The following is a 56,252-nucleotide window of genomic DNA, read 5'->3' as shown; positions in this document are numbered from 1 at the left end:
GTCGGACAGCCCGCTGTCGCCCGGCACGTCGAGCCGCACGAACATGCCCTCGTTCAGCGCGAGCCAGTGGCTGATCAGCGCTTGCGCGCGCAGTGCATCGGGTGCGACCACCGGGCCGATCACGTGGCCGCGGCCGAACCGGCGGAACAGCGCGAAGCCGAGCAACTCGCCGTCGCGGTCGAGCGCGATCCCGTTCGCGACGTCGAGCAGCGCATCGATCACCGCGCCGCGTTCGTAGCCGGCGGCGCGCGACGCGAGCGCGGCGAGGCGCGGCCCGTCGTTGGTGCCGAGCGGGCGCAGGCGCTCGCCGGGCGGCAGCGAGATCAGCGGAGGCTGGAACGCGGCGCCCTGGTGCTGATCGATCGTATCGATCACGTCGAATCCGAATTTCGCGTACAGCGGCTCGCCCGCCGGCGTCGCATGCAGAAAGATGGTTCGCGTGTCGAGGCTGTCGACCACGCGGGTCATCAACTCGCGCCCGATGCCGCGGCCCTGGCGCTCGGGGGACACGATGACCATGCCGAGCGACGCGTGCGATTCGCCGAAGCGCCAGCCGAGCGCGGTGCCGACGACGCCGGTTTCGTCTTCGGCGACGAAGCCGCCGCCGAGCTGGAACACGAAGCGCCAGTCGTCGAGCCGGTGCGGCCACTTGACGGCCTCCGACAGACGATGCGCGGCGGGCAGGTCCGTTTCGGCGAACGGGCGATAGGTAAGCGTGCGGGAAGGATTGAGGTCGGACACGCCGGACTCCGGATGGGTGGAAATGACTCGTTCACTCTGCCAGCGCGGTGGCGGCGCGGATAGGACGATTCGCCTGTTTTCCGGCGCCGGCGGGCGCTGGCGCACGATCGACGCAAATCCGCGCGATCGGCGCGCACGAACGCGCGGATCGTGCCGGCGCGGCCGGTCGATCCGACCATTCGTGCTGTGGGAATGCCGCTACGATGAATACACGGCGGCAGTGCCGCCTGCCGAAGGGTCTCACCGGCAGGCGAGCCGGCCGCGGTGGCGCGGCGCCCATCGACCGGCTCCGCGGCGCCCGCCGGATCGCACCGCAGATCGTGCTGCATGTGCCGCGCAACACGCGGCGATTCTGCGTTTTGAGCGGCGCCGAACGACGCGCGAACGACTTTTTGCCCTGATTCAATTTCGTACAACCCAGCCCGCCCCCGGCCCTGCCGGGGCTTCACACCGACAGGACGTCACCATGATCCAGTTTGAACCGAAGTACATCACCTTCGACTGCTACGGCACGCTGACCCATTTCCGGATGGCCGAGACGGCGCGCGAAATCTATGCGGACCGGCTGACGCCGGCCGCGATGGAGGCATTCGTGCGCGCGTTCGCCGCCTATCGGCTCGACGAGGTGCTCGGCGCGTGGAAGCCGTACCGCGACGTCGTCGTCAACGCGGTCCGCCGCACCTGCGCGCGGATCGGCGTGAAGTTCGACGAAGCCGAGGCCGAGCGCTTCTATCTGGCGGTGCCGACGTGGGGCCCGCACCCGGACGTGCCGGCCGGGCTGTCGCGGCTGGCGTCGAAGTACAAGCTCGTGATCCTGTCGAACGCGATGGACGAGCAGATCATGAGCAACGTCGACAAGCTCGGCGCACCGTTCCATGCCGTGTTCACCGCGCAGCAGGCGCAATCGTACAAGCCGCGGATGCAGGGCTTCGAATACATGTTCGACAAGCTCGGCTGCAAGCCGGAGGACGTGCTGCACGTGTCGTCGAGCCTGCGCTACGACCTGATGACGGCCGAGGATCTCGGGATCAAGCACAAGGCGTTCGTGAACCGCGGCCACGAGCCGGGCACGCCGTTCTACAACTATTACGAAGTGTCGGACATCGGCCATCTCGCGACGCAGCTCGGCCTGTAAGCCGCCGGCGCCGGCAGATCCATCGAACGCGCGACGGGACGCGGCCGCGATGCCGCCGAGGCCCGTCGCGTCTCGTCGCGCGTTCGTTCAGCGCACGAAGCGAGGGTAATTACCGATATTGAATCGTTCAAGGCCGGCCCGCCCGGGCCGATATATGTACCGAACGGTTAATATTGCGAGGCCCCCGCATGAAGTTGTCCACGAAACTGCTGATGCTCGTCGTCGCGGCGCTGCTCGGCGTCGTTCTGCTCGCCGCGTTGTCGCTGCATACGCTGCGCGACGCGCTGATCGACAGCCGCCGCGAAGAGGTCGTCATTCTGCTGACCAAGGCCGAGCATCTGGTCGATTCGTATCGCGCGATGCAGACCAACGGCACGCTCACGCAGGAGCAGGCGCAGCAGCAGGCCAAGGCCGCATTGTCGGCGCTCAACGCAAATTCGAAGAGCTACTTCTGGGTCACGACGTCCGACGGCGTCAATCTCGTGCACCCGAACGCGAAATTCATCGGCACGCGCGCGAAAGGCAACCGCACGACCAGCGGCCTGACCGACAGCGAGGCGTACCGCGCAGGGATGGCGCAGTCGCATTTCGCGCTCGTCGACGTGCTGGTCAAGCGCAGCCCCGATGCGGACCTGGAGCCGAAACTCCAGGGCGTGGTCGCGATTCCCGACTGGAACTGGTGGATCGGCACGGGATTTTTCTACGACGACATCAATGCGGCGTTTACCCGGCTCGCGACGGTGCTGGGCGCCGTCGCGCTCGTCATCGCCGCAGCGCTCGCGGCCATCGCATGGGGCGTGCTGCGCAGCGTCAGGCGGACGCTCGGCGGCGAGCCCGCGCATGCGACGCAGATCGCCGCCCGTATCGCCGCCGGCGAGCTGGACGTGCAGTTCGATACGGCGCACGCCGCGCCAGGCAGCCTGCTCGTCGCGCTGGGCGACATGAAGGCGCGGCTGACCGACACCATCGCCGAGATCCAGACCACGACCCACTCGATCGCCACCGGCACCGGCGAGATCGCGCAAGGCAACCTGGATCTGTCGCAGCGCACGGAGCAGCAGGCCGCGTCGCTGCAGGAAACGGCCGCGAGCATGGAGCAGATCACGTCCACGGTCAAACAGAATGCCGACAACGCACGCCAGGCGAATGCGCTCGTGGCCCAGGCGAAGGATGCGACCGAACTCGGCGGCGCCGCCGTGCAGGCGGTCGTCGAAACGATGCGGCAGATTTCGGACGGATCGGTGCGGATCGCCGACATTACCGTCGTCATCGAAAGCATCGCATTCCAGACCAACATTCTCGCGCTCAACGCCGCGGTGGAAGCCGCGCGGGCCGGCGAGGAGGGGCGCGGGTTCGCCGTCGTCGCATCGGAAGTCCGCTCGCTCGCGCAACGCAGCGCCGCGGCCGCGAAGGACATCAAGGGATTGATCGACGCGTCGGTCGAGCGGGCCGGCAGCGGCAGCCGGCTCGTCGAGACGGCCGGTGAGCGCATGACGGAGATCGTCCGGTCGATCGACCGGGTGGCCGACATCATGGGCGAGATTTCGGCGGCATCGGCCGAGCAAAGCACCGGCATCGAACAGATCGGGCTGGCCGTCGCGCAAATGGACGAAGTCACCCAGCAGAACGCCGCGCTCGTCGAGCAGGCGGCGGCCGCCGCCTCGTCGCTGGACGAGCAGGCCGCGCGCCTGCGGGCCGCCGTATCGGTATTCCGGCTGGCGGCCTGACGATCGTGTGCCGGCCGCCTGAGGACGGTACATTGTTCGCCACGTCGGCGTGAGCCCGCGCGGCGCGTTAGCGTGCCGGTGACGGCCGCGACGCCGCAAAATGCGATCACTTCGCTGCAGCAGCCTCGATCGCGTCCGTGTCCCACTTCCCGCGTCGCGTTGCCTCGACCAGCATGCCCAGGGTCAACGGGTGACGCTTCGGCGGCCGGAGCCGCTTTACGAACAGCCCGATGAGGGACGACAGCAGTTCCTGACCTTCGGGGCCGAAATAGCGCCGGTACGGGAATCCATCGGCGTCGACGTTGAATGTTTTGGCCCAGTTGTCGATAAACTCGACGCCGTCAAGGCCAGTCACGCCGAGATCCTCCTCGAGCCGCGTTTCCGGCTGGAGATTCAGCTTGCCGAACAGCGGCCGGCCAAGCTCCTTGCGAGCAAAGGCTTCAAAACGTTCCCAGGTATCGTCGTTCATGGCTCAGAGTACCCTGTCTTCGGGCTTCACAAGTCGGTTGTAGGTCGTCACGGTGTTGCGCATGATCAGGTAGGCATCGCGTGCCAGGAACACCTCGCCTACGATGGGAATCGTTCTGCCGACCCAAGCACCGAGGCGGTGGGTGAACGAGATCCGTATACCCGACAACCCGACACCCGTGATCATCGGCAAGCGAAACGGCAGCGTCTGGGGAAACAGCTTGCGGGCGGCAAGCGAGGTGACGGAAGTGCCCGGCGTAGCTCCGGCCACCTTGCCAGGGACAGGGACATCACCCTGACCGAGCAGCATTGCCGACGCGGCGGCCAGATCGTCGAGGCCGAGCTGCTTGCGCGTCTCGTCGAACGCTACCAGGGCGAAGACGTCGACAGGACGCAGATTGTGCTAAGTACCGTACGTGTATCGATTTTCGCTCATTCTTTTTTCTCCTGAACCAGCAAGGGCGCTGCTCTCTCAGCGCGTACTCCTAGGGAGGCGCTACTGTACCGCAATGCCTGGAACAGCCTGGCCGGCGCTACCTCTCGGCCCGGCTGTACACGATCAGTTTCAGTTCGCTCCGCACGGCCTCGCGACCATTCCGGCCGACCGTGTAGCTCAGAACCCAGCCAACGGCTCACGGAATCCCGTATTTCTTGCACCGATCCCCTTGGATTTATCTTGCGCTCCATCAGCCCGGTTTCCGGGCGCTCCGGCCGTCTCCCGGTCACTTTCCGGTCTTTATGCCGCGCCGTTCCGATCGCGCGGCATTCTTCTGAACTTTCCTGCGCGACGCACCGTCGCGACCGCCACCGCCGACGCCCGTGCATGCGGCGATCTGCCGCAACGTGCCGCGCATTTCGACCGCGCTCGGCACGCCCACGCCCATTCGATACAAACGTGCGGTTTGGGTGAGCCAAACGCGCGCCGGATGCCGAATGGGCAATTTTGTCGGCGCAATCTGCGGCGGCTGCGGCCTTACGATTTCCTGCATCGACACGGGTTCGGCAACCGCCGCGACACGCCGCCGGGCCAACGGCGACACGTGCGCGCACGCAGCAATTCATGCTGCGCGGGTGGCCCAAAACGGTCGATTCGTATCGTGCGGGCGGCCCGAATCGCGACAAACCGCATTTTGGCGATGCTTAAATGAATTGCATGTGTACGACGTCGCGCCCGCCACCAGCAAGCGGACGTAGCGGGATTGAACAACCACGCTGGACCCTTGGACCCACTTCCCACAGTCAGGAGCAGTTCGGATGAGCGACGATATCGACAATGACGGCAAGGGCGGCTTCACGCGCCGCGACATGATGAAGGTCATGGCGGCGAGCGGCATGATGGCCGTCGGCGGCGGGCTGCTGGTGGATGCGCAGCCGGCGTTCGCCGCGCCCGCGCCGAAGCGCGGCGGCAAGATCCGGGTCGCGAACGAATCCGGCTCGACGGCCGATACGCTCGACCCGGCCAAGGGCTCGACGGGCGCGGACTACACCCGCTTCTTCATGTTCTACAGCGGCCTCACGCAGCTCGACCAGAGCCTGACGCCGCAAATGAATCTCGCCGAATCGCTGCAGACGACCGACGCGAAGACCTGGATCATCAAGCTGCGCAAGGGCGTCACGTTCCACGACGGCAAGCCGGTCGGCCCGGCCGACGTGGTGTTTTCGCTGATGCGCCACAAGAATCCGGCCACCGCGTCGAAGGTCAAGACGCTTGCCGAACAGTTCGCGGATGCGAAGGCGACCGGCCCCGACGAAGTCACGTTGACGCTCGCGAGCGCGAACGCCGATCTGCCGGTGATCCTCGCGACGCCGCAGCTCGTGATCGTCAAGGACGGCACGACCGATTTCTCGACCGGTATCGGCTGCGGCCCGTACAAGCTGAAGTCGTTCAAGCCGGGCGTGTCGACCGTCGGCGTGCGCAACGACAGCTACTTCAAGCCGGGCAAGCCGTATCTCGACGAGATCGAGATGATCGGCATCAGCGACAGCGCCGCGCGCCTGAACGCGCTGCTGTCGGGCGACGTGCATCTGATCAACGCGATCGATCCGCGCTCGACGCAGCGGGTCGCGTCGACGCCGGGCTACGCGCTGAAGGAAACCAAGTCGGGCCTCTACACCGACCTGATCATGCGCAGCGACAACCCGATCGTCGCGAACCCCGATTTCGTCGAAGGGATGAAGTACCTGTTCGATCGCGAGCAGATCCGCTCGGCGGTGTTTCGCGGCTACTCGGTGATCGGCAACGATCAGCCGATTCCGCCGGGGCACCGCTACTTCAACGCGTCGCTGCCGCAGCGGCCGCACGATCCGGACAAGGCGAAATTCCTGCTCCGGAAGGCGGGCGCGCTCGGCGCGACGCTGCCGCCGATCTATGCGACGTCCGACGCGAACGGGTCGATCGAAATGGCCGTGCTGCTGCAGCAGGTCGGCCAGAAGATCGGGCTGAACCTGCAGGTCAACCGTGCGTCGCCCGACGGCTACTGGTCGAACCACTGGATGAAGCACCCGCTCACGTTCGGCAACATCAATCCGCGCTCGAGCGCCGACGTGCTGTTCACGCAATTCTTCAAGTCGGACGCACCGTGGAACGAGTCGGGCTGGAAGAACGCGAAGTTCGACCAGCTGCTGCTCGCCGCGCGTTCGGAAACCGACGACGCGAAGCGCAAGCAGATGTACGGCGACATGCAGGTGATCGTGTCGCAGCAGGGCCGGCTCGGCATCCCGGCGTTCATCAGCTTCCTCGACGGATACGACAAGCGGCTCGCGGGCCTCGGTTCGATCCCGACCGGCGGGATGATGGGCTTCATGTTCGCCGAGAACGTGTGGTGGAACGCATGACGTTGTGGCTGGCCGCCGTCGCGCGGCCGGGGCGGGCCACCGCGCCGGCCACGCGCGGTTTTTTCGGGAGTGCTGCACCATGAACCGAATCCTCATCGGGCTGATCGGCCGGCGCATCGCGGTCACCGCGCTGACGCTGCTGATCGTGTCCGCGATCATCTTCACGATCACGAACCTGCTGCCGGGCGACGCCGCGCAGGCCGCGCTCGGCCAGTCGGCGACGCCGGAGACGGTCGCCGCGCTGCGCCAGCAGTTCGGTCTCGACATGCCGGCGCACGTACGTTACGCGCACTGGCTCGCGGGGCTCGCGCACGGCGATTTCGGCCGGTCGCTGTCCGGCGACATGCCGGTGTCGGAGCTGATCGGCGGGCGCCTGCCGAAGTCGCTCACGCTTGCGGCGATCACGACCGCCGTGTCGGTGCCGATCGCTCTGCTGCTCGGCATCCTCGCGGCCGTCAAGCGCGAGTCGGTGGTCGACCGCGTGATCAGCCTCGGCACGCTGTCGCTCGTCGCGACGCCGGAATTCCTGATCGCGACGGTCGCCGTGCTCGTGTTCGCGGTCAAGCTGCACTGGCTGTCCGCGCTGTCGTACAGCGGCCCGATCGAAAGCCTGCACGATTTCCTGCGTGCGTATGCGATGCCGGTGCTCACGCTGTGCGCGGTCGTGATCGCGCAGATGGCCCGGATGACGCGCGCTGCGGTGATCGAGCAACTGAGCGCGTCGTATGTCGAGATGGCCGTGTTGAAAGGCGCGAGCCCCGCGCGCGTCGTGCTGCGCCATGCGCTGCCGAACGCGATCGGCCCGATCGCCAATGCGATCGCGCTGAGCCTGTCGTATCTGCTCGGCGGCGTGATCGTCGTCGAGACGATCTTCAACTATCCGGGCCTCGCGAGCCTGATGGTCGACGCCGTCAGCAACCGCGATTTCCCGTTGGTCCAGGCGTGCACGCTGATCTTCTGCGTCGCTTACCTGACGCTCGTGCTGTTCGCCGACCTGTGCTCGATCGTGTCGAACCCGCGACTGCGCACCTGAGTGTTTCGTCTTCCTTCCGAGATGCCGCCCATGCAACCGATCGAACCCGTTCAACGCAGCAGCGCGCTGCCGCCATCCGGCGATCCGCCCCTGGGGCGGGGCGGCCTGCCGCCTGCCGCGCCTGCCCCCGACCAGCCGCGCAAGCGCCGCGCCGCGCGCATCGCCCTGACGACCGGCGGCCGCGTCGGCCTGTCGATGGCCGGCCTGATGCTGTTCGTCGCGCTGTTCGCGCCGCTGATTGCGCCGCATGACGTCGGCGCGATCGTCACGCCCGACGTGTTCGCGCCGTTCAGCGCGAAGCTGCCGTTCGGCTCCGACTTCCTCGGCCGCGACATGCTGAGCCGGATCCTGTACGGCACGCGGCTGACCGTGCTGCTCGCGCTGGCCGCGGTGCTGCTCGCCGCGGTGACCGGCACGACGCTCGGGCTGCTCGCGACCGTGTCGGGCCGCGCGGTCGACGAGACGATGAGCCGGCTGCTCGACGCGCTCACGTCGATTCCGTCGAAGATGTTCGCGCTGATGTTCGTCGCCGCGTTCGGCTCGTCGCTGCCGCTGCTGATCCTTACCGCCGCGGTCAGCTACATGCCGGGCTCGTACCGGATCGCGCGCGCGCTGGCCGTCAACATCAGCACGCTCGAATTCGTGCAGGTGGCCAGGGCACGCGGCGAAAGCGCGCTGTACATCGCGTGCGTCGAGATGCTGCCGAACATGATCCACCCGATGCTCGCGGACACCGGCCTGCGCTTCACGTTCGTCGTGCTGCTGCTGAGCGGCCTGAGCTTTCTCGGGCTCGGCGTGCAGCCGCCGTATGCGGACCTGGGCTCGCTCGTGCGCGAGAACATCGCGAGCCTCGGCGACGGCTCGGCCGTCGCGATCATGCCCGCGGTCGCGATCGCGATCCTGACGGTGGGCGTCAACCTGATGATCGACGGCCTGCCGCATCGCGGCCGCCGCAAGGGCGCGGCCGGCGCCGCCGGAGGACACTGATGCGACACGAATCGAACCCGCTCGTCGAGGTGCGCGGGCTGCGCGTGGTCGGCGGCCGGCCGGGCGGCGAGGAAACGACGATCGTCCACGGCGTCGATTTCGACATCGGGCGCGGCGAGGTGCTCGCGCTGATCGGCGAATCGGGCTCCGGCAAGACGACGATCGCGCTGTCGCTGATGGGCCACGCGCGCGCCGGATGCCGGATCGCCGGCGGCTCGGTCAAGCTCGACGGCACCGACGTGTGCACGCTTTCCGGACCGGCGCTGACCGCGCTGCGCGGCCGCAAGGTCGCGTATATCGCGCAGAGCGCGGCCGCCGCGTTCAACCCGTCGCGCACGATTCTCGATCAGGTGATCGAGAGCGCGCTGATCCACGGGACGATGACGAAGCGCGATGCGCAGGCGAAGGCGATCGAGTTGTTTCGCGCGCTCGCGCTGCCGGAGCCGGAGACGATCGGCAAGCGCTATCCGCACCAGGTATCGGGCGGACAGTTGCAGCGGCTGATGGCCGCGATGGCGCTGATCACGGATCCGGAGCTGGTGATCCTCGACGAGCCGACCACCGCGCTCGACGTGACCACGCAGATCGACGTGCTGCAGGCGTTCAAGAACGTGATCCGGCGCTACGGGATGAGTGCGGTGTACGTGTCGCACGACCTGGCCGTGGTCGCGCAGATGGCCGACCGGATCGTCGTGCTGAGCGATGGCGTGATCCGCGAGGCGGGCGCGACCGAACAGATCCTGCATGCGCCGGCGCACCCGTACACGCAGAGCCTGATCGCGGCGGTCACGCCGAACGATGCCGGACGCGATGCGCAGGCGCAGGCGCAAGCGCCGGCCGAGCCGGCGCCGCTGCTCGACGTGCGCGGCGCGATCGCCGGCTACGGCGGCCGCGCCGCGAACGGCTGGCCCGCGAAGGTGATCCTGCATGAAGTCGACCTGCGCATCGGGCGCGGGCAGACGGTCGGCGTGATCGGCGAATCGGGCTCCGGCAAGACGACGCTCGCGAAGGTGATCGCGGGCCTCGTGCCGGCGACCGGCGGCGAGATCCTGCTCGACGGCGAGCCGCTCGCCCGCGATATCGTCAAACGGACGAAGGAGCAGCATCGCCGCGTGCAGATCGTGTTCCAGAACGCCGATACCGCGCTCAATCCGGTGCATACCGTCGAGCGCACGCTCGCGCGGCCGCTCGCGTTCTATCACGGGATCAAGGGCGCGCGTGCACGCCAGCGCGTCGCGGAGCTGCTCGAGCTCGTGCGGTTGCCGCCGGCGGTCGCGTCGCGGCGTACCGGCGAGCTGTCGGGCGGGCAGAAGCAGCGCGTGAACCTCGCGCGCGCGCTCGCGGCCGAGCCCGACCTGATCCTGTGCGACGAGGTCACGTCGGCGCTCGACACCGTCGTCGGCGCCGCGATCATCGATTTGTTGCGCGACCTGCAGGCGAAGCTCGGCGTGTCGTACGTGTTCATCACGCACGACATCGCGAAGGTGCGCGCGATCAGCGACGACATCGTCGTGCTGTATGCGGGCCACCGCGTGGAGACGGGCAGCCGCGACGCGCTGTGCGCGCCGCCTTATCACCCGTATTCGCACTTGCTGGTGTCGTCCGCGCCGGAGCTGCGCGCGGGCTGGCTAGACGATGCGGCCGAGCGTTGCCACCGGCCGCTGGTGTCGATCGGCGAGCGCGAGAACGAGGCCGAGCTGTGTCCGTTCCTGTCGCGCTGCGCGATGCGCGTGGACGGCGTGTGCAACCGGACGGCCCCGTCGCTGCGCACGCTCGGCAACGGCGCGCAGGTGCTGTGCCATCGCAGCGAGGAGGATCTCGCGCGCTTCCAGGCGGAGCCGATTCCCGCGGGTGTCACGCCGGTGCAGCTGTAGTGCGTGGCGCGCGAACCATTCATCGCGCGGTGCGGTGAACGGCCCGCCGCATAGTCTGCCGCGGCGGTCGTGCAAAACGGCAATTTATGCGCGTGCCGTGCGCGAATACGCGGCAACTGCGGTTTTTGACGGTGATTAAATGATTCTCATTGAACGGTCGCCGATCGTTGTTGCCGGAATGCTCGTGAAGGATCCGATGAAACTGGAATCGTACTGGCTGGATACCCGCCCCGCGTTTCGCGACGCAAGCGTTGGCCCTGTCGAGGGGCGGGCCGACGTCGTCGTGATCGGCGGCGGTTTCACCGGCTTGTCGGCAGCGCTCGCGCTCGCGCAGCGCGGCGTCTCGGTGGTCGTGCTCGAAGCCGCGCAGGTCGCCGGCGAAGCATCCGGCCGCAACGGCGGCCAGTGCAATACGGGCGTCGCGCAGGATTACGCGTCGCTGGCCGCGCGCATCGGCGCCGCGCAGGCGAAGCAGTTCTATCGAGCGTACGAAAGCGCGGTGAAGAGCGTCGAGACGATCGTGACCGACCATGCGATCGACTGCGATTTCCGGCGCGCCGGCAAGCTGAAGCTCGCCGCGAAACCGCAGCACTTTGCTGGGCTCGCGAAGACGTTCGATGCGTTGCGGCGCGATGTCGATCCGGACATCGAACTGATCGAGCCGTCGCGGATCCGCGATGAAATCGCGTCCGAAGGTTTCTACGGCGGGCTCCTGCAGCGCAACGGCGCGCAAATGCATATGGGCAAGTTCGGCGTCGGCCTCGCGCAGGCGGCCGTGCGGGCGGGCGCACGCGTGTACGAGCACGCGGCCGTCACGCAGATCGAGCGGCTCGACGGCGAGCGCCACACGATCACGTGCACGCGCGGCACGATCGTCGCCGACCGCGTGCTGGTCGCGACCGGCGCGTCGCAACATGGGCCGTTCGCGTGGTTCCGGCGGCGCATCGCGCCGGTCGGCAGCTTCATCGTCGTGACCGAGCCGCTACCCGACGCGCAGTTGAACCGGCTGTTTCCGCACCGCCGCGCGTACGTGACGTCGCGCCAGATCGGCAACTACTTCCGCGTGACGCCCGACAACCGGCTGCTGTTCGGCGGCCGCGCGCGTTTCGCGATGTCGAGCCCGCGCTCCGATGCGAAGAGCGGCGACGTCCTGCGCGCCGGCATGGCGGGCTATTTCCCCGAACTGGCCGGCGTGCGGCTCGACTACTGCTGGGGCGGCCTCGTCGACATCACCGCCGACCGGCTGCCGCGCGCGGGCCAGCACGACGGGCTCTATTACTCGATGGGCTACAGCGGCCACGGCGTGCAGATGTCGGTGCACATGGGCCGTGTGATGGCCGACGTGCTGTATGGCGCGGCCGCCTCGAACCCGTGGCGCGAGCTCGAATGGCCGGCGATACCCGGCCATTTCGGGCACGCGTGGTTTCTGCCGCTCGTCGGCGCGTATTACCGGATGCAGGATTTCCTGCATTGAAGCGAGCGCCCCGGAGAATCCGATATGACAGTGCAATTCATTGGCTCGCCTCGTGTCGCCCGGCCGGTCTCGCCGGCGATCGACGACGTGCTGCGCACGATCGACGCGTCGTTCGCGCAGCCGCTGAACCTGGACACGCTCGCGGCCGTGGCCGGGTTGAGCGTATCGCGTTTCACCGCGCGCTTTCGCAGCGAAACCGGGCTGTCGCCGCACCGGTATCTGTGTCTCGTGCGGGTACGCCGGGCGCAGGACCTGTTGCGCGCCGGTCTCGCGCCGTCGGTCGTCGCGACCGACGTCGGCTTCTTCGACCAGAGCCATCTGTGCCGGCATTTCCGGCGCGTGCTCGGGATCACGCCGCGCGATTACGTGGTCGCCCGAATGGGCGGCGCGCCGATGCGAACGCCATCGGCGCGCCTGCGCAGCGAACACCGCGATGCGTCGTGTCACGCGGCGTAAGCCCCAGGCATGGACGACATGCCTGGCTGAGGATTTTCCGGCAGAAGAGCCGGCGAACGACGATTTCCGATATCGCGTGACGGCGTTGAACCAGACCGCCACGCATTGCACAGGAGCAGAAATGACCGCAGCTTTCGTGTTGCACCGTGCCGACGGCGCACCTTCTTCCACCGCGTTTCGCCGGCAGGCGTTCGGCGCGAACGATCCGTTCGCGTCGCATCGCGAGATCGCGTGGGAAGGCCCCGACGCGATGGCCGCGGGACGCATCGGCTTCGTTGGCGAGCTGGACGTGTCGAGCTTTCCGCACATCGAAACCCTCGTCGTCGTCCAGGGCGAGCTGACGCTCGAAGCGGCCGGGGCGGCTCCGCTGGTGCTCGGCCCGGGGCAAGGCGCCGTCATCGGCGGCGGCACGGCGCTGCGCATCGCCGCGCAATCGCCGGTGCTGCTGACGTTCTGCGCGGCAGCGTGCGAGACACCGACGAAACGCGGCCTCTTCGAGTTGCGCGCCGACGCGGACTTCAAGCCGTCCGCCACGCTGCCGGCCGAGGTGCTGCTGAGCCCCGCGCCGCAATGCCGCAGCGACAACGTGTTCACCGACGACGGCGCCGAATACTGCGCGGGCACGTGGGATTCGACACCGTATCACCGGATCGTGCGGCCGCATCGCGCCAACGAGTTCATGTTCCTGCTGGACGGCGGCGTACGGTTCGCGGCGCCCGACGGCAGCGTGCTGTCGCTCGGCGCCGGCGATGCGCTGTTCGTGCCGCGCGGCGCGTCGATCGGGTGGGAAAGCAGCGAACGCGTGGCGAAGTTCTACGTGATGCAGAACGTCAAACCCTCCACCGAACGAGACTGAGCATGTCCCCTCCGCTGCGCCATATCGAAACCTTGTCCACGCCGCCGGCCGCGGCCGACGTCGTCGTGATCGGCGGCGGCATCATCGGCGTCTTCACCGCCTACTATCTGGCCCGCCGCGGGCTGTCGGTCGCGCTCGTCGAGAAAGGGCGCATCGGCGCCGAACAATCGAGCCGCAACTGGGGCTGGTGCCGGCAGCAGAACCGCGATGCGCGCGAGTTGCCGATGGCGAGCAAGAGCATCGATCTGTGGGAACGGTTCGCCGCCGAATCCGGAGAAGACACGGGCTTTCATCGCTGCGGGCTGCTGTATCTCAGCAACGACGAGGCCGAGCTGTCCCGCTGGGCCAGTTGGGGCGAATTCGCGAAGACCGCGGGTGTGACCACGTACATGCTCGACAGCAAGCAGGCCGCCGAGCGCGGACGGGCGACCGGGCGGCAGTGGAAGGGCGGCGTGTTCTCGCCGACCGACGGCACGGCCGACCCGGGCAAGGCCGCGCCGGCCGTAGCCGCCGCGCTGATGAAGCTGGGCGGCAGTGTCCATCAGTACTGCGCGGCGCGCGGCATCGAGCTCGAGGGCGGCCGCGTGGCCGGCGTCGTCACCGAGGCCGGCGTCATCAGGACGAGGACGGCCGTGATGGCCGGCGGCGCATGGGCGTCGTCGTTCTGCCGCCAGCTCGGCATCCGGTTTCCGCAGGCGTCGATCCGTCAGTCGATCCTGAGCGTGTCCCCCGTCGAAACGCCGCTGCCGGATGCGATGTACACGTCCGGCGTGTCGGTGACGCGCCGCAGCGACGGACGCTACGCGCTGGCGATCAGCGGCCGCGCGCGCGTGGACCCGACGCCGCAGTTCCTGCGTTTCGCGCCGCAATTCGTGCCGATGTTCGCGAAGCGCTGGCGCAACCTGCTGCCGGGCGGTCTCGAAGGCGTGCGCGGCGGCCATGAAACGTTGAAGCGCTGGCGCCTCGATGCGCCGACGCCGATGGAAGCGGTGCGCATTCTCGACCCGAAGCCCGACATGCCGACGGTCGCCGAAACCTACCGCCGCGCGGCCGAACTGCTGCCGGAACTGCGCGAAGCGACGATCACGCATGCGTGGGCGGGCTTCGTCGACAGCACGCCGGACGGCGTGCCGGGCATCGGCGAAGTGCCGGGCGTGCCGGGGCTGATCCTCGCGGCGGGCTTTTCGGGGCACGGCTTCGGGATCGGGCCGGGCGCCGGGCATCTGATCGCCGATCTCGCATCCGGCGCGCAGCCGTTCGTGGACCCGACGCCGTACCGGCCCGGCCGGTTCAGCGAGTCCGCGTGGGGCAAGGTCGCGGATTTCTAGTACAAGGCCGTCGCGCCGGTCCGGATCGCACGCGCGACCGGGTCGGGGCGGCGAACGTTCGCCGGCTCGTCAGCGCGCGTGTGATGCGATGCGACAGCTTGGGAGTTCCAGATGCGTTTCAGTTCCTACTGGCTCGATACGTCGGAGCCATTCGTGAGCCACACGCCGGCGTTGCCCGGCGGAAGTTGCGACGTGGTGGTGGTGGGCGGCGGCATCACCGGTTCGGCCGCCGCACTGGCGCTGGCCAAAAAAGGCGCGCGCGTGATCGTCTGCGAGGCGGGCACCGTCGGGCAGGCGGCATCGGGACGCAACGGCGGCATGTGCAACAACGGCTTCGCGCAGGATTACGCGTCGCTGTCGCAGCGCATCGGCACGGAGCTCGCCAACCGGCTCTATCTCGCGTTCGACGCGGGCGTCGACACGGTCGAGCGGCTGGTCAGGGAGGAGTCGATCGATTGCGATTTCGTGCGCCGCGGCAAGCTGAAGCTCGCGGCGAAACCCGAGCACTACGACAAGCTCGTGCGCAGCCAGGCGCTGCTCGCGGCGAGCGTGGACCCCGACACGCGCATGGTCACGAAGGCTGAACTCCGCGACGAGATCGGTTCGAACCGTTATCACGGCGGGCTGCTTTTCGGCAAGAGTGCCGGGATGCATGTCGGCCGTTACGTGCGCGGGCTGGCGAGCGCCGCGCAAACCCGCGGCGCGCATATTCTCGAGCACGCGCCGGTGCTCGGCCTGAAGCGGCAAGCAGGCGGCGCCTACGCGGTGCACACGCCGCTCGGCGAGATCCGCGCGCGCCAAGTGCTGCTCGCGAGCGGCATTTCGCAGGTCGGGCCGTTCGGGTGGATTCGCCGCAGGATCGTGCCGGTCGGTGCGTTCATCATCGTCACCGAGCCGTTGCCGAAGGATCTGCTCGACCGGTTGCTGCCGACGCGCCGGATGGTGACCGACACGAAGAACTTCGTCAATTTCTTTCGTGTCACGCCCGACAACCGGATCCTGTTCGGCGGGCGCGCGCGGTTTGCCGCGTCGAACCCGCATTCCGACGCAAAGAGCGGGGCGATCCTGCGGCAGCAGATGGCCGCCGTGTTTCCCGAATTGGCCGACGTGCGCATCGACTACTGCTGGGGCGGGATGGTCGACATGACGGCCAACCGGCTGCCGCGCGCGGGCGAGCGCGACGGCGTTTACTACTCGATGGGCTATAGCGGCCACGGCACGCACATGGCCACGCTGATGGGCACGCTGATGGCGGAGATCATGGACGGACGCGCGGAGCTGAACCCGTGGAAAGGTTTCGACTGGCCCGCGATTCCGGGCCACTTCGGCAAACCGTGGTTCTTGCCGTTCGTCGGCGCGTGGTATCGACTCAAGGACACTCTGCAATGAATTCCCCAGTTGTTCACCTGATGCAAGCCGGCAGGCTCGATCGCTTTTTCATCGACGGCGATTGGGTGCAGCCCGACGGCAGCGATCGGTTCGCGGTCGTCAGCCCGTCGACTGAAGACACGCTGTGCGAGATTCCGCTCGGCAGCGCGCGCGACGCCGACCGCGCGGTGCAGGCCGCGCGCCGCGCGTTCGAACGCTGGTCCGCGACGTCACCGCAGGAACGCGCGGCGCTGCTCGATCGTATCCATGCGTTGATGCTGGCGCGCGCCGAGCTGTTCGCCACGGCGCTCGCGCTGGAGATGGGCGCGCCGATCGGCTACGCACGCGGCGCGCATGTGCCGCTCGCGGCTGAACATATCCGCGTCGCACGCGACAACCTCGCGCGCTACCCGTTCGTCGAGCGGCGTGGGACGACCGCGGTCGCGCGCGAGCCGATCGGCGTGTGCGCGTTGATCACGCCGTGGAACTGGCCGATCTACCAGATCACCGCGAAGGTCGGGCCGGCGCTCGCCGCAGGCTGCACGGTGGTGCTGAAACCGAGCGAGCTGTCGCCGCTCAGCGCGCTGCTGTTCGCGGAAGTGATTGCCGACGCGGGCGTGCCCGCCGGCGTATTCAACCTCGTGAGCGGCAGCGGCGAAACGGTGGGCGCCGCGCTTTCGTCGCATCCGGAAGTCGACATGGTGTCGATCACCGGTTCGACGCGGGCCGGCGTGCTCGTCGCGCAGGCGGCCGCGCCGACCGTCAAGCGCGTCGCGCAGGAGCTGGGCGGCAAGTCGCCGAACCTCGTGTTGCCGGATGCCGATTTGCAGCGTGCGGTGCCGCCGGGCGTCGCCGCCGCGTTCCGGAACATGGGCCAGTCGTGCAGTGCGCCGACCCGCATGATCGTGCCGCGCGACGCGCTCGGCGAGGTCGAGGCGCTGGCCGTCGCGACCGCGCAAACGCTCGTCGTCGGCGATCCGTTCGACGAGGCGACGACGCACGGGCCGCTCGCCAATCGCGCGCAATTCCGACGGGTCGCGCAGATGATCGACGTGGGCATCGACGAACGCGCGAAGCTGATCGCCGGCGGCCCCGGCCGGCCCGCGGGTTTCGACAAGGGCTTCTATGCGCGGCCGACGATTTTCTCCGACGTGCGCACCGACATGGCGATCGCGCAGCAGGAGATCTTCGGCCCGGTCCTCGCGATCCTGCCTTACGACACCATCGACGAAGCGATCGCCATCGCGAACGACACGGTCTACGGGCTCGGCGCGCACGTGCAGGGCACCGACATGGAGCGGGTGCGCGCGGTGGCCGGACGCATCCGCGCGGGGCAGGTACATCTGAACTATCCCGCATGGGATCCTCAAGCACCGTTCGGCGGGTACAAGCAGTCGGGCAACGGCCGTGAGTACGGGATCGAAGGGATGGAGGAGTATATGGAAGTCAAGTCGATCGTCGGCTTTTACGATTGATGCAGCCGCTGCGCGCGATTCGCGCCGGCAGTACAGTGGGAAGCCCGCTACATTCCGAAGGTGCCGAAATTGGACAACCCCGTCATCGCCGACACATCGCTGCAAGCGCATCACGCGCACTGGGCGAAGCTGCGCCGCGACCTGCATGCGCATCCCGAGTTGCGATTCGAAGAACACCGGACGGCCGACGTCGTCGCTCGAGAACTCGAGGCGCTCGGCTATGCCGTATCGCGCGGGCTGGGCGGCACGGGCGTGGTCGCGAGCCTGCCCGGTGCGGACCCGCGCCGCGGCATCGTGCTGCGCGCCGATCTGGACGCATTGCCGATTCACGAAGCCAACGACTTCGCGCATGCGTCGTGCACGCACGGGATCATGCATGCGTGCGGCCATGACGGCCATACCGTGATGTTGCTCGGCGCCGCACGGGTGCTGAAGACGCTGCCGCAGTTGCCGGGCACCGTCCATTTCGTGTTTCAGCCGGGCGAAGAGGGCGGCGCGGGCGCGCGCAGGATGATCGACGACGGCCTGTTCGAGCAATACCCGACGGAAGCGGTATTCGGCATGCACAACTGGCCGGGGTTGCCGGCCGGGCATTTCGGGTTGCGCACGGGCCCGATCATGGCCGCGGGCTCGCGCTTCAGGATCACGGTGACGGGCAAGGGCGCGCACGCGGCGCAGCCGCATCTGGGCATCGATCCGGTGCCGCTCGCATGCTCGATGGTGCTGCAGTGTCAGACCATCGCCGCGCGGCACAAGGATCCCGTCGACCCGGCGGTCATTTCCGTCTGCATGTTCCATGCGGGCACGACGGACAACGTGATTCCCGACACCGCCGAGCTGCGCGGCACGATCCGCACGCTGTCATCGGCATTGCAGCAGAAGCTGCAGCACGACGTCCGGCTCGCGTGCGAGGGGCTCGCGGGCGCCTACGGCGCGCACGTCGACGTGGAGTTTTTTCAGTACTACCCGGCGACGGTCAACACGCCGGCCGAGACGGCGCTGTGCGAAGCGGTGATTCGCGACACGTTCGGCGACGAACGCCTGTCTGCCAACGTGCCGCCGAACATGACGTCCGAAGATTTCGGCTTCATGCTGGAGGAGCGGCCGGGCGCTTACGTGCTGATCGGCAATGCGCAGGACGGCACGAGCGCACCGGCGCTGCATCATCCGAAATACGACTTCAACGACGACATCATTCCGGCCGGCGTCCGGTACTGGGTCGCGTTGGCGCAGCATTACTTCACGCGATCGCCGTGATGCGTCGGCGTGGCGTTGACACCGGCTGAGTTTGGGTCGATCGGGCGTCAGGTCCGGGAACGGCGTGCTTCCTGATCGTCGTGCACTCATGCCAGCCGGGGAGCGCCGTGCAATTTTTAGCCGCTTCGATGTCATCGCCGTGCATTTATATGATGTGCCGTGTCGCACAACGACACTATTTGAAAGGATTGCTGAATGAACCACGAACATGAAGTGAAGGAGCACGGCGCGACGTCGGCGCTTCGCTACCGCAGATTCACAGCGGCGGACGTCCCCGCCGCCCATGCTCTTTCCATGGCGCTTCGCTGGCCGTTCCGGGCGGAAGACTGGCAGTTTTCCGCGGAAACGTCGGTCGCGTTCGCGGCCGAAGAAAACGGCGAGGTCATCGGCACGGCGATGTGCTGGAAGTACGGTGCGGATCGCGCGGCGATCGGGCATGTGATCGTCTCCGACGCGCATCAGGGCCGAGGCATCGGCCGCAAACTGATGGAAACGCTGCTCGACGAACTGGGGCCGCGCATCACGTTTCTGCACGCGACGCCGGCCGGTCGGCCGCTCTACGAGAAACTGGGGTTCACCGTGTGCGGGTCGCTGGGCCAATATCAAGGGAACGTCGATCGGCCTGCCGCCGTTGTCGTGCCCGACGGCGAGCGGCTGCGTGCCGGATCGCCGGCCGACTGGCCGCGCCTGGTCGAACTCGCCACGCGTGCGTCCGGCCTTGAGCGCGAGGCGCTGTTGTCCGCATTGCAGAAGCGGGGAGAAAGCGTCGTGCTCGAACGTGACGGCGAGGTCGTCGGGTTTTCGGTGCTGCGGCGCTTCGGTCGCGGTGACGTGATCGGTCCGGTGGTCGCGCCGCGTTCGAGCGACGATGCGCGTGCGAAGGCGCTGATCGGCTATTGGCTGACGAAACGAGACGGTGAATTCGTTCGTATCGATGTGCCTGACGGGAGCAGTTTGCCGGACTGGTTGAGCGAACAGGGACTGAAACAGGTGGATACCTGTTCGAAGATGGTTCGCAACGCGCCGGCCGCGGCGCACGAGGGCGCGGCCGACCCGATCTACGGACTGTACGGGCTCGTCAGTCAGGCGATGTTGTAGGCCATCGGCCGGATAGGCGATCATGGCGGCAGGCGGGAACAACCGATTGTATCGACGCCGCCGCTTCGCTGCCCGACATCCGAATGCCGGGCCATCCGGTACGTGTTCCGCGCCGCTGCGCGATCGCCGTCGCCGGCGGCGGCACGGCGATCGCGGCGAACCGGTCGCGCGCGATGCCGGTTCAACCGCCTGGCGACCGCCTGCACTCCCGCACGGAGCATGAAGGCGCGGCATCGCGTTCAACGCAGCAGCGCGGCCGCGAAGGCGCGATACGTCCGCAGCGGGCGGCCGAGGATCGCGGTCAGCCGCTCGACGTCGCCGGCCTCCGGCACCATCCCGTCGCTGACGTAGCGTTCGGCCATCAGCCGCATTTCGTACGCCATCCATTTCGGCATGAACTGCGCCAGATTGCGTTCGAACGGTGTCGGATCGTCGCCGCCATAGGCAACGGCGCGGCCCAGCGTGTCCGACCAGATCGATGCCAGTTGTTCGCCCGTCAGCGTGTCGGGCCCGACGAGGTTGATGGTCTCGAGCGGCAGCTTGCCCGGCGCATCGTTGCGGCGGATCAGCTCGATCGCCGCGACTTCCGCGATGTCGCGCACATCGACCATCGCGACGCCCTTGCCGCCGATCGGCATCGGGTAGACGCCGTGTCCGACGATCACGTCCTTGACCATCGATTCGTTGTCCATGAAATACGCAGGCCGCAGGATCGTCGCGCTGAAGCCCATTCGCTCGATCATCCGCTCCGCGCCGGTCTTCACCGCGAAGTGCGGCACGTTCACGAAGCGGTCGGCGTGGAGCACCGACAGATAGACGACGCGCTCGATACCCGCTTCGCGGGCGAGGTTCAGCGCGATCAGCGCCTGCGTGAATTCGTCGCCCGCCACGCCGTTGAGCAGGAACAGCGTGCGGACGCCGGAGAACGCCGTACGAAGCGCGTCGACGTCGAGCATGTCGCCCTGCGCGACGGTCACGGCCGCCGGAAAATCGGCCTTGGCCGGATCGCGCACCAGCACGCGCACGTCGGCGCCGCGATCGACGAGTTGATGGACGACCTGGCGGCCCACGCGGCCGGTGGCGCCGGTAACGAGAATGGTCATGATGTTCGCTCCTGAGATAACGATAGGGTTGACTGCCCACGTAAGTTAAGTGATCCACATGCGATCCGGAAGATGTGATAAATAGACGTATCGTCTCACTGGTGGAACACATGGACCTGCTCGCACTCGCCGATTTCAATCTCGTCGCCCGCCATGGCAGCTTCGGGGAGGCCGCGCGGGTGGCCGATCGCCCGAAAGCGACGCTGTCGCGCCGCGTCGCGGAACTGGAGAACAGTCTGTCGCTGCGTCTGTTCGAGCGCGGCTCGCGCGGCGTGAAACTCACGCAGGAAGGGCGCGCGCTCTACGAGCGGACAGGCGCGCTGCTCGCGGAACTCGCCGACAGCGCGTCGGCCATTGCAGCGGGAAGCGAACGGCCGCGTGGCCGGCTGCGCATCAGCGCGCCGATGGTCTTTTCCCAGTTCGCGATGGGGCGGCTCGTGGCGACGTTCGCGCTGAAATACCCTGACGTCCGGCTGGAGGTGACGACCGAAGACCGGCCCGTCGACATGATCGAGGAGGGCTACGACCTCGTGATCCGCGTGAACCCGGCCGCTGACGAAAGCCTGATCGGGCGCGTGTTCCTGCGCGACCGGCTGGTCGTCGTCGCGCGGCCCGAGCTGGCGCGGCCGAGCGGCGACGCGCCCGCACCGGCCGTGGTTCGCGGCACAAGCGACGGCCCTGCGGCATGGGAGGTCGCGGGCCCGGACGGTACGGCGCGCATACCGGTCGAGCCCGTGGCGCGGCTGTCGTCGCTGAGCATGGTGCGCGATACGGTCCGCCTCGGCCTGGGCGCCGCGTGCCTGCCGGTGTCGCTCGTGAGCCGCGACCTGGCGGCCGGCACACTCGTCAGTTGGGGCGACGTGCCGGGGCCCGATATCGCGCTGTGGGCGTTGTATCCGTCCAGGCGATTGTTGAGCGCGCGCGTTTCCGCGTTTCTCGATCACCTGAAGGAGGCGTTTCCTTCAGGCAAGCCGGAAGAACTGGCTGCGTATATCGAACCCGGGCAGTGAAACGGCCGCGGTCGCGGCAGCGCACGCGCGTCGCGATGTCGTGAGCCGGATGCCGTCGCCCCTTCCGATTCGAACCGGCGCTTTCACGCCGGTTGCGCGACCGGCTCCCCCTGCGCACGGCACACACGATTCCTGCCTTCGCGCTTCGCGCGATAGAGCGCCATGTCCGCTTGATGCGACAGCGCGTGCACGGAAGCGTGCCGCGTGCGCCGCCCGGTCGCACAGCCGATGCTGACGGTAAAGGGCGGCACCGCTTCCGCAAACCCGTCGAGCCGGTTGCGTTCCACCTCGCGGCGAATCGCCTCCGCGACCTGCGCCGCGCCGGTTTCGTCCGTATCGGGCAACACCGCGACGAATTCCTCGCCGCCGTAGCGCGCGGCGAGATCGCCGCGCCGCCGCGTATGCGCGCGGATGCATTTGGCGAGAAAGCGCAGCGCGGTGTCGCCCACTGCGTGGCCGTGCCTGTCGTTGTACTGCTTGAAGTGATCGGCGTCGATGAACAGAATCGACAGGCTGCCGTCGCTGCCCCGTTGCAGGCGTTCCCATTCGTCGGCCAGCGCGGTATCGAGCGCGCGGCGATTGTGCAGGCCCGTGAGCGGATCGGTCCGCGTGAGATCGGTCAGCAGCGTCTGCTTGCGCAGGTTGTCGCGCAGCGCGAACGCCAGCAGCCAGACCACCGCGCAGAACAGCGTGCTGATCACGATGGCCGACACACCGACCGTCCACGATAGACGACGGATGCCGGCCAGCACGTCGTGTTCGGCCGGCGCGACGACCGCGATCAGCGGCGTGCCCGGTATCCGCTGGTACGTATACAAGCGCACGACGCCGTCGATGCTCGAACGCGCGGGATAGAAGCCCGATTCGCTGTTCACCATCCGCTTGAACGATTTCGAGCGACGCAGGAGGTTCATCTGGCCGTCGTTCAACGACGGGTTTCTCGCGAGGATCGTGCCGTCCGCGCGCACGATCGCGCTGACCCCGTTCGGGCCGACGTCGAGCCGGGACAGGAGCTGCTCGAAGTAAGCGAGATCGATGGCGACGACCGCGATCCCGTCGAACGCATGATCCGGCCGCTCGATGCGCCGCGACAGCGCGATGGATTCCTTGCCGTCGCGCGAGCGTGCGCGATAGGGCTGGGACACGTAGAGGCCGACGTTGTCCGCATCGCGATGAACCTTGAAGTAGTCGCGATCGCCGAAGTCCCATTGCCGGGTCGCGCCGCAGCACCCGTCGATCAGCCGGCCGCGCCTGTCGGTCACGCCCATGCCGGTCACGTATTGCGCCGCGGTGCGCTCGAACAGCAGGTCGTGCCGCAACCCCGCGTCCATGCGCTGCACGGCCGGTTGGCCGAGATTGGCAGCCAGCGCGATCAGCGCGTTGTTCGACGTTTCGACCGTCCGCGCGATCTGGCTCGCGAGCACGGCCGCGACGTTGCGCGACGTCTCGTGCGCGTGCACGACGACTTCGCTGCGCGCGGCCCGCAGCGTCACCGCGCTGATCCCGAGCGCCGCGAGCGACATCAGCGTGCCCAGCGCGCCGACGACGAGCGGGTGGCGTCCGGCCCAGTCGGCGATTTTCTCGATCGAAGTGAAGGCGGGCATGCTCGCGTGCGGTTTCCGATGCCGGCTGCAATTGCGCCGGGCAAATCCGGGTTAACGGCACGGGTAACGGAAAATCGAGGCCGACATGGCCGCCGGCGGACGGCCGCGGCATCGCGAGACGCGGCGGCGCCTGCGGCCACTCCCGGAGCGGTGGAGATTCCGGTCGATTGATAACCATATCGCATCAATCATTCCGAAAATCGCACTTATCGTTTCATCAATACCGCGCCAACATGCCGGAAAACGACAATCGACCCGCCCCTCCCGCGTATTCCAGGATTTTCAGGAGACACCCCGATGCATCCCTCGTCCAGCCTTCCGGCCGAACGTTCGAAGGCCGCCGCGATCTTTCGCGTCACGGCCGGCAATTTTCTCGAGCAGTTCGACTTCTTCCTGTTCGGCTTCTACGCCACGCAGATCGCCAACGTCTTCTTTCCCGCGCAAAGCGAATTCGCGTCGTTGATGATGACCTTCGCCGTGTTCGGCGCCGGCTTCCTGATGCGGCCGCTGGGCGCCATCGTGCTGGGCGCGTACATCGACGAGGTCGGCCGCCGCAAGGGCCTGATCGTCACGCTGTCCATCATGGCGAGCGGCACCATCCTGATCGCGTTCGTGCCGGGCTACGCGACGATCGGGCTGCTCGCGCCCGTGCTCGTGCTGATCGGCCGGCTGCTGCAGGGCTTCTCCGCGGGCGCCGAACTCGGCGGCGTATCGGTCTATCTCGCCGAGCTGGCGACGCCGGGCCGCAAGGGCTTCTTCACGAGCTGGCAATCGGCGAGCCAACAGGTGGCGATCGTCGTTGCCGCGGGCCTCGGCTTCGCGCTCAATCAGTGGCTGAGCGTGGCGCAGATCGCCACCTGGGGATGGCGCGTGCCGTTCTTCGTCGGCTGCATGATCGTGCCGTTCATCTTCATGCTGCGCCGCAACCTGGAGGAAACCCGGGAATTCAAGGCGCGCAAGCATCGCCCGGGCATGAAGGAAGTGTTCGGCACGCTGGTCCAGAACTGGGGCGTCGTGATCGCCGGCATGATGCTGGTCGCGATGACCACCACGAGCTTCTACCTGATCACCGTCTATGCACCGACCTTCGGCAAGACGGTGCTGCATCTGAGCACCGCCGACAGCCTGCTCGTGACGCTCTGCGTCGGCGTGTCGAACTTCGTGTGGCTGCCGATCGGCGGGGCGCTGTCCGACCGGATCGGCCGCCGGCCGCTGCTGGTCGGCATGACGATGCTCGCCGTCGTGACCGCCTACCCGGCGCTGTCGTTCCTCGCTCACGCGCCGTCGTTCGCGAACATGCTGCTCGTCCTGCTCTGGCTGTCGTTCATGTACGGCATCTATAACGGTGCGATGGTCGTCGCGCTCACCGAAGTGATGCCGGTGCAGGTGCGCGTCGCGGGCTTCTCGCTCGCGTACAGCCTCGCGACGGCCGTGTTCGGCGGCTTCACGCCGGCCATTTCGACCGGGCTCATTCACATGACGGGCGACAAGGCCGCACCGGGCTACTGGATGAGCTTCGCCGCGGTGTGCGCGCTGCTCGCGACGTTCGCGCTCTATCGTCGCCGCGCGGCGACGTTGACGCCCGCGCATTGATGTCCCGCTCATCCGGAACGTTCACTCATACCCACGAATCCGCACGACCACGACCATGAGAAATCCGCTTCTGAAATTCTGCGCGACCGCGCTCGTCGCCACCGCGGCGGTGGCGGCCAACGTCCACAACGTACAGGCCGCCGAACTGCACGTGATGAGCTCGGGCGGCTTCACCGCCGCCTACAAGGTGCTCGGCCCCCGGTTCGCGTCCACGTCGGGCAACACGCTCGCGACCGCGCTCGGCCCGTCGATGGGCAAGTCGCCCGAAGCGATTCCGAACCGGCTCGCGCGCGGCGAGCCCGCCGACGCCGTGATCATGGTCGGCTACGCGCTGGACGACCTGATCAAGCAAGGCAAGGTCATCCCCGAATCCCGCGTCGAGCTGGCCGATTCGCGCATCGGCATGGTCGTGCGCGACGGCGCGGCGAAACCCGACATCAGCACCGCCGAAGGCCTCAAGCAGGTGCTGCTGCATGCGAAGTCGATCGCCTATTCGGACAGCGCGAGCGGCGTGTACGTCGAGCGCGAGCTGTTCAGGAAGCTCGGCATCGAGGAGCAGGTGAAGTCGAAGGCGAAGATGATTCCGCGGATTCCGGTGGCGTCGGTCGTCGCGAACGGCGACTACGAAATCGGCTTCCAGCAGGTCAGCGAGCTGCTGCCCATCAAGGGCGCGACCTTCGTCGGCAAGATTCCCGAATCGCTGCAGTCCGTCACGCGCTTCGCCGCAGGCATCCCGGTCGGCGCGCAGCACCCGCGGGAAGCGAAGGCGCTGCTCGACTATCTTGCGTCGCCCGACGTGCAGGCCGACGTGAAAGCGACCGGCCTGGATTCCGTTTCCGCACATTGAGCCCGATCGACGGAAGGCTTGGCGTCAGACCGCCTTCCCGTCACCGCCGCCGTTCGCGGCGGCAGCGTCTTCATCGGCCGCGTCCGCCGATGCCGGCGCGGCCACGGCGAGCCGCCGCACCAGCCGCGTACGATCGCACGCGCCTTCCCACGTCGACACGAAAATCACCGCGCACGCATTGCTGATCACGCTGGTCAGCGCGCGCGCCTCCGACATGAAGCGATCGATGCCGACCAGCAGCGCGACGCCGGCGACGGGCAGGTCGGGCATCACGGCAAGCGTCGCGACCAGCGCCACGAGCCCGCTGCCGGACACGCCGGCCGCTCCCTTGGACGTGAGCAGCATGATCGCGAGCATCGTCGCGATCTGCGGCGCGGAAAGCGGGATGTCGCACGCCTGCGCGATGAACAATGCCGCGAGCGTCAGATAGATCGCGGTACCGTCCAGATTGAACGAATAGCCGGCCGGCAGCACGAGCCCCACCACGCCCTTGTCGCAGCCGAGCGCTTCCAGCTTGACGATCAGGCGCGGCAGGACCGGCTCCGTGGACGAGGTCGCGAGGACGATCAGCAACTCCTCGCGCAGGTAGCGCAGGAGCCGCCACAGCGCGAAGCCGTGCAGCCGCGCGAGCGGCGCGAGCACCAGCGCGACGAACAGCACGCAAGCCACGTAGAAGCACACCATCAGCTTCGCGAGCGAGCCGACCGAGCCGATGCCGAAGCGGCCCACCGTGAACGCCATCGCGCCGAATGCGCCGAGCGGCGCGAGCCGCATGATCATCGCCAGCACGCGAAAGACGACCTGGGCGATGCCGTCGATCAGCGCAAGAACGGGCCGGCCGGCGCGCGGGTGCGCATTCAGCGAGAAACCGAACAACAGCGACAGCAGCAGCACCGGCAACACTTCGCCGGTCGCGAATGCGCCAAGCATCGTGTCCGGAATCACGCCGAGCGCGAACGCCACGAGGCTGCGTGGCTCCGCATGCCTCGCATACGGCGCCAGGATGCTCGCATCCAGATGATGAACGTCGATGTGCATGCCGGCGCCCGGTTGCAGCACGTACGCGGCGGCGAGCCCGAACGCGAGCGCGGCGGCCGTCAACAGATAGAAGAGGGCGAGCGCCCGCACGATCGTGCGGCCGATGGCCCGCCCGTCCGACAACGACGTGATGCCCGACACGATCGTGCAAAAGACGATCGGGGCGATGGTCATCTTCACGAGCGCGACGAACGCGTCGCTGAGCGGCTTGAACATCGCGCCTGCGGCCGGCCACGCGTGACCGATGCCGATGCCGAGCATCATCGCGAGCAGGACCTGCACGTAGAGCGATTTGAACAGCCGGGCCCACCTCACGATGCCGTCTTCCTTGCTTTGCGTGCTGTCGTCGTCATGCCGATGTGCCGTTGCCGGCGGCGGCGGCGCGCTTCGCGTCGACGATCATCCGGTGAAACGCCTCGGCGGCCGGCGTCAGCGAGCGCCCGCGCCGTTTGACGATGCCCACGCGCCGTTTCACGGCCGGCTCGACGAGCGGCACGCTCGTGAGGACAGGGTGGTCATGCCCCGGCATCGCCATCGACGGCACCGCGGCGACACCGAGCCCCGCCTCGATCAGGCCGAGCAGGGTCGTGACGTGGCGCGCCTCGCACACGCTCGGCTTCCGCGGCGCGACGGCCGCCAGCGCCTGGTCGAGCAGCAGGCGGTTACCGGAAGTCTTGTCCACCGACACGTAATCGTGCTCGTAGAGTTCGCTCCAGGTCACGCGCTTCCGGCGCGCGAGCGGGTGGTCGCGACGACAGGCGGCGACGAACCGTTCCTGGAGCAACACCTTGAACTCGATCTCGGCCTCCTGGCTGCCGAGGAAGCTCACGCCGAAATCCGCCTCGCCGCTGATGACGGCGCCGAGCACGTCGTTCGCGCCGGCGTCGAGCAGTTTCACCCGGATGCGCGGAAAGCGCTGATGATAGCGGGCGATGATGGGCGGCAGGAAGTAGTAGGCGACCGACGGCACGCAGGCGATCGTCACATGGCCCAGGCGGCTCGACGACACGTCGCGGATGCCGAGCAGCGCGGCGTCGAGATCGTCGAGCAGTTGTTCGGCGCTCTGCGCGAACACGCGGCCGACGGTGGTGAGCGCGACGCGGCGCGTGGTGCGCTCGAAGAGCCGCACGCCGAGCGCGTCTTCGAGCTTGTCGATCCGGCGGCTCAACGCAGGCTGGGAAAGGTTGACCGCATCGGCGGCCTTGCGGAAACTGCCCGTTTCCACCACCGCGCGAAACGCCTGCAAGTCCGTCAAATCGAAGTTGATGCTCACGGGTGAATCTCCGCCACTCAGGATGCGCAGCATTTTGCATGATTCCGCCGGCATCATGCGTGTGGCGTCGTCCGTGCGGCGGCGATCGCGCGGCGCGGTGCGCCGCCGGGCCGGTCACGATGCCGAGGGCCGCGCCGCGAATCGATCGTTCCGCGCCGCTTCCTGATGTACCGTATCGCTTTTGGCCGGGCAATGCTTCAGCGCGGCGCCGGCCACTCGGGCGAGCCGCTCTCTTCAACGGATTCCAGCATGCGCATTCCACCGCTCAAGGCCATCATCGCGTTCGAAAGCGTCGCCCGGACCAAAAGCGTCAACCGCGCGGCGGAAGAGCTCGGCCTGACCGCGTCCGCCGTGAGCCATCAGCTCAGCAACCTCGAATCGCGGATCGGTCAGCCGCTGTTTCAGCGCGCCGGGCGCGGCCTCGTCCTCACGCCGACCGGCGAGCGCTATCTGGCCGACGTCACCGGCTCGCTGGCCGACCTGAGCCGCGCGACCGAGCGCGCGTCGAGCCGCACGGAAGTCGATATCCTGCGCGTGCATTCGAGCCCGAGCTTCGGGCTGATGTGGCTGCTGCCGCGACTGTCGTCGTTCCAGGAGGCGAACGGCGATATCCAGCTGAACCTCGCGTGCTCATACGAAAACGTGTCGTTCTCGAATGGCTTCTACGACATCGACGTCCGGCACGGCTACGGCAACTGGGACAATCTCGAGGTCCGGACCGTGCGCGGCGAGTTCATCGCGCCGCTCGCGTCGCCGCGCTATCTCGAACGGCATCCGGTGAAGGCGCCGGAAGACCTGCTCGCGCATCGTCTGATCTATTCCGAAACGCCGCTGGTCCAGTGGAAACAGTGGTTCGGGCGGACCGGCGTCCCGCTTGCGGCCCAGAAGACCTTCGATTTTTCGTTCGACCGTTCATACATGTCGCTCGAAACCGCCGCGCTCGGCCTCGGCATCGCGCTCGAAAGCCTGATGCTCGCGTCGGTGAAGATCCGCGAAGGGCTGCTGGTGCCGGTCTTCGGCGCGGCCCACGCGGTCGAAGTCGGCGCGCATCATCTCGTGTACCCGCGGCAGAACGCGGAACTGCCGCGCGTGAAGCGCTTCCTCGCGTGGATCGAGCGGGAGGTCGCCGCTCACGAGCGGGCGGATTGAACGACACGTCCGGCGGCGCCCCCCCGATGTTGCGGTGCAGCACCGGCAGCCGGCCGATATCTGAAATTTTCTCAACTATGGCTGAACGTTTCCGCGTTGATGCGGGTGCCCGGTGAGCCGACACTCCGGACAACACATCAACACAGGAGACAAGCGATGTTGCTCGACAACCAGGCCATCATCGTGACCGGCGCCGCGTCGCCACGCGGTATCGGCAAGGCCACGGCCCGCGCGCTGGCCGCGCAGGGCGCACGCGTGGCGATCCTCGACCTTCGCCGCGAAGACGCGGAAGCGGCCGCCGCCGAACTCGGCCGCGACCATCTCGGCCTCGCATGCGACGTCACCGACCGCGACGCATGCGTGGCGGCCGCCCACGCGGCGCTGGAGCACTTCGGCCGCATCGACGGCCTCGTGAACAACGCCGGCATCACGCAGCCCGTGCGCACGCTGGATATCTCGGCGCGCGACTTCGATGCGATCGTCGACGTGAACCTGCGCGGCACGCTGTACATGTCGCAAGCGGTGCTGCCCGCGATGAAGGCGCAGCGCGGCGGCAGCATCGTCTGCATGTCGTCGGTCTCCGCGCAACGCGGCGGCGGCATTTTCGGCGGGCCGCACTACAGCGCCGCCAAGGCCGGCGTGCTCGGCCTCGCGAAGGCGATGGCGCGCGAATTCGGCGCCGACCGGATCCGCGTCAATTCGATCGCGCCCGGCCTGATCCAGACCGACATCACCGGCGACAAGCTGACGCCCGACATGCGCGAGGACATCATCAAGGGCATTCCGCTCGGCCGGCTCGGCGATGCCGCCGATGTCGCCAATGCGTGCCTGTTCCTGCTGAGCGACCTGTCGAGCTACCTGACGGGCGTCACGCTCGACGTCAATGGCGGGATGCTGATTCACTGAGAACGGCGTCGCCCGATAAGCGGCGCCAACCATCATGCACCCGGGACAACCCGGGGCCATGGCAGGAGACAGACATGAGAGCAAAGTACCCCGCATCGCCGGTTCAGGGCGAGACGCTGCAACGGGACGACGCGCAGACCTTCGAGACCGCCACATACGCGAAGGTGGCGCGCAGGCTGATCCCGTTCCTGATGTTGTGCTACCTCGGCGCGTATCTCGACCGCGTCAACGTCGGGTTCGCGAAACTGCAGATGCTCAACGACCTGCGTTTCAGCGAGGCCGTCTACGGCATGGGCGCGGGCATCTTCTTCCTCGGCTATTTCGTGTTCGAGGTGCCGAGCAACCTGATCCTGCATCGCGTCGGCGCGCGCCGCTGGCTCGCGCGCATCATGCTGACGTGGGCGGTGATCTCGGCGAGCTTCGTGTTCGTCAAGTCGCCCACCGCGTTCTACGCGCTGCGGTTTCTGCTCGGCGTCGCCGAAGCGGGCTTTGCGCCGGGCGTGATCCTGTACCTCACGTACTGGTTCCCGTCCGCGCGGCGCGCGAAGGCGCTGTCGCTGTTCTTCATGGCGATTCCGCTCGCCGGGATCGTCGGCGGGCCGCTGTCGGGCGCGATCATGCACGCGCTGCACGGCGCGATGTCGCTGGCCGGCTGGAAGTGGTTGTTCCTGCTCGAGGCGCTGCCGTCGTTCGTGCTGGGCTTCGCGATCCTGCTGTATCTCGACGACGGCATCGCCGGCGCGACATGGCTGACCGACGCCGAAAAGGCCTTGCTCGCACGCAACGTATCGGCCGACGCCGAGCACACCACTGCCCATGCATCGATCCGTACGTTCGTCGCGGACCGTCGCCTCTGGCTGATGGCGGCGATCTACTTCTGTGTCGTGCTCGGGCAATACGGCCTCACGTTCTGGCTGCCGACGATCATCCGCAAGGCGGGCGTGGCCGATCCGCTGTGGGTCGGCCTGTTGACCGCGATTCCGTATGCCTGCGCGATAGTCGCGCTGCCGCTGATCGGCATCAGCGCGGATCGCCGCCGCGAGCGCCGTTTCCATCTCGCGGTGCCGATGCTGGTCGCGGCGGCGGGGTTCGCGACGTTGCCGATGCTCGGTAGCGTCGGCGCGTCGATCGTATGCCTGAGTATCGCGTCCGCCGGCATCCTCGCGTCGTCGTCGCAGTTCTGGTCGCTGCCCACCGCATTGCTGGGCGGGATGTCGGCGGCAGCCGGCATCGCCGCGGTCAACTGCTTTGCCAACCTCGCGGGTTTCTTCTCGCCGGCGATCGTCGGCTGGCTGAACGACCTGACCGGCAAGTCGACCGCGGGACTCGTGTTCATCTCCATCGCGATCACGGCCGGCGCGCTGCTGGTGTTCCTCGTGCCCCGATCCGTCAACCGCTGATTCGATTCGTATTCCTTCCCACATGGAGCTATCGATGGATACCGAAACCACTCATGAACCGGTCACGCTCGCCGAGCGCGCGTACCGCATCCGAAGAAACGCCGTGCTGATGGGCGAAGTGCAGGGGCAGGGCTATGTCGGCCAGGCGCTCGACATCGCCGACGTGCTGGCCGTCGCGTATTTCGGCGCGATGCGCTATCGCGCCGACGATCCCGAATGGGAAGGGCGCGACCGCTTCCTGCTGTCGAACGGGCACTACGCGATCGCGCTGTACGCGGCGCTGTTCGAAGCCGGCATCCTGCCGGCCGCTGAACTCGAAACCTATGGCAGCGACGACAGTCGCCTACCGATGTCGGGCATGGCGAGCTACACGCCCGGCATGGAAATGTCCGGCGGCTCGCTCGGGCAGGGGCTGACGATCGCGGTCGGCCGTTGTCTCGGCCTGAAGCGTAAGGGCTCGGATGCGTTCGTCTATACGCTGTTCTCGGACGGCGAGCTCGACGAAGGCGCGATCTGGGAAGGGCTGATGTCGGCCGCGCACTGGAAGCTCGACAACCTGATCGCGATCGTCGACGTGAACAACCAGCAGGCCGACGGCCCGTCGACCCAGATCATGGCGTTCGAGCCGCTGGTCGACAAGCTCGAGGCGTTCGGCTGGTACGTGCAACGCGTGGACGGCAACGACATCGATGCGGTCAAGCGCGCGTTCGACCACGCGCGCCGGCATCACGCGCCGCAGCCGCGCATCATCGTCTGCGACACGAGGATGGGGTGCGGCGTGCCGTTCCTCGAAGCACGCGAGAAAAGCCATTTCATCCGGGTCGATGCGCACGAGTGGCAACTCGCGCTCGATGCACTCGAAGCAGGGAGACACGCATGAGCACCGTCGACAACAAACCGCGCCTGAAGACCTCGGCGATGATCGCCTCCATCGCGGCGGAAGGGCAGGCGACCCGCGCCGCGCCGTTCGGCCATGCGCTGACCGAACTCGCACGCACGAACGGCAACGTGATCGGCATGACGGCCGATCTCGGCAAGTACACCGACCTGCACGTCTTCGCGAAGGCATTTCCCGAGCGTTACTACCAGATGGGCATGGCGGAGCAATTGCTGATGGGCGCCGCGGCAGGATTTGCGCACGAAGGCGCGCAGCCGTTCGTCACGACCTATGCGGTTTTTGCAACGCGCCGCGCGTACGACTTCATTCATCAGGCGATTGCCGAGGACAATCTCGATGTGAAGCTCGTCTGCGCGCTGCCGGGGCTCACGACCGGCTACGGGCCGAGCCACCAGGCCGCCGAGGATCTCGCGCTGATGCGCGCGATGCCGAACATGACCGTGATCGATCCGTGCGACGCGCTGGACATCGAGCAGATGGTGCCGGCCATCGCCGCGCACAACGGGCCGGTGTATGCCCGTCTGCTGCGCGGCAACGTGCCGGCCGTGCTCGACGAATACGATTACCGTTTCGAACTCGGCAAGGCCAAGCTGCTGCGCGACGGCAACGACGTCCTGCTGATCTCGTCCGGCATCATGACGATGCGTGCGCTCGAGGTCGCGAAGGCGCTCGAAGCCGACCGCGTCGACGTCGCCGTGCTGCACGTACCGACGATCAAGCCGCTCGACACGGCGACCATCGTCCGCGAGGCCGCGCGCAAAGGGCGCATGGTCATCGTCGCGGAGAACCATACGGCGATCGGCGGGCTTGGCGAAGCGGTGGCGACCACGCTGCTCGGGGCCGGCGTTACAGTGCCGTTTCGGCAGATCGCTCTGCCGGATGCGTATCTCGCGGCGGGCGCGTTGCCGACGTTGCACGAGCGGTACGGGATCTCGGTCGGCGCGATGCGAGCGACTATCAGGTCGTGGCTCGGATGATCGGCCGACCGTCCTGGCGTCGCGTGCGCCGTTCGCGATCCGAATCGCTGCTTGACCCGGCTCGATTACGTCTGACATACCGGTCCGACACGACGGACCGTCGCTGGATCCACGCGACCGCGAGTTCGAGCGCCTGGTCGCATGCTTCGCGGGTATCGGCGAAGTCGCCGTCGACGCCGAGCGTCCGGGTTTCCCCGTCGCGATCCGTGAGGATCGCCGCCGCCGAGTAGCGGCCCGTCTCCGTGTCGGTCACCACGGCCCGGACCTCATATCCGCCATGTTCGAGCGTCCTGTTGGTATGCATCGGGTGCCTCCTGCAGGAAAATTCGACAGGTGTGACGACGCGCTGGCGCCGCCGCGAAAGCGGGGCGCCAGCACTTCATGCCGCAAGCGCAAGCGCGGGATGCCGGCAAGCGTCGCGGGTCGCGCCGGTCGATGAAACGCGGCCGGCGCGTCCGCTTATGCCGCCGTCACCTGGATGCGCCGCGGCTTCGCTTCTTCGCGCCGCGGGATGCTCAGTTTCAGCACGCCGTCGCGCAGTTGCGCGTCGATGCGCGACACGTCGAAGTCCGGGCTGAGCGTAAAGGCGCGCGAGAAGTGCGGATGCTGCACTTCGCCGTGCTGCAGGCGCAGCCCCGGTGGCGTCGGAATGACGGCCTCCGCTTCGATCGCAAGGCTGCCGTCATGCACGCGGACGTCGAGCTTTTCGCGCGGCACGCCCGGCAAGTCCGCGTACAACGTGATGCCGTGCGTATCCTCGACGATGTCGACGGCTGGCGCAATCCGCGTGCGCGGCGTGTCGCGCCGAGCCGGTTCGCGGCTCGTCATGGCCGTTCCGGTATCGGCCGAACGGGTCGTCAATTCAGTCGTGTTGGTGTCACTCATGATGTCCTCCGTCATGCGTTCGTGACGTTGCGCTGTGTTTTACTGGACCGTAATCGCCCGCGGCTTCGATGCTTCCGACTTGCCGACGGTGATCGTCAGGCAGCCGTTCGTATAGCGGGCCTCGATCTTGTCGGGGTCCGCATGCGGCGGCAGTTCGACCACGCGGCGGAACGCGCCCATGAACCGCTCGTTCGCGTAAACGCGCCGCTCGTCGTCGGTCGTGGCGCCGTCCGGGGGCGTGCGCTCGCCGCTGATCGTCAGCAGCCGGCGATCGACCGAGATGTCGATCTTCGCGGGGTCGAGACCCGGCGCGAACGCGACGATCTCGACCGTATCGTCGGTGCTGCCGATATTGACCGGTGGAAACGCACCGGGCCGCGGGGCGCGCAGGCTGGCCGGAAAACCCGTGAACATGCCGGCCATCTGCCGTTGCAGGCGGTCGAATTCCGCCAGCAGATCGGAGGGGAAGAAGATATCGCTCATGACTCGCTCCTGTTGTACCCCTGCGGGGGATGAACCGGACCACGCGCTCCAGTTCGTCCATCCGCGATGAGGGTCGCTGACTAACAAATCGAAACACGCAGCGCGTAAACCGCGACTGCCTTGAGCGATACCTAAAATAGGATGCGTCGAGCGAATTTCAAGAGGGGAGCGCACGCGATCCGCAGGTAGTCGGTCACGCGGCGCGTAGCCGGCTTGCTGCCGCGCATCGGCGGCTGGTGGAGAGAGCGGGCACGGAGAGGAAGAAGGCGGAATTTGCAACGCATGCGAATAGACGCGGCGGCGTGGCTACGCCGTCGCGCCGGTTTCGTGCGCTCAACGCGCCGGGCCCGACGGCGGCTTCACTTCGGAGAGATCGTCCTCGCGAACCTCGGCCTGACGCACCGTGGTACCGTCTTCGCCCGTTTCTGAAATATCGGTTTCGAAGGTCGACTGCCCGTCATCGGGTTTCTGGGCAGGTTTCGCGTCGCCGTCCTGTTTGTCCGGCTGTTGCTGTTGACGTGTCATTTTGCGCTCCTTGTCGCAACGGGGAATGTTGCGCACCTAGCAGTGAGCAAGGCGCGGGCCACGCGCATGCGGATCCCGACCCGAGCGGTACGGCCCCATTCGTTGTCGCCGAAAATTGACGCCGCTGGCCGGGAGCTGCTGCCGGCGATTACGTCCATCGTCGAGGTCGGGTCGCGCCTGCTCCTTTCCGGCCACGCGGCGCGAGCCGCACGGCGATCACCCTGGCACGCCGCCACCGCGCGGGCTATTGCGCCCCCGTCGTCCGCATCCGCTTCGTATTCGGCAACGGCGCGTGCTGCATCGGCCCCTTGACGAGTTCGCTCATCGCGTCGCGGATCCAGCGGTTGGCCGGCTCGTGATGAAAGCGCGGATGCCAGTGCAGATAAAGCTCGTACGTGGGCGCGGCGGTCATATCGCGGTGCTGGCAGGGCTGCGGCATCGCTTCTAGCGTACGAACGGCGCGCACCGGCCTGCGCGCGTGCCGATCCGGACAGTCTCGTCACGACGATCCGTGAACGAGGCGTCGTGTACGACGTCATGCCGGAGCCACGCTTTACGCGTCTTTCAGCCAGGGCATTTCCACGGGCGACACGACCAGTTGCCGGAATTCGCGTTTCAGATCGAAGATGAATCCGACCAGAATCATCGAGTCGGCGTAAGGAATCGGAAAGACTTGCGGATTTTCCGGCGTACGCAGCGGGCGCTCCGGCGTGTCCGCCGTCGCCGCGGCGTTTTCGCGAACGCTTTCCAGGTCGTCTGCCATGGCCGGGCCACCGGCTTTCAGCACGCGGCTACGCAGGTCGCTGAAGGGTTCGATGCGCGCGGCGTCTTCGTGGTATTCGGGCACTTCATAAACGAACCAGGACATTGTCGTCTCACATGAGAAGGGGCGCCATTCTAACGCTACGCGAGAATCCAACGAAAATCGAGGCCGCCCGCTTCTCGAGGCATGTCTACGCGCTCTGCGAAGTCGTCGGATCTCAGGCGGATCGCGGCAATGTCACGCGTCGGATAGCGCCTCATGCGCCGCGCGAACAACCGCGTCGACCGTAATGTCGAACTTGTCGTACACATCCTTGATTTTCCCGGACTCGCCAAAGCCGTGCATTCCGACGAACCGGCCTAGCGGACCGATGTACCGCTCCCATCCCAGTTCGACCGCCGCCTCGACCGCGACTCTCGCGGGAGAAGTGCCGAGCACGGCCCGTTGATAGTCGCGTGGCTGTTCCTCGAAGAGCAGGCGGCACGGCATCGATACAACGGCTGTCGGCACTCCTTCCTGTTGCAGGATGTCGCGCGCCTGGACGGCGAAGTCGACCTCCGAACCTGTCGCGAGCAGCGTGAGTTGGCGCGGCCCGCCATCGGCCTCCCGCAAGACATAGGCGCCCCGCGCCGACTTGTTTTCGTTTCCAGGCTCGTTGCGCAGAAGCGGCATCGGCTGGCGCGACAATGCGAGGAGTGCAGCCCGGCGGGGCTGTTCGAGAATCAGTTCCCAACACTCTGCCGTTTCGACCGGATCGGCCGGCCGGTAGACGGCGAGTTGGGGAATGGCCCGAAGGGCGGCAAGGTGTTCGACGGGTTGATGAGTGGGGCCATCTTCTCCGAGACCGATGGAATCGTGCGTCATCACGAAGATGGATCGCACCCGCATCATCGCGCTCAACCGGATCGCCGGACGGCAGTAGTCCGAAAAACACAGGAAGGTGCCACCGTACGGAATGAGGCCTCCATGAAGCGCGATGCCGTTCATGGCCGCGGCCATGCCGTGTTCGCGCACGCCATAGTGGAGGTATGAACCTTTGAACCGGCCGGGCTCGATCGCGATCTGGTTCTTCGTCCTCGTATTGTTGGACTGCGTCAGATCCGCGGAGCCGCCCAGCAATTCCGGAATCGCGTCGACGAGATGATCGAGCACCACACCGCTGGCCTTGCGGGTGGCCATTGCACTGCCACTGGCAATAAACGCCTGCCGTGCCGCCGCGATCGCCGCCTGCCAGTTATCCGGAAGCTTTCCGGCATTGCGCCGGTCGAATTCGGTGCGTAGCGCCTGCGGCGCCCGGCGGACACGCTCGTCCCACGCGAGTCTCGTCTTGCGGCCGCGCGCGCCGATCTCCCGCCATGCTTTCAGCAAGTCATCCGGGATTTCAAACGGCGGCGAATGCCAATCGAGGGCTTGGCGTGCGCCCGCGATTTCATCCTCGCCCGGCGCATCGCTATGGGCTTTCTCGGTTCCAGCCTTCGTCGGAAAGCCGAACCCGATGATCGTCCTGCATGCGATCAGGGTCGGTCGGTCAGGCGTTGCGCGGGCGGTAGCGATAGCGTTCCGGATCGCATCCGTGTCGTGACCGTCGATTTCCAGGACGTGCCATCCCGCCGAGTGGAAGCGCTCGATCTCGTTGTCCGAGACCGCGAGCCGGGTGGCGCCGTCGATGGAAATCGAATTGTTGTCCCAAAACGCGATCAGTCTGCCCAACCGGAGGTGGCCGGCCAACGAAATGGCCTCGTGGCTGATGCCTTCCATCAGGCAACCGTCACCGAGAAATACGTATGTGTAGTGATCGACGAGATCGTCGCCGAAGTGCGCATTCATCACGCGCTCGGCCAATGCCATGCCGACGGATTCCGCGATGCCTTGTCCGAGGGGACCGGTAGTCAGTTCGATTCCGTCGGCGTGCGAGTACTCCGGATGACCCGGCGTCTTGCTGCCGACTTGCCGGAACCGCTTCAGCTCGTCAATGGTCATGTCGGCATAGCCGGTGAGATAGAGAAGGCTGTAGAGCAGCATCGACGCGTGTCCGTTGGAAAGGATCAACCGGTCGCGATCGATCCAGTGGGGCGCCGATGCATCGAATTGCATGAACTCCTTGAACAGGACCGTCGCGACGTCAGCCAGCCCCATTGGCGCACCAGGATGGCCGCTGTTGGCTTTCTGTACTGCGTCCATGGTGAGGAAGCGGATACAGTTCGCCAGCGCGCGAAGATGGGGGTCTCGTGGGGACGGTATTGCTTTTGCAGCCGTCCCGGAGTTTGCGGTGGGATCGCTCATCGGTTCTCCTGTTTTGGTCGGGAAAGACGAGGCTGCGGTGCAATATGCATACCTTCTCGACGGTGATGGGGTCTCTGGCTGGTTTGGGATTCGACCCTTTTAAATTGATAAACAGCATTATGTAAAATTAAATAAAACCGACTGCACGACATGCTGCTGATCAAGCGTCCTCGCGTTCGAATCTTGCGACCGGACGCAAGTCCACTCAAAGAGAGCGAGTCCTGACAGAGCTTTCTGCAATGTTTTATCTAGGGGTAGCGTCGAGTTGGAACAACACGGGTTGTCAAGGATCGGCGTGCCGTCTGGGTCTCCAGCCTGTCATCGGCGGGGCCGTCACCAAGAAAACGTCATGGGGAGGACTCTCCGACCGAATGAACTCGGCTGCCCTTTTGTTATTTCGTTGGGCAGTGTCCAGGTCAATGGGAGGATCAGCGCCATCCCAAATACAATCGACTCTCGCTTCGAATCCGGGGTTACGCCAGATTCCACCTTCGATTCGAGCGACAACCACACCATGTTCGGCTGCTTGCTCGCAAACAGCGATTGCCGCTTCTGCCGTGAGTTTCATCACAATACTGCCAGCAAGGGAGAAAAAATCATTCGATGAATCGTATACGCGGTGATGATCGATATTCATTGTGTTCATTTCCATTTGATCCGACCATCGTGAATCCATGTTGGATCATTCTTCCCGCTCACCTGGACAACTTCTCCGGTTATGTCATTTACTATGACATAACCATCCGGTGACCCATACACAGTCGCCGGGTCATTTCTGGGAATACCATCCGGAGTCTTCGATGCCCCCCGATTGTCCATCGTCGTCCCTGCAGGGCCATCGTCAACGGTCGCCTGAACCTCTTTATCCGTCCACCCGCGCTCGTCGATCTGCCGCGCGATTTTGTCGTCGATAATGAGATTGCGTGACGCTGGTTTCGGCCATCAGATCGCGCGAGAGCCATCGACCCGATACGTCATATTTCCAACAACCTCTATCACGCGTGTGCAGCACGTTCGAGCACTTCGCGCGCGGCGCGCCCTAATACCTCTTCCGACCATTGATTCACGCTCTCGCCTGCAACGGCCGCCGCGACACCGACGGCCGCGTGTGTCTCAGGATTGAGTCGCAGCATCCGCTTTCCAGACGCAGGCTTTTGCGGTGATCGCCCCATGCGTGCGCATTCTTCGAGATAGTGGTCGACGGCCGCATGAAAATCCTGCGTCAGCTCGGCGACCGTCTCACCGTGAAAACTGATCTTGTCGTCGACGCCGAGCACGTGCCCGACAAAAATATTGTCGCGGCCGTCGAAATCGACGCGAGCGTAATAGCCCTTGTACGTCATTGCGTTTGTCATGGCTTTATCTGCTATTCGTTGAACCAGTCGCGCGCATCCTCCACCTGATAGCGCTTTGCCTCGTGGATGCGGGCGATGCAGGTATCGGCGCCCCCCGTTCAGCTTGAAGGCGATGCGCGACCCGGCGCTTGCGTGAATGCTGCCGCCCAGCGCGACAGCCAAAGCTTCGATATCCGCGCACACGATGCCGCCGAAGGTTGGCTTCGTATAGATCGCGGTCAGCGTGCGGGCGCGTTTCGTTTTCATGGGTGGGTGATATCAGAAATTGATATCACCAAACGGGCGAATGATAGCAAAATGTGCTATCTGCTTCCCCCCGACGCGATAGCAGGCCGCTGGCGCCGCCGGCCGTTGGGGCGGTCTCGGGCATTCCTGTGAGGCCGCAAGCCCGGCAGGGGGCGGACGTCGGCCGGCCGGGCCGGGTTAGGGGCCGGGGCAGGTGCACGAGCTCCGACCCCGCGCCCGGAAATCGCAGTCCCCTCCCCGCCGGCCTCTCTCTAAATAGGTCGTTTTTGATGCACCGACGGCCAACCGCGCAAACGCCACCAGCGCGGGGTTCCGGGTACTTCATCTGATCACACCTGCCTCGCCCGAATATCACAAAGTTTCGACGTTATCCACCGCAGTGGGCCGCCTCCGATATTCCCGCCGCACCCGACATAATCATTTAAAATTCCTCACCAAATACCGACTTGATTAACGGCAGCGAAATGAAAAATCAATAATAAAGAAAATATCTTGTAATTATAAAAACGACCTCCTAGCATCCCCCTGCTGTTCGCGACATGTCTTGTTTAAAAGTCATCACTTGATGCATTCCTCGAACAAACCCATTCATAACCTGGGGAATTACATGAAGAAATTGTCTCGACTGCTGCCCATCACCGCGATTACCATCGCGAGTCTCAGCGCTTTTGCCCAGGCCGGCGACCCGCCGGCCGCGGTCGACAAGGCGCTGCAACTGATCCAGCAGAACCCGGCCGCCTTCAGTGTGGCTACCGGCGGCACGGCACGCACGTTGAAGTTCGCGGGGCCGCAAGCAACCGCACCGACCGATGGCGATCAGTTCCAGGTACGTGACGTGATCGTCGATCCCGACGGCACCGAGCACGTGCGCTTCGATCGGTTCCATGCGGGCCTGCCCGTGATAGGCGGCGACGTGGTCGTCCACTCGAGCAACGGGCAGTTGAAGCAGGCGAGCGTGACCCAGCTCGCACCGATCAATCTCGCCGGCACGATCGGCAAGGTCGGGAACCGCGCCGTGGTGCGCAACGCACCCGACGTAGGCGCGACGCGGGCCAGGCACATCGCGGCCGCGCGCTTCAACTCGGACGTGCGCCGCGTCGACGACCCGGAACTCGTCGTGTTCGCACGCGACGTCACGCCGACGCTGGCCTATGCGGTACGCGTCTACGGCAAGGCGACCGACACGCACGGCGACGCCGTGCTGTACTACGTCGATGCACGCACCGGCACCGTGCTCGACGCACAGGACCTGATCAAGACCGCCGCCGCGACCGGCACCGGACGCTCGCTGTACTACGGCAACCTGACGCTCACGACGGACCAGACCGGCACGAACGCGTACCGGATGCTCGACCCGGGCCGCGGCGGCGGTTCCGTCTACGATGGCCGCGGGCTGAGCTCGGACGAAGTCGAACAGGCGACCGACCTGCCGATCTTCACGAGCAGCACGAACGTGTGGGGCAACAATACGACCACCGACCGGCAGACCGTCGCGGCAGACATCGACTACGGGCTCGCGTTGACTTGGGACTACTACAAGACCACGCACAACCGCAACGGCATCTTCAACGACGGCCGCGGCGTGAAAAGCTACGCCCACGTGGTGTTCAATACCGGCAGCGGCACGACCGGCGCGAACGCGGCATGGCTGTCGTCGCGCGTGATGGCATACGGCGACGGCGAGCCGGGCACGCGCCTGCCGAAACCCGTGGTGTCGGTCGACGTTGCCGGGCACGAAATGAGCCACGGCGTGACCGAGGCCACCGCCAACCTGAACTATTCGGGCGACGCGGGCGGCCTGAACGAGGCGACGTCCGACATCTTCGGCACGCTCGTGAAGTTCTACGCGAACAATCCGAACGATCCCGGCAACTACGTGATCGGGGCGCGCGTGGTGAGCGGCGGCCTGCGGAAAATGTACAAGCAGGATCTCGACGGCCGGTCGTACAGTTGCTATCCGTCCGGCGGCTTCTCGTGGTCGAATCCGCGCCACGATCCGCATTTCACGTCGGGTGTCGGCAACCGCTTCTTCTACCTGCTGTCGGAAGGGCCGACGGTGCCGTCCACCGACACGGGCCTGTCGAGGACACAACTGGTCTGCAACGGCGACACGACCTTCAGCGGGTTGGGCCGCGACAAGGCCGGCAAGATCTGGTACCGGACGCTGACCGTGTACCTGAACGCCAACTCGAGCTACCCGAACGCGCGGCGTGCGTCGATCCAGGCGGCGAATGACCTGTACGGCGTGAACTCGGCCGAAAGCGCGACGGTCGCGCGCGCATGGAGCGCGGTCGGGGTGAACTGACGGCGTGCGGGTGAACGCGTCGATCGCCGGACGGCGCGTGGCGGGCCTTGCTTCGGAGCAAAGCGATTCGGTCATCGTCAGGCGGCGCTCGAGTGAATGACGGGAACGTGCCAACCGGCCGCCTGTACGCACAGGCGGCCGGTGGTGCGGCGCGTTTCGCATCACCCCGCCGCGACCAGCGGATTGAACGACGTGTCCCACAACGGCGCGACATGGGCCGGCCCGTCCAGCACGCCGATGCGGGCAAACACGTCCGCGACCTGCTGGTGCTGGGCGACCACGTCGGGCGTCACCGGCAGCAGCGCGTAGTCCTCGCTGCGCTGGTCGAACATCGTGACGAGGTCGGCAACCGGCACGCGCGTCTCGCGATTCTGCGCGATGGCGTAGTCGCGGAAATGCCCGTTCGCCCACGCATACGCACGCCGGAACCGCAGCAGCAGATCGCCCGTTGCCGCGCGGCGGCGCGCGTCGTCGAGCGTGCGCGGATTCGCGTACACCGGAAAATTGCCCGACAGATAGCCCTTCCCCGTTTTCAGCACGCGGGCGCCGTAGCGATTGCGCGCGAGCTGGCCGTTGTAGCCATAGATCGCCCACGCGTCGATGTCGCCGCGATCGTACGCGGACAACCCGTCGGTCGGAGACAGGTTGATCGGCTGGATATCGTCGAAGGTCAGGCCGGCTTCGGCCAGTTGTCGATACAGGAAATAGTGCGAGGTCGTCGCGCGCACGTAGCCGACGCGCTTGCCCTTCAGATCGGCGATGCCACGAATCGGCGTGTCCTTGCGCGCGAGCGTGACCTGGTTGTTCAGGTCTTCGCGCACACGCGAGATGAATCTCACATTGGCTTTCTGGCGCGCGGCGAACACGGCGGGAATTTCGCTACCCGAACCGATATCGAGCGCGTCCGCGTTGAGCGCCTCGATATGCAGCACGCCGTTGTTCAGCTCGCGCCAGTCGATCCGGTACGGCGTGTCGCCGAGCCCGGCTGCCTGCAGCAGCGCGCGCCAGCCGCCCTTGTAGGTCGCGACGCGCAACGTCGTGCCGGCCAGATCGGCGTCGGCGGCCGGCGCGGCGAACGCAGCCAATGGATGCGCCGCCACTGCGGCGCCGGCAAGCAGCAGGCGGCGACGTACTGCCGACATTGACGACATCGGATGCTCCTGTCGATCGGATGGAATCGGATGGAAAGCGAAACCGCCGCGTCAATGCAGCGCCGGAAAGCCGTGGCGCTCGGCCAGCAGTTCGAGGATGCGGCGCGCGTCGGTGACGAAGCGCACGTCGCCGAGCGTATGCGCATCGTCCGGCGCGGGCCGGTCGCGGCCCAGCACGAGCACCGGCAGACCCTGGTGCGCGTCGTCGAGCGCGTCGATCACCGCAGGCCGCGGCCGCTCGAAGCCGACGCGCTTCACGTCGAGGCGCGCCGCGAGATCGGGCGCGCTCGCCAGCAGCCCCTCGATCGGCAGTCCATGCGGACAGACGAAGCGCTGGCCCGGATGCTTCGGATCGGCAAAGCCCGGTTCCAGCAGAAACAGTACATCGCGACTCATGTCAAACGGCTCCTTTGTCGTTGATCGGCCCAATCGGCAAGCGCGCATGCCGAGCGCCCTGCTGTTCATGAGGCACGCTGGCCCGCGGCCGGATGCCAGACTCTACCGTTGCGCCCCGCACGGCCCTACCAACGTTTTGCGAAATCGATATGCGAACGCGCATAGCGCATCGTCCGGTCGCCGCCTAGCGGTCGTTGCGTAAACGCATCGCCGTGCAAACGACGGGTATTGCGCATATCGAATGATTTCATCGATCGATATGACCGCATACGTGCATTTCCGGCGAGCGACGTTCGCGGTCGGCGCGATGCGTTCGCCGCAGCAGGCGCGCCGGACGCGATCGCGGCGCACCTGCCGGGCCGACGGCAGCGCACATTACAAATCGGCCGCGCAGCGAATTACAAACCACGGATCGGCCGTTCATCGGCGCGTCCATCGTCAATAGCATCGTGATCCTCACAAACGTACTGATAAAAACAGAGGATGGTCATGATCAAGAAAACGGTGGTACTGGGTTTGGTTTCGATCGGTTCGGTCGGCGCGCATGCGCAGAGTTCGGTGACGCTGTACGGCGTGGTCGACGCCGGCATCGCGTATACGAACAACCAGGGCGGCGCGAGCAACATCCAGCAGACGAGCGGCAAGCTGAGCGGCAGCCGCTGGGGCCTGAAAGGCGCGGAAGATCTCGGCGGCGGCGTGCAGGCGGTGTTCACGCTCGAAAGCGGGTTCCGCCCGAGCGACGGCGGACTCGGCCAGGGCGGCCGCCTGTTCGGCCGCTCAGCGTACGTGGGCCTCGGCAAGAAAGGCCTCGGCACGCTGACGTTCGGCCGTCAGTACGAGCCGATCACCGATCTCGTCGCGCCGTACTCGGGGCCGGGTTTCTGGTCGCCGGCCACGCACGTGGGCGACAACGACAACCTGAACCAGAGCTTCCGGCTGAACAACGCGGTGAAGTTCCGCAGCGACACGATCGCCGGCTTCACGGCCGACCTGCTTTATGCGTTCAGCAACCAGGCCAATGGCGGCGCGGGCACCGGATTCTCGAACAACAACGCGTGGGGTGCATCGGCGAACTACGTGAACGGGCCGCTGTCGATCGGCGGCGGCTATGTGCGGTTCAATCATCCGAATGCGGCGTCGAACACGAGCGGCGCGGTGGGCGGTGCGACCTCGACCACCGGCAACGACTACAGCGGCGCGTTTTTCTACGGGCTGAACGGCGGCGTACTGAAGCAGCAGATCGGCGCGGTGGGCGCGAATTACGCGCTTGGCCGCGCGACGCTCGGCTTCGCGTGGAGCCACACGCAGCTCGACTATCTGGACGGCTCGTCGCGCAAGTTCAACAACTACGACGTGAACGCGCGCTACCAGCTCACGCCGGCGGCCACGCTGATCGGTGTCTATACGTTTACCGACGGGCGCGCGAGCGGTCTGCCGGGCACGAGCGGCCAGACGCTGAAACCGCGCTGGCACCAGTTCACGCTCGGGTTCGACTATGCGCTGTCGAAGCGCACCGATATCTACGTGTCGGGCATTTACCAGCTCGCGGCCGGCGATGCGAGCACCTCGACCTCGGGCGGCTATCGCAAGATCGCGGCGATCTCGAACATCGGCAGCGCATCGTCGACGAATCGTCAGCTTGCATTCGTCAGCGGGCTGCGCGTGAAGTTCTGACGGCATGCGCATCGGGCGCGACGCAATCGTCACGATAAGCAAAGCGGGAATCGTTGTTTGCCGCGCCGCGCCCGGTTGCCGAAAATGATCGTTTCCCTGCGCGCGGCTCCCGCGTGCGACACGCGTTCGACCATGACCGATTCCCGTTTCCCTCCCCGTGCGCCGCGCGCCGGCCGACGCGCGGCGCTGCGTCAGCTCGCCGGCGGCTGGGCGGCCGCGATGCTGCCCGCCGGCGGCGCGCTCGCGAGCCCGCCGCTCGATGTGCCGCCGTGGACGCGCGCGCCCGGCGCGCCGCTGCTGTCGCCACCGTACGGCGTGCCGGGTCAGCACGAGCGCGACGTGATCCGTCGCAGCGCCCGCCCCCCTGCGCTACCCGGTTCCGGCTCGTCGATGACGCCGCTCGCCGACCTGTTCGGCGACATCACGCCGAACGGGCTCGTCTACGAGCGTCATCACGCGGGCGTGCCGGACATCGATGCGCAACGCCATCGCGTCGTCGTGCACGGCCTCGTGCGCGAGCCGCGCGTCTTCACGCTCGACGACCTGCTGCGCTTCCCGTCCGAATCGCGGATCCACTTCCTCGAATGCTCGGGCAACACCGGCAGCGAATGGAACGGCCCGAGCGGGTTGCCCGTTCAGTTCACGCACGGGTTGCTGTCGTGCTGCGAATGGACCGGCGTCCGGCTGTCGACGCTGCTCGACGAAACGGGCATCGATCCCGACGCACGCTGGCTGCTCGCCGAAGGCGCGGACGGCGCGGCGATGACGCGCAGCCTGCCGCTCGACCGGATCCTCGAGCGCGCGCTGGTCGTCTATGCGCAGAACGGCGAACGGCTGCGCCCGGAGAACGGCTACCCGGTGCGGCTGATCGTGCCGGGATTCGAAGGCAACACGAACATCAAGTGGCTGCGACGGCTCAAGCTGGTGCGTGCGCCGGAGATGACGCGCGAGGAAACGTCGAAATACACGAACCTGCTGCCCGACGGCTGCGCGCGGCAGTTCGTGTTCGAGATGGACGCGAAGTCGGTGATCACGCGGCCGTCGGCCGGCCATCGGCTCGCCGCGCACGGCTATTACACGATCGGCGGCTACGCGTGGTCGGGCCGCGGCCGGATTCGCGCCGTCGACGTGTCGACCGATGGCGGCCGCACGTGGCGCCCCGCGCGGCTCGCCGGCGACGTACGCGACCGTGCGCTGACGCGCTTCGAGGCCGACTGGGTGTGGCGCGGCGAGCCGGCCGACCTGCAAAGCCGCGCGACCGACGAGACCGGCTACGTACAGCCGACCCGCGACGCGCTCGTCGCCGCGCGCGGCCTGAACTCGCAGTACCACTACAACGGCATCCAGAACTGGCGTGTCGACACGGACGGCGAGGTGCGCAATGCGTAAGCCGCTCGCTTGCCTGCTGGCGGCCTGCACGATGACATCGGGCGCGTTCGGCGCCGGCTTCGGCCTCGGGCAGCCGGTCGATCGCGCGGCGTTCGCCGCGTGGGACATCGACGTCGCGCCGGACGGCAGCGGCCTGCCGCCCGGCGCGGGCACGGTCGTACGCGGCGGCCATGTGTTCGCCGACAAATGCGCGATGTGTCACGGCGCCGGCGGCGAAGGCAGCGTCGGCGATCCGCTCGTCGGCGGCATCGGCTCGCTCGCGAGCGCGAAGCCCAGAAAGACGGTCGGCAGCTACTGGCCCTACGCGACGACGCTGTTCGACTACATTCGCCGGGCGATGCCGTACAACGCGCCGCAATCGCTGAGCGCGGACGACGTCTATGCGGTCACCGCGTATGTTCTCCACCTGAACGGCATCGTGCCCGGCGACGCCCGGCTCGACGCGCGCACGCTGCCGCGCGTGCGGATGCCGAACCGCGACGGCTTCGTGCCCGATCCGAGGCCGGGCAAGCTATGACGCGTCCCGCACCGCTCGTCGCCGCATCGAGCCGCGCACCCGCGTGCGTCGCGCCGCACCTTTCAGCAAGGACCCTGTGATGAGCGACTCCTCCGTCACCGCCCCGCTCGCGCCGTCGCCGTTCGTCGACGTGCGTTCGCCGGCGGATTTCCCCGACAGCCCCGTGTCGCGCACGCTCGCGCAGCCGTTGATGCTCGGGCTGTTCCTGCCGATCCAGACCGGCGGATGGAGCGCATCGACGCTGCCGCGCTCGACCGACTGGACGTTCGACTACAACGCCGATCTCGTGGCGCGCGCCGAAGCGCTCGGCTTCGATCTCGTGTTCGCGCTGTCGCAGTGGCTGCCGAAAGGCGGCTACGGCGGCGTGTTCGACGGTCAGGCGCTCGACTCGTTCATGACGCTCGCCGCGCTGACCGCGCGCACCGAGCGGATCATCCTCGTCGCGACGAGCCACGTGCTGTACGGGCCGTGGCATCCGCTCCATTTCGCGAAGTTCACCGCGACGCTCGACCACATCTCGCGCGGACGCTGGGGCATCAACGTGGTGACCGGCCACCGCGCGATCGAGCACGAGATGTTCGGCTGGAACCGGATCGAACACGACCGGCGCTACGAGATGGCCGCGGAATTCCTCGACGCGGTCCAGCAGTTGTGGGCGCAACCGGACAATTTCAGCTACACGCCCGAACTGTCGAGCTGGCGGCTGGGCGGCGCATTCGTGACGCCGAAGCCGCGCTACGGCCGCCCGCTGCTGATCAACGCGACGGGCTCCGACGCGGGCATCGCGTTCGCCGCGCGCTATTCGGACATCGTGTTCGTCACGAGCCCGGCCGGCCCCGACGCCGAACGCGCGATCGACGCGCTGCCCGCGCACACCGCACGCGTGAAGGCCGCCGCCGCCGCGCGCGGCCGCACGATCCGCACGCTGCTCAATCCGCTCGTGATCTGCCGCGAGACGGCGGCCGAAGCGCGCGCGTACCGCGACGCGATCGTCGCGCATGCGGACGAAGGCAGCTTCCACCGCTTCGACAGCGACGCACACGCGTGGCGCGGCGGTTTCGAGCAGCGTGCGCAGGCCGCCGCACGCGCGATCGGCGGCAACATCTCGATCACCGGCGCGCCCGACGAAGTCGCCGATACCATCGTGCGGCTGCACCGCGCGGGCATCGACGGTATCCAGTTGAGTTTCTACGATTTCAAGCCCGATCTCGACTTCTTCGGCGAGCGTGTGCTGCCGCTGCTGCGCGAGGCCGGCTTGCGGCGTTGAAGCCGGATTTGGAACGCGGCGTGCCGGCACCGCCATAGCCGGCGGTGGCCATCGTCAGAACACGCGCCCTTCGGTCAGGTGCGTCGTCACGCCGTTCAATTCGTAATCGCCTACCACACGCGCCTTGTGTAGCAGCGGGTTGTGGCTGAAGATCGTGCGCAGGTTGCGCCAGTGGCGATCGAAGTTGTGCGTGCGCGCCGTCGCCGACGCGCCGCCCACTTCGAACAGCCGCTCGGCCGCATGCAGCGCGAGCTTGCTGACGATCAGTTGCGTGCGGGCAGTGGCGAGCGCGCTGTCGAGCACGAGCGCATCCGCATCGGCGGCGCCCGCTTCGATTGCGTCGGCGGAGCGGTCGAGCGCGCGCGCGTTTTCTCGCACGAGCGCATCGATCGCGTGGCTGTGCGCGGACAGCTCGCCGACGATCTGCTGGACGAAATGATCGTCGCGCGCGGTCGGCGCGGGGCTGTGCAGCGCGGGACGGCCGTGCGCGAGCACATAGCGGCGCGCGTCGGCCACCACGTTGCGCACGATGCCCGCGCCCGTCGCGACGAGATGAAGTTGCCGCAGCGCGCCGCAATGACGGCCGACGAGCGTCAATCCGTCGCGCGGAGCCACTTCGTCCGCGAACACCTGCACGTCGTTCAGCAGCAGGCTGCCGCTCGCGGTCATGCGCTGGCCCATGCCGTCCCAATCGTCGAGCACCTGCAGGCCGTCGCGCGCCACGGGAATGATCACCGCGAGCGCGTCGCCCTGCTCGTTCTCCACGTTGATGCGCGCGAAATCGGCGAACGCGGTGCCCGTCGAATAGTATTTGCGGCCCGTCACGCGATGGTGATCGCCGTCGCGGCGCAGCACGGTCGTGTTCTCGCCCGGGCGCGACGTGCCGCGCTCGGTCGACGCGCCGCCGAAGATCGCACCGGCCAGCACGCGCTCGAGCTGCACGTCGTTGAATGCGGTGCGAGGCGACATCCGCAGCGTCTCGGTCTGGTCGTAGTGGATGCGCAGCGCGTGCGCGAGATTCGAATCGGCGGCCGCCAGCGTCGCGATCGTATCGAACAGGTCGACCAGCGTGCCGCCCAGGCCGCCGCGCGCGACCGGAATCCGCAGCGCGCCCAGCGCCGAGCGCCGGAAGATCGCGAAGCCTTCGAACGGCAACTCGCGACGCGCCTCGCGCTGTGCGGCATCGTGCCCGATCGCGGTCGCGAGATCGGGCAGCGCGGCAAGCGCGTCGCGCAATGCTTCACGCGGATCGACGGCGTCACGGGCAGTCATTCGGCAGGTCCTTGTTTGGGAGATGGGGAGCGTCGCGGCAATGCGCGACACGGCGTCCGTTACACGCGTCCGTTACACGGCGTCTGTTACACGCGTCCGCAAAGTATAGAGACGCGCCCACTGCGCGTGAAAAACCGATTTCAGCTTACGTTATGCCCGCGCCGGGATTGATCGCGAACGGACGCGTCAGTGCTGAATGCCCCACCGCCGCACGGTCGCGCGTTCGAGCGTATCGAATACGAGGTTCTCGACCAGCAGCCCGATCACGATGACGGCCGCAAGCCCCGCGAACACGCGGTCCGTATACAGCTCGTTGCGGTTCTGGAAGATGTACCAGCCGAGCCCGCCCTGCCCCGCGCTCGCGCCGAACACGAGCTCGGCCGCGATCAGCGTGCGCCACGCGAATGCCCAGCCGACGCGCAGCCCCGACAGGATCGACGGCAGCGCGGCCGGCACGAGGATCAGCGCGATCTGGCGCAGGCCCGTGAGCCCGTAATTGCGCCCGGCCATTTTCAGCGTGGCGGGCACGCCGGCGAAGCCGGTATACATGCTGAGCGCGAGCGGCCACAGCACCGCGTGCACGAGCACGAACAGCAGGCTGCCGGTGCCGAGCCCGAACCACAGCAGCGCGATCGGCAGCAACGCGATGGACGGCAGCGGATTGAACATCGACGTGAGCATCGTCAGCAGATCGCGGCCGATGCGCGTGGATACCGCGAGCGACGTCAGCGCGAACGCGAGCAGGACGCCCAGCGCATAGCCGCGCAGCAGCACGGACATCGAGATGCCGGTCTTGACCAGCAGTTCGCCCGACTCGATGCCTTGCACGAACGCGGCCAGCGTCGCGCCGAAGGTGGGGACGAGCAGATCGTTCGCGACGATGCGCGCGACGATCTCCCATGCGGCGATCAACACGAGCGCGATGACGCCGCGGCGAAACCACGCGGCGCCGGCGACGCGGCGCAGCAACGGCGCCGGCGCCGCACGCTCGGCATCGGGCGGCGTGTCGAGCGTGCGCGTATATTCGGCGCGCACGGGCGGCAGCGGCGGCAGGACCGGATCGATCGTACTCATGATGCAGCGTCCTCCGTCGTGGGTGCCTGGGATGTGTCGGTGTCGAACAGCAGGCGGTGGATCCGCGCGACGTTGTCGCGGAAGTCGCCGGTGTCGACGTTCGCGAGCGAATGTTCGTGACTGTTGAGCTCCGCGCGCACGCGGCCCGGATGCGGCGACAGCAGCAGAATCCGGTTGCCCACCACGAGCGCCTCCTCGATCGAGTGCGTGACGAACAGCAGCGTGAAGCGGAATTCGTCCCACAGCCGCAGCAGTTCCTCCTGCATCTTGCGGCGCGTGAGCGCGTCGAGCGCGGCGAACGGTTCGTCCATCAGCAGCACGCGCGGCTGCATCGCCAGCGCCCGCGCAATCGCGACGCGCTGTTTCATGCCGCCCGACAGCGTATGCGGATACGCATCGGCAAACGTGCTCAGCCCGACCTTGTCGAGATAGTGCAGCGCGCGCTCGCGTGCCTCGGCGCGCGACAGCTTCGCGGCGGCGCGCAACGGAAACGCGACGTTCTCGACGACCGTCTTCCACGGCGGCAACTGGTCGAATTCCTGGAACACGACGATGCGGTCGGGGCCCGGCCCGCGCACGGGCCGGCCGTCGAGCGCGATCGAACCCGACACGGGCTCGATGAAACCGGCGATCGCCTTCAGCAGCGTCGACTTCCCGCATCCCGACGGGCCGAGCAGCACGAAGCGGTCGCTGCCGTATACGTCGAAACTCACCTGATGCGTCGCGCGAACGATCCGCGTGCCGCTGCGGTATTCGAGGCTGACCTGGTCGATCGCCAGCAGGCGTTCGCTGTGCGTGCCGGCCGGTGCGGCGTGCGCGGCCGGGCGATCGTCCGCACGTGTATCGGGCACGGCAGAGGCGGCCGGCGACACGCCGCCACGTGCCGCATACGGCGGCAACCAGGTTCGGGGAGAAGTGGCGTTCACGATCGAATCTCTTGCGGGAAAAGCATCAACATACGGCCGGGCACCGTGCGGACCAACCATCGATTGCGCATATCGAAACCGCGCCGACGCATAAGCGTCGATCGCGGCGCCGCGGCATCAGCTCCGCTCAACTGCCGCCTGCCGTCGCGGGATCGTCGAAGAAATAGTCGCGCCACGACTTCGGCTCGTTGCGGATCGCCCCGGTGCGATGCATGAACTGCGCGAGCGGCAGCGTGTTCTGCGGCGCGGTCTTGAACTGCACCTGCGGATTGCGCAGGATCTTCAACAGCAGCGCGCGGTCGATCTTCGACCCGTTCACGCGAATGTAGGTATCGGCCGCACGCTCGGGGTCGGCCGCGATCTGCCGTGCGGCATCGGCCAGCGCGGCGACGAACGCGCGATACGTCTTCGGGTTGTCGTCGCGGAATTTCTCGGTCGCGTACAGCACCGTCGCGGAGCTCGGGCCGCCGAGCACGTCATACGAATTCAGCACGATGTGCGCGTTCGGGTTGCCGGCGAGCTCCTGCTCCTGGAACGGCGGATTGCCGAAGTGGCCGGTGATCACGTTGCTGTTCGCGAGAATCGCGGCCGTCGCGTCGGGATGCGGAATCGCCTGCGTGAGCGCGTCGAGCTTGTCGAACTGCTTGTCGCCCCACTGCTTCGCCGCTGCGTACTGCAGCACGCGCGACTGCACCGACACGCCAACCGCCGGCACCGCGATGCGGTCCTTCGCGCTCAGATCGGCGATCGTCTTCACGTTCGGGTTGCTGCTCACGAGGTAGTACGGGAAATTGCCGAGCGACGCGACACCCTTCACGTTCTGCCGGCCGCGCGTGCGATCCCACACGGTCAGGAGCGGGCCGACGCCCGCGCCCGCGACATCCACCGCGCCGGACAGCAGCGCGTCGTTCACGGCCGCGCCGCCCGACAGCCGCACCCAGTCGACCTTGATGTCGAGGCCGGCCTTGCGCCCTTCCTTCTCGATCAGTTGCTGGTCGCGCGCGACGTTGAGCATCAGGTAGACGACGCCGAACTGCTCGGCGATACGGATGCGGCCCTCCGCGTGCGCGGCTTGCGGGATCACCGCACCCGCGAAGGCGAGCGCGGCGGTGAGCGTGGCCGCCAGCGCGCGGCGCGCCGGCAAGAACGAAAACGACATCGGAACTCCGGTCAGAAAGGGACGGAAATGAAGGACGCGGCGCGCGGCTCAGAAAGGCGCGTCGCCTTCGATCGTCGTGCGGTACAGCTTGCGGCGCAGGTGGTCGGGCGTGCCGGCGGCCAGATGCATCAGCGAACGGTTGTCCCAGAACACCAGATCGTGGTCGCGCCACGCGTGCCGATACAGGTGCTCGGCGCGCACGCTGTGCGCGAACAATTCGTCGAGCAGCGCGCGGCTTTCGTCGTCGGGCAGCCCGACGATACGCGTCGTGAAATGCTCGCTGACGAACAGCGCCTTGCGGCCGGTTTCCGGGTGCGTGCGCACGACCGGATGAACGACTGCCGCGACCTGCGCGATCTGTTCGGGCGACAGGTTGGGACGCCACGGGCTGCGCGCCTGCAGCTCCGCATAGCGCGCGAGATACGTATGCTCGGCGCGCCGCCCTTCGACCGCGCGGCGCAAGTGGGCCGGCAGCGTGTCCCACGCGAGGTGCATGTTCGCGAACAGCGTGTCGCCGCCTTCCGCCGGCAATTCCTGCGCGTGCAGCAGCGAGCCGAGGCTCGGCTTTTCCTTGTACGACAGGTCGGAGTGCCAGAAATGACCGGCGTCGCCGAGCCCGACCGGTTTGCCGTTCTCGACGATGTTCGACACGATCAGCACTTCCGGGTGGCCGGCCAGCGCGAACTGGTGCAGTACGTGAATCTGCAGCGGCCCGAAGCGGCGGCTGAATGCGATGTGCTCGTCCGGCGTGATGCGCTGGTCGCGAAACACCAGCACGTGGTGATCGAGATGCGCGCGATGGATGCGCGCGAAATCGTCGTCGTGGAGCGGTTGCGACAGGTCGACGCCGATCACCTCGGCGCCGAGCGGCGCGTCGAACGGCACGATGTCGAAATGCTGCGCCGCGCCGTCCGGCCGCAAGGCGGGATGCCCGGCGGAAAGCGTTGCGGCGTCGCGGATGGCGGTAGTCGTCACGGCACGGCCCCTGATTCGGTCAAAACGCGAATCTACGAGGCCGCGCCAACGTGCGTCAACGAAGCGATTCGGATACGTTTATCTGCTGCGGTGATAAAGATCGCTGCTCGCGCATACGGCGCCGATCGGGGGGTCGCGCAACCGGTGCCGATGACCGGAGACTCCGCCCGGGTTCATCTCGGCGTCGGCCTGCACCGCGAGCCGACTAAGGCTGCCCCGCACCACCCGACGCGCCATAGATCTGCCCGGTCACGTAGCTCGAGCGCGACGACAGCAGCTCGACGTAGATCGACGCGATTTCCGCCGGTTGTCCCGGCCGCCCCATCGGCACCTGCTCGCCGAACGTCTCGACGTTGTGCGTCGTCTGTCCGCCGCTGACCTGCAATGGCGTCCAGAACGGCCCCGGCGCGACACCGTTGACGCGGATGCCGCGCTGGATCATCTGCTTCGCGAGCCCCTTCGTGAAATTCGCGATCGCCGCTTTCGTCATCGCATAGTCCAGCAGGTTCGCGGACGGGTCGTACGCATTGACCGACGTCGTGTTGACGATCGCCGAACCGGGCGGCATGTGCGCAATGGCGGCCCGCGTGATCCAGAACATCGCGTACAGGTTGGTGCGCAGCGTCCAGTCGAACTGTTCGGTGCTGATGTCGAGGATCGATTCGTGACTCTGCTGGCGGGCCGCGTTGTTCACGAGGATGTCGAGCCCGCCGAGCGCGGCGACCGCCCGCTCGACGAGGCCGTTGCACGCGCCTTCGCTGCGGATGTCGACCGCCAGTGGCACCGCCTTGCGCCCCGCGCTGCGGATCAGGTCCACGACTTCGCGCGCATCGGGCTCTTCGTCGGGCAGATAGACGATCGCGACGTCCGCGCCTTCTCTGGCACAGGCGATCGCCACCGCACGGCCGATGCCCGAGTCGCCGCCGGTGATCAGCGCCTTGCGGCCGTCGAGCCGGCCGCTGCCGCGATAGCTGCGCTCGCCATGATCCGGCCGAGGCGTCATGCGGCCCGCGAGGCCCGGCCACGGCTGGTGCTGCTGCGGAAACGGCGCATGGGGATAGAGGGTGCGCGGATCGCGCGGCGCCGTATCCCCGGCATCGGCCGGGCCGCCGCCCGTCTGCGCGATCGTCGGCAGGGCGACGCTGGCGACCAGTCCGGCCGTCGTGCCCTGCACCCATTTGCGACGGGATTCGGAAACTTCGTCTGATGACATGGTGGACTCCGGTGCGTGGATGGCGGAATGGAGCGGGACGCGACGATTCGGCCGGCGTCGCCGCTACAGCGCGCTACAGCGGCCGCGGCCGATTGCCCGAATCGTCCGGCGCGTCGTGCTCGTCGGCCCACGGCTTGCCGGCCGGATCGCGCACCTCGGTCTGGCGCGGATCGTCGGGAACGACTTTGCGCGCCTGGTCGTCCGGAATCGTGTCGAGTTCGCCGCCACCGGGCGCATGGCCGCGGCGCGCGGTCGATTCGCCATCGGGGGCCGGCTTGCGCCGGTCCGGCGCGTCGGTCGTCTCGCGTGCCGCATCGGGCGACGCGGTGTGCTGTCGTTGGGTGTCCTGCGTCATGACGTTCTCCCTGTCCGGATGCTGACTGCGCCGCACCACGCGACGGCGGGCGGTGCGGCAGCCTGCAACGCTTCCAGCAAGCGACATGCCGTTATCGGGCCGCCTCGCCGCACGGCCAGCGGGTGAATC

The 56,252-nt window shown here is 67.0% G+C and carries 53 protein-coding genes and 1 pseudogene (1 of these 54 cut by a window edge); 27 read left to right on the top strand and 27 right to left on the bottom strand.

The genetic code is table 11. The annotated features are described in order from the left end of the window. A protein-coding gene (locus CFB52_RS32785) for a GNAT family N-acetyltransferase (protein WP_099318485.1) crosses the window boundary here: on the bottom strand, nucleotides 1-741 show its 5' portion. Its footprint begins 120 nt before the window's first position; 741 of the gene's 861 nt are visible here — the first part of the coding sequence; its start codon is at nucleotides 739-741; its stop codon lies beyond the left edge, outside the window. Between the two features lie 466 nt (nucleotides 742-1,207). Here CFB52_RS32785 and CFB52_RS32775 point away from each other — a divergent pair, with 466 nt between their 5' ends. Both CFB52_RS32775 and CFB52_RS32770 read left to right on the top strand, forming a co-directional pair. Continuing rightward, nucleotides 1,208-1,876, top strand: a complete 669-nt coding sequence (locus CFB52_RS32775) for a haloacid dehalogenase type II (protein WP_059577915.1) — start codon at nucleotides 1,208-1,210, stop codon at nucleotides 1,874-1,876. 188 nt (nucleotides 1,877-2,064) lie between these two features. Further along, nucleotides 2,065-3,603, top strand: coding sequence for a methyl-accepting chemotaxis protein (locus CFB52_RS32770; RefSeq protein ID WP_099318483.1), 1,539 nt, complete (start codon nucleotides 2,065-2,067; stop codon nucleotides 3,601-3,603). A 106-nt stretch (nucleotides 3,604-3,709) separates the two neighbouring features. Here CFB52_RS32770 and CFB52_RS32765 read toward each other — a convergent pair whose 3' ends face one another. The 3 genes from CFB52_RS32765 to CFB52_RS34900 all read right to left on the bottom strand — a co-directional run bounded on the left by CFB52_RS32765 (nucleotide 3,710) and on the right by CFB52_RS34900 (nucleotide 5,060). Further along, a complete protein-coding gene (locus CFB52_RS32765) occupies nucleotides 3,710-4,072 on the bottom strand; it encodes a DUF1493 family protein (protein ID WP_059577921.1) in 363 nt (120 codons plus the stop codon). Nucleotides 4,073-4,075: 3 nt separating this feature from the next. Next, nucleotides 4,076-4,468, bottom strand: coding sequence for an STM2901 family protein (locus tag CFB52_RS34480; protein ID WP_373680985.1), 393 nt, complete (start codon nucleotides 4,466-4,468; stop codon nucleotides 4,076-4,078). Nucleotides 4,469-4,793: 325 nt separating this feature from the next. Beyond that, the gene (locus tag CFB52_RS34900; RefSeq protein ID WP_180278298.1) at nucleotides 4,794-5,060 is read right to left on the bottom strand and encodes a hypothetical protein; all 267 of its coding nucleotides are present in this window, start codon (nucleotides 5,058-5,060) and stop codon (nucleotides 4,794-4,796) included. A 265-nt stretch (nucleotides 5,061-5,325) separates the two neighbouring features. Here CFB52_RS34900 and CFB52_RS32750 point away from each other — a divergent pair, with 265 nt between their 5' ends. The 12 genes from CFB52_RS32750 (at nucleotide 5,326) to CFB52_RS32695 (ending at nucleotide 20,112) form a co-directional block, all read left to right on the top strand. After that, a complete protein-coding gene (locus CFB52_RS32750; protein WP_099318481.1) occupies nucleotides 5,326-6,906 on the top strand; it encodes an ABC transporter substrate-binding protein in 1,581 nt (526 codons plus the stop codon). Between the two features lie 79 nt (nucleotides 6,907-6,985). Then, entirely contained in the window at nucleotides 6,986-7,939 is a 954-nt protein-coding gene (locus CFB52_RS32745; RefSeq protein ID WP_059577929.1) for an ABC transporter permease, read from the top strand. 30 nt (nucleotides 7,940-7,969) lie between these two features. Further along, the gene (locus CFB52_RS32740) at nucleotides 7,970-8,926 is read left to right on the top strand and encodes an ABC transporter permease (protein WP_099318480.1); all 957 of its coding nucleotides are present in this window, start codon (nucleotides 7,970-7,972) and stop codon (nucleotides 8,924-8,926) included. After that, complete coding sequence (locus tag CFB52_RS32735) at nucleotides 8,926-10,800, top strand: ABC transporter ATP-binding protein (RefSeq protein WP_099318479.1); 1,875 nt, start codon at nucleotides 8,926-8,928, stop codon at nucleotides 10,798-10,800. Before CFB52_RS32740 ends, CFB52_RS32735 begins: the two co-directional genes overlap by 1 nt. A 139-nt stretch (nucleotides 10,801-10,939) precedes the next feature. After that, nucleotides 10,940-12,274, top strand: a complete 1,335-nt coding sequence (locus CFB52_RS32730) for an FAD-binding oxidoreductase (protein ID WP_099318478.1) — start codon at nucleotides 10,940-10,942, stop codon at nucleotides 12,272-12,274. Between the two features lie 24 nt (nucleotides 12,275-12,298). Then, nucleotides 12,299-12,730: a helix-turn-helix domain-containing protein gene (locus tag CFB52_RS32725; RefSeq protein WP_059577937.1), complete on the top strand. Its 432-nt coding sequence runs from the start codon at nucleotides 12,299-12,301 to the stop codon at nucleotides 12,728-12,730. A 121-nt stretch (nucleotides 12,731-12,851) separates the two neighbouring features. Then, complete coding sequence (locus CFB52_RS32720; protein ID WP_060310349.1) at nucleotides 12,852-13,586, top strand: cupin domain-containing protein; 735 nt, start codon at nucleotides 12,852-12,854, stop codon at nucleotides 13,584-13,586. Between the two features lie 2 nt (nucleotides 13,587-13,588). After that, nucleotides 13,589-14,914, top strand: coding sequence for an FAD-binding oxidoreductase (locus tag CFB52_RS32715; protein ID WP_059577943.1), 1,326 nt, complete (start codon nucleotides 13,589-13,591; stop codon nucleotides 14,912-14,914). A gap of 111 nt (nucleotides 14,915-15,025) precedes the next feature. Beyond that, the gene (locus CFB52_RS32710; protein ID WP_099318477.1) at nucleotides 15,026-16,303 is read left to right on the top strand and encodes an FAD-binding oxidoreductase; all 1,278 of its coding nucleotides are present in this window, start codon (nucleotides 15,026-15,028) and stop codon (nucleotides 16,301-16,303) included. Further along, nucleotides 16,300-17,757 (top strand): aldehyde dehydrogenase family protein, encoded by a 1,458-nt coding sequence (locus CFB52_RS32705; RefSeq protein WP_099318476.1) that lies wholly within the window; start codon nucleotides 16,300-16,302, stop codon nucleotides 17,755-17,757. The genes CFB52_RS32710 and CFB52_RS32705 overlap by 4 nt, the downstream gene beginning before the upstream one ends. A 69-nt stretch (nucleotides 17,758-17,826) precedes the next feature. Beyond that, complete coding sequence (locus CFB52_RS32700) at nucleotides 17,827-19,014, top strand: M20 aminoacylase family protein (protein ID WP_099318475.1); 1,188 nt, start codon at nucleotides 17,827-17,829, stop codon at nucleotides 19,012-19,014. Between the two features lie 195 nt (nucleotides 19,015-19,209). Further along, on the top strand, nucleotides 19,210-20,112 hold the full coding sequence (locus CFB52_RS32695) for a GNAT family N-acetyltransferase (protein WP_060310353.1): 903 nt from the start codon (nucleotides 19,210-19,212) through the stop codon (nucleotides 20,110-20,112). Between the two features lie 239 nt (nucleotides 20,113-20,351). On the opposite strand, the gene CFB52_RS32690 is transcribed toward CFB52_RS32695, so the two are convergent. Next, entirely contained in the window at nucleotides 20,352-21,215 is an 864-nt protein-coding gene (locus CFB52_RS32690) for an SDR family oxidoreductase (RefSeq protein ID WP_099318474.1), read from the bottom strand. A gap of 110 nt (nucleotides 21,216-21,325) precedes the next feature. Between CFB52_RS32690 and CFB52_RS32685 the strand changes: the two genes are divergently transcribed. Continuing rightward, complete coding sequence (locus tag CFB52_RS32685) at nucleotides 21,326-22,225, top strand: LysR family transcriptional regulator (RefSeq protein ID WP_060967027.1); 900 nt, start codon at nucleotides 21,326-21,328, stop codon at nucleotides 22,223-22,225. A gap of 83 nt (nucleotides 22,226-22,308) precedes the next feature. On the opposite strand, the gene CFB52_RS32680 is transcribed toward CFB52_RS32685, so the two are convergent. Beyond that, on the bottom strand, nucleotides 22,309-23,829 hold the full coding sequence (locus CFB52_RS32680) for a diguanylate cyclase (RefSeq protein ID WP_099318473.1): 1,521 nt from the start codon (nucleotides 23,827-23,829) through the stop codon (nucleotides 22,309-22,311). Nucleotides 23,830-24,126: 297 nt separating this feature from the next. Between CFB52_RS32680 and CFB52_RS32675 the strand changes: the two genes are divergently transcribed. After that, entirely contained in the window at nucleotides 24,127-25,422 is a 1,296-nt protein-coding gene (locus CFB52_RS32675) for an MFS transporter (protein WP_099318472.1), read from the top strand. A 55-nt stretch (nucleotides 25,423-25,477) separates the two neighbouring features. Further along, nucleotides 25,478-26,269, top strand: a complete 792-nt coding sequence (locus CFB52_RS32670; RefSeq protein ID WP_099318471.1) for a substrate-binding domain-containing protein — start codon at nucleotides 25,478-25,480, stop codon at nucleotides 26,267-26,269. 24 nt (nucleotides 26,270-26,293) lie between these two features. Here CFB52_RS32670 and dctA read toward each other — a convergent pair whose 3' ends face one another. Together dctA and CFB52_RS32660 are read right to left on the bottom strand one after the other, a co-directional pair. Further along, nucleotides 26,294-27,622: a C4-dicarboxylate transporter DctA gene (dctA, locus tag CFB52_RS32665; protein ID WP_099318470.1), complete on the bottom strand. Its 1,329-nt coding sequence runs from the start codon at nucleotides 27,620-27,622 to the stop codon at nucleotides 26,294-26,296. A 34-nt stretch (nucleotides 27,623-27,656) separates the two neighbouring features. Beyond that, a complete protein-coding gene (locus CFB52_RS32660) occupies nucleotides 27,657-28,580 on the bottom strand; it encodes a LysR family transcriptional regulator (RefSeq protein ID WP_099318469.1) in 924 nt (307 codons plus the stop codon). Nucleotides 28,581-28,829: 249 nt separating this feature from the next. Here CFB52_RS32660 and CFB52_RS32655 point away from each other — a divergent pair, with 249 nt between their 5' ends. The 5 genes from CFB52_RS32655 to CFB52_RS32635 all read left to right on the top strand — a co-directional run bounded on the left by CFB52_RS32655 (nucleotide 28,830) and on the right by CFB52_RS32635 (nucleotide 33,910). Next, the gene (locus CFB52_RS32655) at nucleotides 28,830-29,729 is read left to right on the top strand and encodes a LysR substrate-binding domain-containing protein (protein WP_099318468.1); all 900 of its coding nucleotides are present in this window, start codon (nucleotides 28,830-28,832) and stop codon (nucleotides 29,727-29,729) included. Nucleotides 29,730-29,885: 156 nt separating this feature from the next. Beyond that, complete coding sequence (locus CFB52_RS32650) at nucleotides 29,886-30,635, top strand: SDR family NAD(P)-dependent oxidoreductase (protein ID WP_059577973.1); 750 nt, start codon at nucleotides 29,886-29,888, stop codon at nucleotides 30,633-30,635. 74 nt (nucleotides 30,636-30,709) lie between these two features. Next, a complete protein-coding gene (locus tag CFB52_RS32645; protein ID WP_099318467.1) occupies nucleotides 30,710-32,035 on the top strand; it encodes an MFS transporter in 1,326 nt (441 codons plus the stop codon). A gap of 34 nt (nucleotides 32,036-32,069) precedes the next feature. Further along, nucleotides 32,070-32,915 (top strand): transketolase, encoded by an 846-nt coding sequence (locus CFB52_RS32640; RefSeq protein WP_099318466.1) that lies wholly within the window; start codon nucleotides 32,070-32,072, stop codon nucleotides 32,913-32,915. Next, nucleotides 32,912-33,910 carry a transketolase family protein gene (locus CFB52_RS32635; RefSeq protein WP_060011056.1) on the top strand — a complete coding sequence of 333 codons (999 nt, stop codon included), beginning with the start codon at nucleotides 32,912-32,914 and terminating at the stop codon, nucleotides 33,908-33,910. The genes CFB52_RS32640 and CFB52_RS32635 overlap by 4 nt, the downstream gene beginning before the upstream one ends. 67 nt (nucleotides 33,911-33,977) lie before the next feature. On the opposite strand, the pseudogene CFB52_RS32630 reads toward CFB52_RS32635, so the two are convergent. From CFB52_RS32630 to CFB52_RS35280, 10 genes and pseudogenes are all read right to left on the bottom strand, one after another. Further along, nucleotides 33,978-34,214 (bottom strand): annotated as a pseudogene (locus tag CFB52_RS32630) (hypothetical protein); the annotation flags it as partial. Nucleotides 34,215-34,369: 155 nt separating this feature from the next. Further along, complete coding sequence (locus CFB52_RS32625; protein WP_060011135.1) at nucleotides 34,370-34,795, bottom strand: Hsp20/alpha crystallin family protein; 426 nt, start codon at nucleotides 34,793-34,795, stop codon at nucleotides 34,370-34,372. A gap of 39 nt (nucleotides 34,796-34,834) precedes the next feature. Then, entirely contained in the window at nucleotides 34,835-35,278 is a 444-nt protein-coding gene (locus tag CFB52_RS32620; RefSeq protein ID WP_060011060.1) for an Hsp20/alpha crystallin family protein, read from the bottom strand. A gap of 333 nt (nucleotides 35,279-35,611) precedes the next feature. After that, nucleotides 35,612-35,803, bottom strand: a complete 192-nt coding sequence (locus tag CFB52_RS32615; RefSeq protein WP_059577987.1) for a hypothetical protein — start codon at nucleotides 35,801-35,803, stop codon at nucleotides 35,612-35,614. A 244-nt stretch (nucleotides 35,804-36,047) separates the two neighbouring features. Beyond that, nucleotides 36,048-36,215, bottom strand: coding sequence for a hypothetical protein (locus tag CFB52_RS32610; protein WP_230971904.1), 168 nt, complete (start codon nucleotides 36,213-36,215; stop codon nucleotides 36,048-36,050). A gap of 141 nt (nucleotides 36,216-36,356) precedes the next feature. Further along, complete coding sequence (locus CFB52_RS32605) at nucleotides 36,357-36,671, bottom strand: hypothetical protein (RefSeq protein WP_060011064.1); 315 nt, start codon at nucleotides 36,669-36,671, stop codon at nucleotides 36,357-36,359. 132 nt (nucleotides 36,672-36,803) lie between these two features. Then, on the bottom strand, nucleotides 36,804-38,849 hold the full coding sequence (gene tkt / locus CFB52_RS32600; protein ID WP_060011066.1) for a transketolase: 2,046 nt from the start codon (nucleotides 38,847-38,849) through the stop codon (nucleotides 36,804-36,806). Between the two features lie 283 nt (nucleotides 38,850-39,132). Next, nucleotides 39,133-39,486, bottom strand: a complete 354-nt coding sequence (locus CFB52_RS32595; RefSeq protein ID WP_081075341.1) for a colicin immunity protein — start codon at nucleotides 39,484-39,486, stop codon at nucleotides 39,133-39,135. 5 nt (nucleotides 39,487-39,491) lie between these two features. After that, nucleotides 39,492-39,761 (bottom strand): colicin E5-related ribonuclease, encoded by a 270-nt coding sequence (locus CFB52_RS32590; RefSeq protein ID WP_257220858.1) that lies wholly within the window; start codon nucleotides 39,759-39,761, stop codon nucleotides 39,492-39,494. Nucleotides 39,762-39,844: 83 nt separating this feature from the next. Then, nucleotides 39,845-40,450, bottom strand: coding sequence for a toxin-antitoxin system HicB family antitoxin (locus CFB52_RS35280; RefSeq protein ID WP_230971905.1), 606 nt, complete (start codon nucleotides 40,448-40,450; stop codon nucleotides 39,845-39,847). A 607-nt stretch (nucleotides 40,451-41,057) separates the two neighbouring features. On the opposite strand from CFB52_RS35280, the gene CFB52_RS32575 reads away from it, so the two are divergent. Then, on the top strand, nucleotides 41,058-42,755 hold the full coding sequence (locus tag CFB52_RS32575) for a M4 family metallopeptidase (RefSeq protein ID WP_059575176.1): 1,698 nt from the start codon (nucleotides 41,058-41,060) through the stop codon (nucleotides 42,753-42,755). 161 nt (nucleotides 42,756-42,916) lie between these two features. On the opposite strand, the gene CFB52_RS32570 is transcribed toward CFB52_RS32575, so the two are convergent. Further along, a complete protein-coding gene (locus CFB52_RS32570) occupies nucleotides 42,917-43,906 on the bottom strand; it encodes an ABC transporter substrate-binding protein (RefSeq protein ID WP_059637416.1) in 990 nt (329 codons plus the stop codon). Nucleotides 43,907-43,957: 51 nt separating this feature from the next. After that, on the bottom strand, nucleotides 43,958-44,302 hold the full coding sequence (locus CFB52_RS32565) for a DUF3088 domain-containing protein (protein WP_099318464.1): 345 nt from the start codon (nucleotides 44,300-44,302) through the stop codon (nucleotides 43,958-43,960). Between the two features lie 489 nt (nucleotides 44,303-44,791). Here CFB52_RS32565 and CFB52_RS32555 point away from each other — a divergent pair, with 489 nt between their 5' ends. The 4 genes from CFB52_RS32555 (at nucleotide 44,792) to CFB52_RS32540 (ending at nucleotide 49,149) form a co-directional block, all read left to right on the top strand. Beyond that, a complete protein-coding gene (locus CFB52_RS32555; protein ID WP_099318604.1) occupies nucleotides 44,792-45,976 on the top strand; it encodes a porin in 1,185 nt (394 codons plus the stop codon). A gap of 132 nt (nucleotides 45,977-46,108) precedes the next feature. Next, nucleotides 46,109-47,365 (top strand): sulfite dehydrogenase, encoded by a 1,257-nt coding sequence (soxC, locus tag CFB52_RS32550; RefSeq protein WP_059575239.1) that lies wholly within the window; start codon nucleotides 46,109-46,111, stop codon nucleotides 47,363-47,365. Continuing rightward, complete coding sequence (locus CFB52_RS32545) at nucleotides 47,358-47,882, top strand: c-type cytochrome (protein WP_059575170.1); 525 nt, start codon at nucleotides 47,358-47,360, stop codon at nucleotides 47,880-47,882. Before soxC ends, CFB52_RS32545 begins: the two co-directional genes overlap by 8 nt. Nucleotides 47,883-47,961: 79 nt before the next feature. Then, nucleotides 47,962-49,149, top strand: coding sequence for an LLM class flavin-dependent oxidoreductase (locus CFB52_RS32540; protein WP_060011070.1), 1,188 nt, complete (start codon nucleotides 47,962-47,964; stop codon nucleotides 49,147-49,149). A gap of 54 nt (nucleotides 49,150-49,203) precedes the next feature. Here the strand turns inward: CFB52_RS32540 and CFB52_RS32535 are convergent, their stop codons facing one another. From CFB52_RS32535 to CFB52_RS32505, 7 genes are all read right to left on the bottom strand, one after another. After that, nucleotides 49,204-50,421 (bottom strand): acyl-CoA dehydrogenase family protein, encoded by a 1,218-nt coding sequence (locus CFB52_RS32535; protein WP_099318463.1) that lies wholly within the window; start codon nucleotides 50,419-50,421, stop codon nucleotides 49,204-49,206. Nucleotides 50,422-50,607: 186 nt separating this feature from the next. After that, entirely contained in the window at nucleotides 50,608-51,495 is an 888-nt protein-coding gene (locus tag CFB52_RS32530) for an ABC transporter permease (protein ID WP_060967012.1), read from the bottom strand. Continuing rightward, entirely contained in the window at nucleotides 51,492-52,481 is a 990-nt protein-coding gene (locus CFB52_RS32525; RefSeq protein ID WP_060011074.1) for an ABC transporter ATP-binding protein, read from the bottom strand. The genes CFB52_RS32530 and CFB52_RS32525 overlap by 4 nt, the downstream gene beginning before the upstream one ends. A 67-nt stretch (nucleotides 52,482-52,548) precedes the next feature. Then, nucleotides 52,549-53,580 (bottom strand): ABC transporter substrate-binding protein, encoded by a 1,032-nt coding sequence (locus CFB52_RS32520; RefSeq protein ID WP_059575161.1) that lies wholly within the window; start codon nucleotides 53,578-53,580, stop codon nucleotides 52,549-52,551. A 48-nt stretch (nucleotides 53,581-53,628) separates the two neighbouring features. Beyond that, nucleotides 53,629-54,555: a TauD/TfdA family dioxygenase gene (locus CFB52_RS32515; RefSeq protein WP_059575159.1), complete on the bottom strand. Its 927-nt coding sequence runs from the start codon at nucleotides 54,553-54,555 to the stop codon at nucleotides 53,629-53,631. 205 nt (nucleotides 54,556-54,760) lie between these two features. Further along, nucleotides 54,761-55,768, bottom strand: a complete 1,008-nt coding sequence (locus CFB52_RS32510; protein WP_060011077.1) for an SDR family oxidoreductase — start codon at nucleotides 55,766-55,768, stop codon at nucleotides 54,761-54,763. A gap of 73 nt (nucleotides 55,769-55,841) precedes the next feature. Beyond that, nucleotides 55,842-56,123 (bottom strand): hypothetical protein, encoded by a 282-nt coding sequence (locus tag CFB52_RS32505; RefSeq protein WP_060011079.1) that lies wholly within the window; start codon nucleotides 56,121-56,123, stop codon nucleotides 55,842-55,844. Nucleotides 56,124-56,252: the final 129 nt, after the last annotated feature.

The sequence above is a fragment of the Burkholderia sp. AU18528 genome (genome assembly GCF_002223215.2).
In the GTDB taxonomy this organism is placed as follows: Bacteria; Pseudomonadota; Gammaproteobacteria; order Burkholderiales; family Burkholderiaceae; genus Burkholderia; species Burkholderia semiarida.
This window is presented reverse-complemented; position numbering and strand designations above follow the sequence as displayed.

What these genes read in the sequence shown, in the direction of transcription:
- CFB52_RS32775 (WP_059577915.1), top strand. Translation starts at nt 1,208, where the DNA reads ATGATCCAGTTTGAACCGAAGTACATCACCTTCGACTGCTACGGCACG.
- CFB52_RS32770 (WP_099318483.1), top strand. Translation starts at nt 2,065, where the DNA reads ATGAAGTTGTCCACGAAACTGCTGATGCTCGTCGTCGCGGCGCTGCTC.
- CFB52_RS32765 (WP_059577921.1), bottom strand. Translation starts at nt 4,072, where the DNA reads ATGAACGACGATACCTGGGAACGTTTTGAAGCCTTTGCTCGCAAGGAG.
- CFB52_RS34900 (WP_180278298.1), bottom strand. Translation starts at nt 5,060, where the DNA reads ATGCAGGAAATCGTAAGGCCGCAGCCGCCGCAGATTGCGCCGACAAAA.
- CFB52_RS32750 (WP_099318481.1), top strand. Translation starts at nt 5,326, where the DNA reads ATGAGCGACGATATCGACAATGACGGCAAGGGCGGCTTCACGCGCCGC.
- CFB52_RS32745 (WP_059577929.1), top strand. Translation starts at nt 6,986, where the DNA reads ATGAACCGAATCCTCATCGGGCTGATCGGCCGGCGCATCGCGGTCACC.
- CFB52_RS32740 (WP_099318480.1), top strand. Translation starts at nt 7,970, where the DNA reads ATGCAACCGATCGAACCCGTTCAACGCAGCAGCGCGCTGCCGCCATCC.
- CFB52_RS32735 (WP_099318479.1), top strand. Translation starts at nt 8,926, where the DNA reads ATGCGACACGAATCGAACCCGCTCGTCGAGGTGCGCGGGCTGCGCGTG.
- CFB52_RS32730 (WP_099318478.1), top strand. Translation starts at nt 10,940, where the DNA reads ATGATTCTCATTGAACGGTCGCCGATCGTTGTTGCCGGAATGCTCGTG.
- CFB52_RS32725 (WP_059577937.1), top strand. Translation starts at nt 12,299, where the DNA reads ATGACAGTGCAATTCATTGGCTCGCCTCGTGTCGCCCGGCCGGTCTCG.
- CFB52_RS32720 (WP_060310349.1), top strand. Translation starts at nt 12,852, where the DNA reads ATGACCGCAGCTTTCGTGTTGCACCGTGCCGACGGCGCACCTTCTTCC.
- CFB52_RS32715 (WP_059577943.1), top strand. Translation starts at nt 13,589, where the DNA reads ATGTCCCCTCCGCTGCGCCATATCGAAACCTTGTCCACGCCGCCGGCC.
- CFB52_RS32710 (WP_099318477.1), top strand. Translation starts at nt 15,026, where the DNA reads ATGCGTTTCAGTTCCTACTGGCTCGATACGTCGGAGCCATTCGTGAGC.
- CFB52_RS32705 (WP_099318476.1), top strand. Translation starts at nt 16,300, where the DNA reads ATGAATTCCCCAGTTGTTCACCTGATGCAAGCCGGCAGGCTCGATCGC.
- CFB52_RS32695 (WP_060310353.1), top strand. Translation starts at nt 19,210, where the DNA reads ATGAACCACGAACATGAAGTGAAGGAGCACGGCGCGACGTCGGCGCTT.
- CFB52_RS32690 (WP_099318474.1), bottom strand. Translation starts at nt 21,215, where the DNA reads ATGACCATTCTCGTTACCGGCGCCACCGGCCGCGTGGGCCGCCAGGTC.
- CFB52_RS32685 (WP_060967027.1), top strand. Translation starts at nt 21,326, where the DNA reads ATGGACCTGCTCGCACTCGCCGATTTCAATCTCGTCGCCCGCCATGGC.
- CFB52_RS32680 (WP_099318473.1), bottom strand. Translation starts at nt 23,829, where the DNA reads ATGCCCGCCTTCACTTCGATCGAGAAAATCGCCGACTGGGCCGGACGC.
- CFB52_RS32675 (WP_099318472.1), top strand. Translation starts at nt 24,127, where the DNA reads ATGCATCCCTCGTCCAGCCTTCCGGCCGAACGTTCGAAGGCCGCCGCG.
- CFB52_RS32670 (WP_099318471.1), top strand. Translation starts at nt 25,478, where the DNA reads ATGAGAAATCCGCTTCTGAAATTCTGCGCGACCGCGCTCGTCGCCACC.
- CFB52_RS32655 (WP_099318468.1), top strand. Translation starts at nt 28,830, where the DNA reads ATGCGCATTCCACCGCTCAAGGCCATCATCGCGTTCGAAAGCGTCGCC.
- CFB52_RS32650 (WP_059577973.1), top strand. Translation starts at nt 29,886, where the DNA reads ATGTTGCTCGACAACCAGGCCATCATCGTGACCGGCGCCGCGTCGCCA.
- CFB52_RS32645 (WP_099318467.1), top strand. Translation starts at nt 30,710, where the DNA reads ATGAGAGCAAAGTACCCCGCATCGCCGGTTCAGGGCGAGACGCTGCAA.
- CFB52_RS32640 (WP_099318466.1), top strand. Translation starts at nt 32,070, where the DNA reads ATGGATACCGAAACCACTCATGAACCGGTCACGCTCGCCGAGCGCGCG.
- CFB52_RS32635 (WP_060011056.1), top strand. Translation starts at nt 32,912, where the DNA reads ATGAGCACCGTCGACAACAAACCGCGCCTGAAGACCTCGGCGATGATC.
- CFB52_RS32625 (WP_060011135.1), bottom strand. Translation starts at nt 34,795, where the DNA reads ATGAGTGACACCAACACGACTGAATTGACGACCCGTTCGGCCGATACC.
- CFB52_RS32620 (WP_060011060.1), bottom strand. Translation starts at nt 35,278, where the DNA reads ATGAGCGATATCTTCTTCCCCTCCGATCTGCTGGCGGAATTCGACCGC.
- CFB52_RS32615 (WP_059577987.1), bottom strand. Translation starts at nt 35,803, where the DNA reads ATGACACGTCAACAGCAACAGCCGGACAAACAGGACGGCGACGCGAAA.
- CFB52_RS32610 (WP_230971904.1), bottom strand. Translation starts at nt 36,215, where the DNA reads ATGACCGCCGCGCCCACGTACGAGCTTTATCTGCACTGGCATCCGCGC.
- CFB52_RS32605 (WP_060011064.1), bottom strand. Translation starts at nt 36,671, where the DNA reads ATGTCCTGGTTCGTTTATGAAGTGCCCGAATACCACGAAGACGCCGCG.
- tkt (WP_060011066.1), bottom strand. Translation starts at nt 38,849, where the DNA reads ATGAGCGATCCCACCGCAAACTCCGGGACGGCTGCAAAAGCAATACCG.
- CFB52_RS32595 (WP_081075341.1), bottom strand. Translation starts at nt 39,486, where the DNA reads ATGAATATCGATCATCACCGCGTATACGATTCATCGAATGATTTTTTC.
- CFB52_RS35280 (WP_230971905.1), bottom strand. Translation starts at nt 40,450, where the DNA reads ATGAAAACGAAACGCGCCCGCACGCTGACCGCGATCTATACGAAGCCA.
- CFB52_RS32575 (WP_059575176.1), top strand. Translation starts at nt 41,058, where the DNA reads ATGAAGAAATTGTCTCGACTGCTGCCCATCACCGCGATTACCATCGCG.
- CFB52_RS32570 (WP_059637416.1), bottom strand. Translation starts at nt 43,906, where the DNA reads ATGTCGTCAATGTCGGCAGTACGTCGCCGCCTGCTGCTTGCCGGCGCC.
- CFB52_RS32565 (WP_099318464.1), bottom strand. Translation starts at nt 44,302, where the DNA reads ATGAGTCGCGATGTACTGTTTCTGCTGGAACCGGGCTTTGCCGATCCG.
- CFB52_RS32555 (WP_099318604.1), top strand. Translation starts at nt 44,792, where the DNA reads ATGATCAAGAAAACGGTGGTACTGGGTTTGGTTTCGATCGGTTCGGTC.
- soxC (WP_059575239.1), top strand. Translation starts at nt 46,109, where the DNA reads ATGACCGATTCCCGTTTCCCTCCCCGTGCGCCGCGCGCCGGCCGACGC.
- CFB52_RS32545 (WP_059575170.1), top strand. Translation starts at nt 47,358, where the DNA reads ATGCGTAAGCCGCTCGCTTGCCTGCTGGCGGCCTGCACGATGACATCG.
- CFB52_RS32540 (WP_060011070.1), top strand. Translation starts at nt 47,962, where the DNA reads ATGAGCGACTCCTCCGTCACCGCCCCGCTCGCGCCGTCGCCGTTCGTC.
- CFB52_RS32535 (WP_099318463.1), bottom strand. Translation starts at nt 50,421, where the DNA reads ATGACTGCCCGTGACGCCGTCGATCCGCGTGAAGCATTGCGCGACGCG.
- CFB52_RS32530 (WP_060967012.1), bottom strand. Translation starts at nt 51,495, where the DNA reads ATGAGTACGATCGATCCGGTCCTGCCGCCGCTGCCGCCCGTGCGCGCC.
- CFB52_RS32525 (WP_060011074.1), bottom strand. Translation starts at nt 52,481, where the DNA reads ATGGTTGGTCCGCACGGTGCCCGGCCGTATGTTGATGCTTTTCCCGCA.
- CFB52_RS32520 (WP_059575161.1), bottom strand. Translation starts at nt 53,580, where the DNA reads ATGTCGTTTTCGTTCTTGCCGGCGCGCCGCGCGCTGGCGGCCACGCTC.
- CFB52_RS32510 (WP_060011077.1), bottom strand. Translation starts at nt 55,768, where the DNA reads ATGTCATCAGACGAAGTTTCCGAATCCCGTCGCAAATGGGTGCAGGGC.
- CFB52_RS32505 (WP_060011079.1), bottom strand. Translation starts at nt 56,123, where the DNA reads ATGACGCAGGACACCCAACGACAGCACACCGCGTCGCCCGATGCGGCA.